General features: G+C 69.9%; 54 protein-coding genes and 1 pseudogene (2 of these 55 cut by a window edge). 28 read left to right on the forward strand and 27 right to left on the reverse strand.

The window, feature by feature from the left end; genetic code table 11:
* Nucleotides 1-1,122, reverse strand: partial view of a methyltransferase gene (locus tag RPX00_RS26380; protein WP_406629317.1) — the 5' portion only. The gene continues 384 nt to the left of window position 1, outside the view; 1,122 of the gene's 1,506 nt are visible here — the first part of the coding sequence; it begins with the start codon at nt 1,120-1,122; the stop codon falls past the left edge of the window.
* A gap of 19 nt (nt 1,123-1,141) precedes the next feature.
* Here RPX00_RS26380 and RPX00_RS26385 point away from each other — a divergent pair, with 19 nt between their 5' ends.
* Nucleotides 1,142-2,434 carry an amidohydrolase gene (locus RPX00_RS26385; RefSeq protein ID WP_406629319.1) on the forward strand — a complete coding sequence of 431 codons (1,293 nt, stop codon included), beginning with the start codon at nt 1,142-1,144 and terminating at the stop codon, nt 2,432-2,434.
* An 8-nt stretch (nt 2,435-2,442) separates the two neighbouring features.
* Nucleotides 2,443-2,787, forward strand: a complete 345-nt coding sequence (locus RPX00_RS26390) for a DUF3099 domain-containing protein (RefSeq protein ID WP_406643094.1) — start codon at nt 2,443-2,445, stop codon at nt 2,785-2,787.
* 219 nt (nt 2,788-3,006) lie between these two features.
* Here the strand turns inward: RPX00_RS26390 and RPX00_RS26395 are convergent, their stop codons facing one another.
* From RPX00_RS26395 to RPX00_RS26405, 3 genes are read right to left on the reverse strand one after another with little or no spacing between them, the layout of a single operon-like run.
* Entirely contained in the window at nt 3,007-3,876 is an 870-nt protein-coding gene (locus RPX00_RS26395) for a carbohydrate kinase family protein (RefSeq protein WP_406629321.1), read from the reverse strand.
* Entirely contained in the window at nt 3,873-4,787 is a 915-nt protein-coding gene (locus RPX00_RS26400; RefSeq protein ID WP_406629323.1) for a pseudouridine-5'-phosphate glycosidase, read from the reverse strand. The genes RPX00_RS26395 and RPX00_RS26400 overlap by 4 nt, the downstream gene beginning before the upstream one ends.
* A gap of 9 nt (nt 4,788-4,796) precedes the next feature.
* A complete protein-coding gene (locus tag RPX00_RS26405; RefSeq protein WP_406629325.1) occupies nt 4,797-5,453 on the reverse strand; it encodes a hypothetical protein in 657 nt (218 codons plus the stop codon).
* An 84-nt stretch (nt 5,454-5,537) separates the two neighbouring features.
* On the opposite strand from RPX00_RS26405, the gene RPX00_RS26410 reads away from it, so the two are divergent.
* Nucleotides 5,538-5,780: a DUF3039 domain-containing protein gene (locus RPX00_RS26410; RefSeq protein ID WP_020657970.1), complete on the forward strand. Its 243-nt coding sequence runs from the start codon at nt 5,538-5,540 to the stop codon at nt 5,778-5,780.
* Between the two features lie 128 nt (nt 5,781-5,908).
* A complete protein-coding gene (locus RPX00_RS26415; protein WP_406629326.1) occupies nt 5,909-6,760 on the forward strand; it encodes a hypothetical protein in 852 nt (283 codons plus the stop codon).
* Nucleotides 6,761-6,762: 2 nt separating this feature from the next.
* Here the strand turns inward: RPX00_RS26415 and RPX00_RS26420 are convergent, their stop codons facing one another.
* On the reverse strand, nt 6,763-7,968 hold the full coding sequence (locus tag RPX00_RS26420; protein WP_406643096.1) for a YihY/virulence factor BrkB family protein: 1,206 nt from the start codon (nt 7,966-7,968) through the stop codon (nt 6,763-6,765).
* 215 nt (nt 7,969-8,183) lie between these two features.
* Here RPX00_RS26420 and RPX00_RS26425 point away from each other — a divergent pair, with 215 nt between their 5' ends.
* From RPX00_RS26425 to RPX00_RS26445, 5 genes are all read left to right on the forward strand, one after another.
* Nucleotides 8,184-9,941 carry a DEAD/DEAH box helicase gene (locus tag RPX00_RS26425; protein WP_406629328.1) on the forward strand — a complete coding sequence of 586 codons (1,758 nt, stop codon included), beginning with the start codon at nt 8,184-8,186 and terminating at the stop codon, nt 9,939-9,941.
* Between the two features lie 349 nt (nt 9,942-10,290).
* Nucleotides 10,291-11,424, forward strand: coding sequence for a sugar ABC transporter substrate-binding protein (locus tag RPX00_RS26430; protein WP_406629330.1), 1,134 nt, complete (start codon nt 10,291-10,293; stop codon nt 11,422-11,424).
* Nucleotides 11,425-11,517: 93 nt separating this feature from the next.
* The gene (locus tag RPX00_RS26435) at nt 11,518-12,291 is read left to right on the forward strand and encodes an ATP-binding cassette domain-containing protein (protein ID WP_406629332.1); all 774 of its coding nucleotides are present in this window, start codon (nt 11,518-11,520) and stop codon (nt 12,289-12,291) included.
* A gap of 17 nt (nt 12,292-12,308) precedes the next feature.
* Complete coding sequence (locus RPX00_RS26440; RefSeq protein ID WP_406629334.1) at nt 12,309-13,742, forward strand: sugar ABC transporter permease; 1,434 nt, start codon at nt 12,309-12,311, stop codon at nt 13,740-13,742.
* Between the two features lie 22 nt (nt 13,743-13,764).
* Complete coding sequence (locus RPX00_RS26445; RefSeq protein ID WP_406629336.1) at nt 13,765-14,934, forward strand: ROK family protein; 1,170 nt, start codon at nt 13,765-13,767, stop codon at nt 14,932-14,934.
* Between the two features lie 577 nt (nt 14,935-15,511).
* Here RPX00_RS26445 and RPX00_RS26450 read toward each other — a convergent pair.
* On the reverse strand, nt 15,512-15,691 hold the full coding sequence (locus tag RPX00_RS26450) for a hypothetical protein (protein ID WP_037358805.1): 180 nt from the start codon (nt 15,689-15,691) through the stop codon (nt 15,512-15,514).
* A gap of 342 nt (nt 15,692-16,033) precedes the next feature.
* Between RPX00_RS26450 and RPX00_RS26455 the strand changes: the two genes are divergently transcribed.
* From RPX00_RS26455 to RPX00_RS26470, 4 genes are all read left to right on the forward strand, one after another.
* Nucleotides 16,034-16,834, forward strand: coding sequence for an EamA family transporter (locus RPX00_RS26455; RefSeq protein ID WP_406643097.1), 801 nt, complete (start codon nt 16,034-16,036; stop codon nt 16,832-16,834).
* 64 nt (nt 16,835-16,898) lie between these two features.
* The gene (locus tag RPX00_RS26460; protein WP_406629338.1) at nt 16,899-18,251 is read left to right on the forward strand and encodes a glutamine synthetase; all 1,353 of its coding nucleotides are present in this window, start codon (nt 16,899-16,901) and stop codon (nt 18,249-18,251) included.
* Complete coding sequence (locus RPX00_RS26465) at nt 18,239-18,988, forward strand: DUF6885 family protein (RefSeq protein ID WP_406629340.1); 750 nt, start codon at nt 18,239-18,241, stop codon at nt 18,986-18,988. The genes RPX00_RS26460 and RPX00_RS26465 overlap by 13 nt, the downstream gene beginning before the upstream one ends.
* A 51-nt stretch (nt 18,989-19,039) precedes the next feature.
* A complete protein-coding gene (locus RPX00_RS26470) occupies nt 19,040-19,606 on the forward strand; it encodes a DUF4291 domain-containing protein (protein WP_406629342.1) in 567 nt (188 codons plus the stop codon).
* On the opposite strand, the gene RPX00_RS26475 is transcribed toward RPX00_RS26470, so the two are convergent.
* Nucleotides 19,603-19,971, reverse strand: coding sequence for a winged helix-turn-helix transcriptional regulator (locus RPX00_RS26475; RefSeq protein WP_406629344.1), 369 nt, complete (start codon nt 19,969-19,971; stop codon nt 19,603-19,605). The two genes, RPX00_RS26470 and RPX00_RS26475, sit on opposite strands and share 4 nt — an antisense overlap.
* 75 nt (nt 19,972-20,046) lie before the next feature.
* Here RPX00_RS26475 and RPX00_RS26480 point away from each other — a divergent pair, with 75 nt between their 5' ends.
* Nucleotides 20,047-20,676, forward strand: a complete 630-nt coding sequence (locus RPX00_RS26480; RefSeq protein WP_406643098.1) for an NAD(P)-dependent oxidoreductase — start codon at nt 20,047-20,049, stop codon at nt 20,674-20,676.
* An 8-nt stretch (nt 20,677-20,684) separates the two neighbouring features.
* On the opposite strand, the gene RPX00_RS26485 is transcribed toward RPX00_RS26480, so the two are convergent.
* The 3 genes from RPX00_RS26485 to RPX00_RS26495 are packed head-to-tail and all read right to left on the reverse strand — an operon-like array spanning nt 20,685 to nt 24,035.
* On the reverse strand, nt 20,685-22,163 hold the full coding sequence (locus RPX00_RS26485) for an APC family permease (protein WP_406629346.1): 1,479 nt from the start codon (nt 22,161-22,163) through the stop codon (nt 20,685-20,687).
* A gap of 40 nt (nt 22,164-22,203) precedes the next feature.
* Complete coding sequence (locus tag RPX00_RS26490; protein ID WP_406629348.1) at nt 22,204-22,857, reverse strand: response regulator; 654 nt, start codon at nt 22,855-22,857, stop codon at nt 22,204-22,206.
* A complete protein-coding gene (locus RPX00_RS26495; RefSeq protein WP_406643100.1) occupies nt 22,854-24,035 on the reverse strand; it encodes a sensor histidine kinase in 1,182 nt (393 codons plus the stop codon). The genes RPX00_RS26490 and RPX00_RS26495 overlap by 4 nt, the downstream gene beginning before the upstream one ends.
* Before the next feature lie 124 nt (nt 24,036-24,159).
* On the opposite strand from RPX00_RS26495, the gene RPX00_RS26500 reads away from it, so the two are divergent.
* The 4 genes from RPX00_RS26500 to RPX00_RS26515 are packed head-to-tail and all read left to right on the forward strand — an operon-like array spanning nt 24,160 to nt 26,312.
* Nucleotides 24,160-24,732 (forward strand): hypothetical protein, encoded by a 573-nt coding sequence (locus tag RPX00_RS26500; protein WP_406629350.1) that lies wholly within the window; start codon nt 24,160-24,162, stop codon nt 24,730-24,732.
* The gene (locus RPX00_RS26505; RefSeq protein WP_406629352.1) at nt 24,729-24,932 is read left to right on the forward strand and encodes a hypothetical protein; all 204 of its coding nucleotides are present in this window, start codon (nt 24,729-24,731) and stop codon (nt 24,930-24,932) included. Before RPX00_RS26500 ends, RPX00_RS26505 begins: the two co-directional genes overlap by 4 nt.
* Nucleotides 24,933-24,941: 9 nt before the next feature.
* Complete coding sequence (locus tag RPX00_RS26510; RefSeq protein ID WP_406629354.1) at nt 24,942-25,319, forward strand: hypothetical protein; 378 nt, start codon at nt 24,942-24,944, stop codon at nt 25,317-25,319.
* Between the two features lie 21 nt (nt 25,320-25,340).
* A complete protein-coding gene (locus RPX00_RS26515) occupies nt 25,341-26,312 on the forward strand; it encodes a phosphotransferase family protein (protein WP_406629355.1) in 972 nt (323 codons plus the stop codon).
* Here the strand turns inward: RPX00_RS26515 and RPX00_RS26520 are convergent.
* The 7 genes from RPX00_RS26520 to ppgK all read right to left on the reverse strand — a co-directional run bounded on the left by RPX00_RS26520 (nt 26,304) and on the right by ppgK (nt 36,199).
* On the reverse strand, nt 26,304-27,239 hold the full coding sequence (locus tag RPX00_RS26520) for a hypothetical protein (protein WP_406629357.1): 936 nt from the start codon (nt 27,237-27,239) through the stop codon (nt 26,304-26,306). The two genes, RPX00_RS26515 and RPX00_RS26520, sit on opposite strands and share 9 nt — an antisense overlap.
* Nucleotides 27,240-27,319: 80 nt before the next feature.
* The gene (locus RPX00_RS26525; RefSeq protein WP_406629359.1) at nt 27,320-29,011 is read right to left on the reverse strand and encodes an ABC transporter family substrate-binding protein; all 1,692 of its coding nucleotides are present in this window, start codon (nt 29,009-29,011) and stop codon (nt 27,320-27,322) included.
* A gap of 40 nt (nt 29,012-29,051) precedes the next feature.
* Nucleotides 29,052-31,184 (reverse strand): dipeptide ABC transporter ATP-binding protein, encoded by a 2,133-nt coding sequence (locus RPX00_RS26530; RefSeq protein WP_406629361.1) that lies wholly within the window; start codon nt 31,182-31,184, stop codon nt 29,052-29,054.
* Nucleotides 31,181-32,188 carry an ABC transporter permease gene (locus RPX00_RS26535; RefSeq protein ID WP_406629363.1) on the reverse strand — a complete coding sequence of 336 codons (1,008 nt, stop codon included), beginning with the start codon at nt 32,186-32,188 and terminating at the stop codon, nt 31,181-31,183. Before RPX00_RS26535 ends, RPX00_RS26530 begins: the two co-directional genes overlap by 4 nt.
* Complete coding sequence (locus tag RPX00_RS26540) at nt 32,188-33,165, reverse strand: ABC transporter permease (protein ID WP_378305867.1); 978 nt, start codon at nt 33,163-33,165, stop codon at nt 32,188-32,190. The genes RPX00_RS26535 and RPX00_RS26540 overlap by 1 nt, the downstream gene beginning before the upstream one ends.
* Before the next feature lie 622 nt (nt 33,166-33,787).
* A complete protein-coding gene (locus tag RPX00_RS26545) occupies nt 33,788-35,215 on the reverse strand; it encodes an RNA polymerase sigma factor (protein ID WP_406629365.1) in 1,428 nt (475 codons plus the stop codon).
* A 222-nt stretch (nt 35,216-35,437) separates the two neighbouring features.
* Complete coding sequence (gene ppgK / locus RPX00_RS26550) at nt 35,438-36,199, reverse strand: polyphosphate--glucose phosphotransferase (RefSeq protein WP_406629367.1); 762 nt, start codon at nt 36,197-36,199, stop codon at nt 35,438-35,440.
* A gap of 64 nt (nt 36,200-36,263) precedes the next feature.
* Between ppgK and RPX00_RS26555 the strand changes: the two genes are divergently transcribed.
* A complete protein-coding gene (locus tag RPX00_RS26555) occupies nt 36,264-37,100 on the forward strand; it encodes an inositol monophosphatase family protein (RefSeq protein ID WP_406629369.1) in 837 nt (278 codons plus the stop codon).
* A gap of 3 nt (nt 37,101-37,103) precedes the next feature.
* Here the strand turns inward: RPX00_RS26555 and cei are convergent, their stop codons facing one another.
* The gene (gene cei / locus RPX00_RS26560) at nt 37,104-37,787 is read right to left on the reverse strand and encodes an envelope integrity protein Cei (RefSeq protein WP_406629371.1); all 684 of its coding nucleotides are present in this window, start codon (nt 37,785-37,787) and stop codon (nt 37,104-37,106) included.
* Nucleotides 37,788-38,294: 507 nt separating this feature from the next.
* Here cei and RPX00_RS26565 point away from each other — a divergent pair.
* Nucleotides 38,295-38,603 carry a DUF4193 domain-containing protein gene (locus RPX00_RS26565; RefSeq protein WP_013224476.1) on the forward strand — a complete coding sequence of 103 codons (309 nt, stop codon included), beginning with the start codon at nt 38,295-38,297 and terminating at the stop codon, nt 38,601-38,603.
* A 326-nt stretch (nt 38,604-38,929) separates the two neighbouring features.
* Here the strand turns inward: RPX00_RS26565 and RPX00_RS26570 are convergent, their stop codons facing one another.
* A complete protein-coding gene (locus tag RPX00_RS26570; RefSeq protein ID WP_406629374.1) occupies nt 38,930-39,415 on the reverse strand; it encodes a DUF3093 domain-containing protein in 486 nt (161 codons plus the stop codon).
* Nucleotides 39,416-39,439: 24 nt separating this feature from the next.
* Here RPX00_RS26570 and dut point away from each other — a divergent pair, with 24 nt between their 5' ends.
* Nucleotides 39,440-39,943 carry a dUTP diphosphatase gene (gene dut / locus RPX00_RS26575; protein WP_406629376.1) on the forward strand — a complete coding sequence of 168 codons (504 nt, stop codon included), beginning with the start codon at nt 39,440-39,442 and terminating at the stop codon, nt 39,941-39,943.
* The gene (locus RPX00_RS26580) at nt 39,943-40,602 is read left to right on the forward strand and encodes a DUF3710 domain-containing protein (RefSeq protein WP_406629377.1); all 660 of its coding nucleotides are present in this window, start codon (nt 39,943-39,945) and stop codon (nt 40,600-40,602) included. Before dut ends, RPX00_RS26580 begins: the two co-directional genes overlap by 1 nt.
* Before the next feature lie 124 nt (nt 40,603-40,726).
* On the opposite strand, the gene RPX00_RS26585 is transcribed toward RPX00_RS26580, so the two are convergent.
* Nucleotides 40,727-41,443 carry an alpha/beta hydrolase gene (locus RPX00_RS26585; RefSeq protein WP_406629379.1) on the reverse strand — a complete coding sequence of 239 codons (717 nt, stop codon included), beginning with the start codon at nt 41,441-41,443 and terminating at the stop codon, nt 40,727-40,729.
* 103 nt (nt 41,444-41,546) lie between these two features.
* On the opposite strand from RPX00_RS26585, the gene RPX00_RS26590 reads away from it, so the two are divergent.
* Together RPX00_RS26590 and RPX00_RS26595 are read left to right on the forward strand one after the other, a co-directional pair.
* On the forward strand, nt 41,547-41,927 hold the full coding sequence (locus RPX00_RS26590) for an OB-fold nucleic acid binding domain-containing protein (protein ID WP_009075573.1): 381 nt from the start codon (nt 41,547-41,549) through the stop codon (nt 41,925-41,927).
* Between the two features lie 9 nt (nt 41,928-41,936).
* Nucleotides 41,937-42,683: a DUF3159 domain-containing protein gene (locus RPX00_RS26595; RefSeq protein WP_406629382.1), complete on the forward strand. Its 747-nt coding sequence runs from the start codon at nt 41,937-41,939 to the stop codon at nt 42,681-42,683.
* A gap of 51 nt (nt 42,684-42,734) precedes the next feature.
* Here the strand turns inward: RPX00_RS26595 and RPX00_RS26600 are convergent, their stop codons facing one another.
* Nucleotides 42,735-43,391 (reverse strand): potassium channel family protein, encoded by a 657-nt coding sequence (locus RPX00_RS26600; RefSeq protein ID WP_406629384.1) that lies wholly within the window; start codon nt 43,389-43,391, stop codon nt 42,735-42,737.
* Nucleotides 43,391-44,056, reverse strand: coding sequence for a potassium channel family protein (locus RPX00_RS26605; RefSeq protein ID WP_406629386.1), 666 nt, complete (start codon nt 44,054-44,056; stop codon nt 43,391-43,393). The genes RPX00_RS26600 and RPX00_RS26605 overlap by 1 nt, the downstream gene beginning before the upstream one ends.
* A 96-nt stretch (nt 44,057-44,152) precedes the next feature.
* On the opposite strand from RPX00_RS26605, the pseudogene RPX00_RS26610 reads away from it, so the two are divergent.
* Nucleotides 44,153-46,158 (forward strand): annotated as a pseudogene (locus RPX00_RS26610) (APC family permease); the annotation flags it as partial.
* A 37-nt stretch (nt 46,159-46,195) separates the two neighbouring features.
* The gene (locus RPX00_RS26615) at nt 46,196-47,386 is read left to right on the forward strand and encodes a class I SAM-dependent RNA methyltransferase (protein ID WP_406629388.1); all 1,191 of its coding nucleotides are present in this window, start codon (nt 46,196-46,198) and stop codon (nt 47,384-47,386) included.
* A gap of 2 nt (nt 47,387-47,388) precedes the next feature.
* On the opposite strand, the gene RPX00_RS26620 is transcribed toward RPX00_RS26615, so the two are convergent.
* From RPX00_RS26620 to RPX00_RS26635, 4 genes are all read right to left on the reverse strand, one after another.
* On the reverse strand, nt 47,389-47,808 hold the full coding sequence (locus RPX00_RS26620; protein WP_406629390.1) for a hypothetical protein: 420 nt from the start codon (nt 47,806-47,808) through the stop codon (nt 47,389-47,391).
* 369 nt (nt 47,809-48,177) lie between these two features.
* Nucleotides 48,178-49,731, reverse strand: a complete 1,554-nt coding sequence (locus tag RPX00_RS26625) for a GMC family oxidoreductase (protein WP_406629391.1) — start codon at nt 49,729-49,731, stop codon at nt 48,178-48,180.
* On the reverse strand, nt 49,728-51,260 hold the full coding sequence (locus RPX00_RS26630; RefSeq protein WP_406629393.1) for an APC family permease: 1,533 nt from the start codon (nt 51,258-51,260) through the stop codon (nt 49,728-49,730). The genes RPX00_RS26625 and RPX00_RS26630 overlap by 4 nt, the downstream gene beginning before the upstream one ends.
* A 25-nt stretch (nt 51,261-51,285) precedes the next feature.
* Nucleotides 51,286-52,755: an aldehyde dehydrogenase family protein gene (locus RPX00_RS26635; protein WP_406629395.1), complete on the reverse strand. Its 1,470-nt coding sequence runs from the start codon at nt 52,753-52,755 to the stop codon at nt 51,286-51,288.
* A gap of 209 nt (nt 52,756-52,964) precedes the next feature.
* Between RPX00_RS26635 and dxs the strand changes: the two genes are divergently transcribed.
* On the forward strand, nt 52,965-54,881 hold the full coding sequence (gene dxs, locus RPX00_RS26640; protein ID WP_406629397.1) for a 1-deoxy-D-xylulose-5-phosphate synthase: 1,917 nt from the start codon (nt 52,965-52,967) through the stop codon (nt 54,879-54,881).
* A gap of 73 nt (nt 54,882-54,954) precedes the next feature.
* On the opposite strand, the gene RPX00_RS26645 is transcribed toward dxs, so the two are convergent.
* The gene (locus tag RPX00_RS26645) at nt 54,955-55,581 is read right to left on the reverse strand and encodes a hypothetical protein (protein WP_406629399.1); all 627 of its coding nucleotides are present in this window, start codon (nt 55,579-55,581) and stop codon (nt 54,955-54,957) included.
* Between the two features lie 170 nt (nt 55,582-55,751).
* Here RPX00_RS26645 and RPX00_RS26650 point away from each other — a divergent pair, with 170 nt between their 5' ends.
* Nucleotides 55,752-56,356, forward strand: partial view of a cupin domain-containing protein gene (locus tag RPX00_RS26650; RefSeq protein ID WP_406629400.1) — the 5' portion only. 43 nt of this gene lie beyond the right edge of the window; 605 of the gene's 648 nt are visible here — the first part of the coding sequence; it begins with the start codon at nt 55,752-55,754; the stop codon falls past the right edge of the window.

Here is a 56,356-nt window from a genome sequence, read left to right on the forward strand (position 1 = left end):
AGCCTGTCGTAGGTCTTCGCAGACGACAGTCGGCGTCTGACCGTTTGCGCGCCGCAGCGTCACAAAGCCGAATCCGATGCCCTGTACGTCGTTTTCGGTGAACCAGTCGAGCCACGCAGCGGCCTTGGCGCGGCCTTCGGGCGAGCGGGGGTCGATGCCTTCGTCTCGCAGCCAGGTGCCGACGTACAGCCCGGGGTCGGCGACGTCGCGCTGTACGAACCACGCGTCCGTCTCAGGCGGCAGCCATCGCGCAACGCGATCTCCCCAGTCTTCGCCGCGTCGGTGCAGCCACGACGCGAGCAGTTGGCCGGTGCCGCCGTCGTTGAGGAAGCTCGGCAGCTGACGGACGACCAGAGCGCTCGCGTCGTCGCCGGCCAGGCCGGAATCGCGGTAGGTGTAGTCGACGCGCGGCGGGCCGACCACGAACGGCGGATTGCACACCACCTGGTCGAAGCGGCGGCGCGCGACCGGCGCGAACCACTCGCCGCGCAGCAGCTCCACGTCCAGCTCGTTCAGCCGGAATGTGCCTGCGGCCAGCGCGAGCGCGCGGGCCGACACGTCGGTCGCGGTCACTCGCTGCGCGTGCCGGGTCGCGTGCAGCGCCTGGACGCCGTTGCCGGTGCCCAGGTCGAGCAGGGTGCCGACGGGGCGACGGCTGGTCGCACGGATGAGGCTCAGCGACGCGTGCCCGACGCCGAGCACGTGGTCCTCGGGCACGACGTGGCCGAGCATGTCGGCGTCGAGGTCGGAGACGACCCACCACGAACCGTCCTCGTCGCCGTGCGGGCGGATGTCGAGCGCGGCGCGGAACTCGTCCCCGACGGTCCGCAGGATGCCCGCGGCCACCGCGTCGTCCGCGCTGAGCGGCGCGAACGCCGACGAGACGGTCTTCTCCGGCTCGGCGAGCCCGAGCAGGAACAGCCGGATGAAGACGCCGAGGTCCCCGGCGTCGAGGCTGGCGCGACGGGCGGGCTCGGGCTCGCCGCGGCCGAGCGCCGTGTGCGCTGCGCCGCCGAGTGCGTCGACGACGCCGTCAGCGTCGTAGCCGGTGCGTCGGAACGCTTCGCGCAACCGCGCGCAGACGTCGTCGGATAGGTCAGGGAGAGGCGTGTTCGTGCTCACGGTGGGTAAGCCTGCCACGATGAGCATCGTGACCACCGAGACCACCGAGCGTGTCCTGGCTCCGCTTGAAGCGGCGCTGCCGGAGCTTGAAGCGCTGTACGTCGATCTGCACCGCCATCCCGAGCTGGCGTTCACCGAAACCCGTACGGCGGCAGAGCTAGCCCGACGGCTGACTGAAGACGGCTTCGAGGTGCACACCGGCATCGGCCGTACTGGTGTTGTCGGCATCCTGCGCAACGGCGAAGGGCCGACTGTGCTGCTTCGTGCGGACATCGACGCGTTGCCGGTCGAGGAGCAGACAGGTCTCTCGTACGCGAGCACTGCGCGCGGTGTCGACTCCGAGGGCCGCGACGTGCCGCTGATGCATGCCTGCGGGCACGACATGCACGCGACGTGGCTCTCAGGTGCCGCGCACCTTCTCGCCGCTTCGCGGGACGAGTGGTCCGGCACGCTGCTCGCGGTGTTCCAGCCAGGCGAGGAAGCTGGCGACGGTGCGGCCGGGATGGTCCGTGACGGTCTCTTCGAGCGGACCGGCCGCCCCGACGTGGTCTTCGGACAGCACATCGTGCCTGGTCCGGCCGGGTGGGTGCTTACCCGGCCAGGCGTGATCATGGCCGCGACCGACACCTTGCGGATCACGCTGCACGGCCGCGGCGGGCACGGTTCGCGGCCAGAAACGACTGTCGACCCGGCGGTGCTGGCCGCGTCTGTCGTGCTCAAGCTGCAGACGATCGTGTCGCGCGAGATCGCGGCGACCGAGCCTGCTGTGGTCACCGTGGGTTCGATGCACGTCGGCACTGCGGCGAACGTGATTGCTGATCACGCCGTGCTCGAGGTCAATACTCGTGCTTTCGATGACGCTGTGTTGTTGCGGTTGCGCAAGGCGATCGAGCGGATCGTGAACGGCGAAGCGGCGGCCGCTGGTGCCCCGCAGCCGCCGACGGTGGAGGTCATCGCTTCTTACCCGGTCACCGCGAACGACACGGCTGCGTCCGATGAGCTGACCGAGGTGTTCCGTCGGCACTTCGGTGCCGAGGCGACGATGCCTGCTCCGTTGGTCACCGGCAGTGAGGACTTCAGCGAGTTCGGGCGGGCGGCTGGGGTGCCGTCGGTGTTCTGGCTGGTCGGGGGCTTTGACGCGCAGCAGGTGATCACTGCGATGACTGAAGGGCGGTTTGAGACTGACGTGCCTTCGAATCACTCGTCCAAGTTCGCGCCGGTGCTGCATCCGACGTTGCGGACCGGGGTGGAGACGCTGGTCGTCGCTGCTTTGTCCCGGTTCACCCGCCCGGGTGTCGCGGACGGGCGGTGAGTGAGACGATGGAACGCGGAGGTGGTGCTGTGAACGCACCCCACGGACCGGATCCCCGCCCCGAGCCTGTGCTGATCACCGAGGCCGAGCCGTCGCTGGACGATCAGCTGGCGGCGCGGAAGCGGAAGTACGTCATCATGATGGTGTGCCGGATTCCCTGTCTGGTGCTGGCCGGGTTGACTTATCACACGTGGTGGCTGGCGATTTTGTTTTTGGTGATTTCTGTGCCGCTGCCTTGGATTGCTGTGTTGATCGCTAATGATCGGCCGCCGCGGAAGTCGGAGAAGGTTAATCGGTATGCGCGGGATGCTCGGCAGATTGAGGGGCGGAAGCATCGGGTGATTGACGGGTAGGTGTCTGTGGGGCTGCTCGTCGCCTGGCGGCGACATTGCGGCCGGTCTGGTGTGGGGCACCCCGAAGCCCAATTGTGATGACGGTCGGCGGGTGCTTGTCAAGGCGGGAAAGATGCCTTGACAAGCACCCGCCGACCGCATTTTGGCTTCGTATCGGGGTGCGGGGGTGGTGTGGGTGCCTGGCTGGTTGGGTGCGTGGGTGCGTTGGTGCGGTTGGTTTTACGGTTGTGGGCCTATTTGGCTTACTGCTCGTGCGCCTAGGCGGGTGCCTGCGCGTAGGACGTCCACTGTGGACTTTCCGGCTAGCCAGGTGGTGAGGACGCCTGCGTCGAAGGCGTCGCCTGCGCCGGTTGAGTCGACGCATTCCGTTTCTACTGCGGGGACTGACGAGACGCCGGTTGCGTCGATCCAGCTTGCTCCGGCTAGGCCTGCGGTGACTACTACTGCGCCGACGGCCTCCAGCAGTTCTGTCGCCGAGGCGGGGTCGGACGAGCCGGTCAGGGCGACTAGTTCTTCGGTGTTCGGCATCAGTAGGTCGGTGCCGCGTACGTCGTCCAGGAAGGCTGCTGGGTCGTGGATGTGGGCGGCTGCTTGCGGGTCCACCGAGGTGGTCAGGCCCGCCTCTTTCGCTGCGGCTAGGGCGGCTAGTCCTGCGGGGCGCGACGACGGGTCGAGCAGGACGTAGCCGGACAGGTGCAGGTGGGTTGAGCCGGTCAGGGCGTCGGGCGTTACGTCCTCGGGCGCGAAGCGTTTGTTCGCGCCGCGGTCGGCGAGCATGCTGCGTTGGCCTTCGCCGTCCACCAGGACGACTACGCAGCACGTGGGGGCTTCGGGGTCGGTTGCGAAGGCGCAGCGGACGCCTGCCGCTTCTAGCTCCGCTTGGATTAGGCGGCCGCCGGAATCGTTGCCGATGCGGGCGATCAGGGTGGTGTCCGCGCCGAGGGAACGTAGCCACAGGGCGGTGTTCGCTCCCGCGCCGCCGCCGGTGAAGCGGATGGCTGCTCGGGCGTCGCCGCCGTGGGGGAGGGGTTGGTCGTGTCGGGCGACGACGTCCAGGCCTGCGTCGCCGACTACCACGATTCCGGTCATGACAGGGCCACCGCGACCTCGGTCGCGAGTTTGGCGTTGGACAGCACCAGCGCCTCGTTCGCGTCGATGCTCGCGCCGTCGCTGGCGGTGTGGAAGTGCTCCAGCAGCACTGGGGTCACGTCCGCGCCGTGCACGTCGGCGTCGGCCAGTTTCGCCAAGCCTTCTCGCAGAAGCCGGCCGTGCAGTGCACGGTCCATTTCGGACTCTTCGGGGATCGGGTTTGCCAGCAGGACACCGGAATCGGCGTACTCCCGGTGGGCGGAGATGACTGCGGCGGCTTGTTTCGCGTCTTCGACGCGCCAGCCGACCGGGTGGCCGGACGAGCGGAGATAGAACGCGGGGAAGTCGTCGGTGCGGTAGCCGAGGACCGGGACCGAGTTCGTTTCCAGGACTTCCAGGGTGGCGGCGATGTCCAGGACCGACTTCACACCGGAGCAGACGACGACAGTCGGCACCTTCGCGAGGACGCCGAGGTCTGCCGAGACGTCCCAGCTCTGTGCCGCGCCCAGGTGCACGCCGCCGAGGCCGCCGGTGGCGAAGACGCCGATTCCGGCCGCTGCGGCGAGTGCCGAGGTGCCGGCGACGGTGGTGGCGCCGGAGCGGCCGAGGCCGACCGCGGGGCCGAGGTCGCGCAGGGACAGCTTGTCGAGGCCGGCGTCCGGTGCGCAGACGCGTTCCAGTTCGTCGGGGGACAGGCCGATGACCGGCCGTCCGTCCAGCACGGCGATGGTGGCCGGAACGGCGCCGCCGTCCCGCACGGTTTGCTCGATGCGGCGGCCGACGTCGAGGTTTCGTCCGTGCGGCAGGCCGTGCGAAAGGATCGTGCTCTCCAGTGCGACGACGGGGTGACCGTCGCGCAGCGCCGAGGCGACTTCCTCGTGGACGAACAGGGGAGTGGTCTGGGTGGTCACGAACGGACATCATCTGTGATCGCCGCGTGCACCGCGGCATCGGGTCAGCTCTTCCCGCAGGTTCCGCCGCGCGGCGGTTTCCCAGCGTGAGCGGGCGCTTTCGGTGAGGTACAGCGTCGAACGGCCGAGGAGGCTCTCCAGGACGGCGATGCGGCCGGTCGTCCAGGCGTCGTCGGGGTAGCGCGCGTACTCCTGGCGCACTTTGTCCACGTACGCCGCGTACGCGGTGGGCGTCGCGCCGAGGATGGCCAGGTCTGCGTCGAGGAGGGCTGCTGCGGCGAAGTCGCCTTCGGGGGCTTCGTGGGCGGCGGTGGCGAGTACGAGCGCTTCGGCCTGATCGATGTGTTGAGCGGCAACCCCCGCGCGGGTGAGCCAGCGGCGGAGCCATTCGGCGCTGCGTTGTTCGTCCGAGCCGGGTACGGCGTCGTAGACCACGTCGTGCGCCCATGCGGCGAGTACGACGACGGCGCGTTCGTGAAAGGGCAGGTCGGCGGCCAGGTGCTCGGCGTCGTGCGCGACGGCGGTGGCGTGGGCTAGGTCGTGGTAGCGGCGGTGTGGTTCGCCGTAGCGGTCTTCCAGATCGGCCCAGGCGTCGCGGCCGACGCGATGGTCGCCGCCGAGCCGGGCGAGCGAGCTGTGCCAGCGGTGTCCGGGATCGTGCGGCATCCGGGCTCCTGAGGGGTCCCTTGGCAGGTCAGGCGAGCGTAGCCGGGCATGACCGCGGGCGCGGCGCTGAGGCATGATGGTGGGGTGAGCACCGAAACGCTGACCAAGCCGGAGACCGACAGCACCGAGTCGACCGACGACGACTCCCCGAAGATGTTCCACTACGTGCGCAAGAACAAGATCGCCGAGAGCGCGGTCATGGGCACGCACGTCGTGGCGCTCTGCGGCGAGGTCTTCCCGGTCACGAAGTCGCCCAAGCCCGGATCCCCGGTGTGCCCCAAGTGCAAGAAGATCTACGAGGGCCTCCGTCCCGGCGGCGACGACTGATCCTCCTTCCCGCGCGTCCCGGTGCGCGGGAACAAAGGTGAAAATCCTTCACTCGGTGGCTGTGCGGCCGGGGAGGAACTGGTAGACCTGCAGTCCGGCCAGTCGCCTCCCCGCAGGAGTGTCCCCGCATGCGCGCTACCGGGATCGTGCTTTCCCTCGTCGTCCTGATGTCCGCCTTCAGCGCCGTCGCGGCGGGCGCCGCCGACGCGGTGACCGGATGGACCACGGCCGGCTCCGACCGGGCCCGTCCCCTCGACGAGAGCCAGGGCCTCGCCACCGTCGAGCGCTCCTCCGGCACCAGCATCCGCTACACCGGCATCGGCACCGTCGACCCTGGTCTCGCCTCGAAGGGCTGGAACCACATCGGCGACCCCGGGTCCGCGAAGGGCTGGTACGTCGAGCCCTACCAGCGCGACGACCGCGGCGCGAAGCTCTTCCGCGTCGAAGCTCCCGACGGCTCCCGCGCCGACTACCAGCACGCGCTGGAATCGTGGGAGGCCAACAACAATTCGTTCGCCGCCGTGTCGCCCGACGCGCGCTGGCTGGTGTCCGGCGAGTGGGGCACGATGGACCGCCTGCTCGTCTACCCGATGCCCGGCGTCGCGGCCACCGATCCCGGCCAGAACCTGCCTTATGCCTCGGCGATCCGGCTCGACCACCAGGTGCGCGACGTCCAGGGCTGCGATTTCGTGTCCGCCACCCGGCTGATGTGCTCCTCGGACGACCCGGACGGCAGCCTCTTCGGCACCACTAAACCCCTGCTGCAGGTCGATCTCTCCGGTCCGGTCTCCGGTTCCGACGTCACCGGGCACGTCACCTCGCTCGGCCAGCTTCCGCTGGAGAGCGGTTGCAGCGGCAATTTCGAGGTCGAGGGCATCGATTACGACGAGCGTGACGGCGGCACGTTGCGGGTGGTCGTGATGTCGCCGAGCGTCTGCATCGCGTTCGACAGCAAGACGTGGCGGTTCCGGCAGGGCTGAGGTCAGCCCTGTTGGGGGCGGCGTTGGCGGGGTTCCGGGCCGGGTGACGGTTCGGAACCGGACCCACGCTCGGGCCGCGCGAGCTGCACGGTCTCCGATTCGGTGTGGTTCACCTCGGGCTCGTCGTGGTTCTCTTCGGCGTGGTCCGGGTGCCGTTTCGGCCGCCGCAACGGCATCGTCGTGCGGTCCCACAGCCGGCGGCCCTCCTCGGCCCGCATCCGCTCGTTCGCGCGCTCCATCTCCAGCCGCCGCCACTTGCGGCGCTGCCGCCGGGTCGCCTTGGCGGGCCACAGCTCCTGGATCGCGCTGTTGAAGTACGCGCCGCCGACCACCGCGAGCCCGATGAAGAACATCAGCAGCAGGAACGCGATCGGCGCGGCCAGCGCTCCGTAGGTGTAGCCGGTCTTGGTGATCCAGTTCAGGTAGATCCGCAGCCCGATGCTGGAGACCAGGAACACGACGCCGGCCAACATCGCGCCCGGCAGCCCGCGATGCCACGGCAGCCGGCGCGGCAGCGCGAGCTTGTACAGCGTCGTCAGCGCGAGCGCGATCATCACGCCCAGCACCGGGTAGTAGAGCGTGCCGACCCAGGACGAGACGGTCGGGCGCCAGTCGACCGGGAAGAACTCCGGCAGCAGGTCCGGCCCGATCGCCAGCAGCGGCAGCCCGACGACGAGCCCGATCAGCGCGCCGAGGTACAGCAGCAGCGCGAAAATCCGCTGCCACACCTCGTTGCGGACGCCGTACTGGTCGTGCGCGACGGTGATCGCGTCGACGAACGACGACATCGCCGACGAGCCCGCCCACAGCGAGATGACGAAGCCCACGGACACGATTTCGCCCTTGCCCACGGTGAGGATGCTGTTCACCGTCGGCTCGATGATCTCCTGCACGGCGTTGGCGCTGAAGACGGTGTGGCTGAAGGTGATGATCCGGTCGTGCACGGCGGTGACCACGTTCTGGCCGAACCATTCGCCGATGAACCCGACGCTGCCGAGCAGCCCGAGCAGCAGCGGCGGCAGCGACAGCGTCTGCCAGAACGCCGCCTCGGCGGCCTCGGAGAAGATGTTGCCGTCCCACGCTTTCGCGAGCGTGCGGGTCAGCAGCCGCCACGGCCCCCTGCGCACGGTCTTCTCCGGCACGCTCTTGTCCGGCACTGCCTCGCCGTTCGGCCCTGCCTCGCCGGCGTCCGGTGTCACCTCGCCCATGGTGTGTCCCAGCATGGTCCATGCCCGCGGTTTTGGCTCGTCACCCCCGCCGAGAGGGGGCGTGTCGGGCGACACCACCCGTGGCGGTGGCGGGCGCCCGGGGACGCGGAAGGTAAGCTGGCCGACGTGCCCTCATCGCGGCGCCCGGCGGCGAAGCCGGTGCCACAGTGGGGGTTTTCGCACGTCACGGCCGCGCCGAGCGGTCCGAGGAGGGGGTGAACCGAGTTTTGTCCGAGACGACCCAGCCGGTCCTCGGGGCGCCGCCCGCGGAGAAGGACACCACCGCGCGCCCGCTGCGCGCCTGGCAGCGCCGAGCGCTCACCAAGTACCTGTCGAGCAAGCCGAAGGACTTCCTCGCGGTCGCGACGCCGGGCGCGGGCAAGACGGTCTTCGGCCTCCGGATCGCCGCCGAACTGCTGTCCGACCGCACCGTCGAGGCGGTCACGATCGTCACCCCGACCGAGCACCTGAAGCACCAGTGGGCGGCGTCGGCCGCGGCGGCGGGCATCCCGATCGACTCGAACTTCCGCAACACCACCGGCGTCACGTCGTCGGACTACCGCGGCGTCGCGGTCACCTACGCGCAGGTCGCCGCGCATCCCACGCTGCACCGGGTGCGCACGGAGAACCGCAAGACCCTGGTGATCCTCGACGAGATCCACCACGCGGGCGACGCGAAGTCCTGGGGCGACGCGACCAGCGAGGCGTTCACGCCCGCGGTGCGCCGCCTCGCGCTCACCGGGACCCCGTTCCGCAGCGACGACTCGCCGATCCCGTTCGTCACCTACGAACCGGACGCGGGCGGGTTCCAGCGCAGCAAGGCCGACCACTCCTACGGCTACTCCGACGCCCTCGCCGACGGCGTGGTCCGGCCGGTCGTGTTCCTCGCGTACTCCGGCGAGGCGTCGTGGCGCACCAGCGCGGGCGAGGAGTTCACCGCCCGCCTGGGCGAGCCGCTCACCGCGGAGCAGAACGCGCGCGCCTGGCGCACCGCGCTCGACCCGGCCGGCGAATGGATCCCGGCGGTGCTGCAGGCCGCCGACACCCGGCTCAGCCAGGTGCGCCAGGGCATCCCGGACGCGGGCGGCCTGGTGATCGCCACCGACCAGGACACCGCGCGCGCCTACGCCAAGATCCTGGAACGGATCTGCGGCGAGACGCCGACGCTGGTGCTGTCCGACGACCCGAAGGCGTCCGGGCGGATCAAGGAGTTCTCCGAGACCAAGGAACGCTGGATCGTCGCGGTCCGGATGGTGTCCGAAGGCGTCGACGTGCCGCGGCTGGCCGTCGGCGTGTACGCGACCAGTGCGTCCACCCCGCTGTTCTTCGCGCAGGCCATCGGCCGCTACGTGCGGGCCAGGAAAAAGGGCGAGACGGCGAGCATCTTCCTGCCGAGCGTGCCGGTGCTGCTGGAGCTGGCCAGCGAGTTGGAGGCGCAGCGCGACCACGTGCTCGGCAAACCGCACCGGGAGAAGGAAGGCTGGGACGACGAGCTGCTCGCCCAGGCCAACCGCACCGAGGACGAACCGGGCGAGGAGGAGAAGGCGTTCACCTCGCTGCACGCCTCGGCCGAACTCGACCAGGTCATCTACGACGGCAACTCGTTCGGCACCGCGGTCTTCTCCGGCTCCGACGAGGAGCAGGAGTACCTCGGCCTTCCCGGGCTGCTCGAGCCGGACCAGGTCCGCGCGCTGCTGCGCAAGCGGCAGGAAGAGCAGATCTCCGACGAGAAGCGGCGCAAGCCGAAGGAAGAGGAACCGGCCGCGCCGCCGGTCCGGTCGCAGACGGTGAGCGAACGGCTCGGCGCGCTGCGCAAGGAACTCAACGCGCTGGTCGGCGTGTACCACCACCGCACCAAGAAGCCGCACGGCGCGATCCACAACGAGCTGCGCCGCCAGTGCGGCGGGCCGCCCACCGCGATGGCGACCGTGGAGCAGCTCGAGGAACGCATCGTCACGCTGCGCTCCTGGTAGTTCTCAGGCTCGACAACGGGGCGCACGCCGGGTTCGTGCGCCCCTTCGCCTGGTAGAACGGTTCGTCCGGTTCGATCCGGGCGCCTGAACGGGCACCTCTGCCCGCCGGACCGGACAAGACCGGACAACTTCTCGTTACGCTCGGTGCGTGGCACGGATCACTCCGTCAGTACGTGCCGCGGATGAGGCCCGTGTTGCCGAACTGTGTCCATTTGGTGTCGGTTACTCGATCCCGCCATCTTCCGCAGAGCCGTTCCGCGGCATATGTTGTCGGCCACAACATATCTGCGACGGCGCACCGGGGACCTTCTCCGATCGCCCCGCGAGCATGATCGGAGAAGGAACGAGGATGCGCAGCAGAACCCTTACCCTCCTCGCCGCGACGGTGAGCGCCGGCCTGGCGCTTTCGGCGTGCGGCGCCAACAGCGCGGGCTCCGGCGGCTCGGGGGACAGCAAGTCCGCCTCGGCCCCGGCAGGCGGCGGCGCCAGCGGCAAGGTCGGCGTGATCCTGCCGGAGACCGCGACTTCGGCCCGCTGGGAAGCCTTCGACAAGCCGATGCTGCAGGCCGCGCTCTCCGCGCAGGGCTTCAGCGCCGACATCGAGAACGCCCAGGGCGACAACCAGAAGTTCTCCACCCTCGCCGACGGCTTCATCGCCCAGGGCGTGAAGGTGCTGATCATCGCCCCGTCCGACCCGGCGGTCGGCGCGGCGATCGAGACCAAGGCCAAGAACGCGGGCATCCCGGTCATCGACTACGACCGCCCGAGCCTCGGCGGTTCGGCCGACTACTACGTCTCGTTCGACAACGAGAAGGTCGGCGAGATCCAGGCGCAGGGCCTCGCCGACGCGCTGAAGAGCAAGCCGGGGGCCAACGTCGTCCAGATCGAGGGCGCGCCGACGGACAACAACGCGACCCTGTTCGGCAACGGCCACGACAAGGTCCTCAAGCCGCTGTACGACTCCAAGGCGCTGAACCTCGTGCAGAAGCAGGCCATCGACAACTGGGACGCCCAGGTCGGCGGCACGACGTTCGAGCAGATCTTCACCCGCGTCAACGGCAAGGTCGACGGCGTCGTCGCGGCGAACGACGAGCTGGCCGGCGCGGTGATCACCGTGCTGAAGAAGAACGGGCTCAACGGCAAGGTCCCGGTCACCGGGCAGGACTCGACCTCGGCCGGCCTGCAGGCGATCCTGCGCGGCGACCAGACGCTGACGATCTTCAAGCCGATCAAGGAAGAGGCCGAGAACACCGCCAAGCTGGCCGCCGCGCTGGCCAAGGGCGACAAGGCCGGCGCGGACGCGATCGCCACCGGCAAGCTGCACGACCCGAAGAACAACCGCGACCTGAAGTCGGTGCTGCTGCAGCCGCAGCTGATCACGATCAAGGACATCAAGACCGTCGTCCAGCAGGGCTACGTCAAGGCGTCCGACATCTGCACCGGCGACCTCGCCGCCAAGTGCACCGCCAACGGCATCTCCTGACGCCGTAACTCCCCGCCAAGAGCAGCCGGGCCGGGACGCGTTCCCCCGACACGCGTTCCGGCCCGGCATCCACGCGAGAGACAAGCGATTCCCATGAGCGAGCCCATTCTCGACATCACCGGCCTGAACAAGAGCTTCGGCCCGGTCCACGTCCTGCACGACGTGGACTTCTCCGTGCGGGCGGGCGAAGTGACCGCGCTCGTCGGCGACAACGGGGCCGGCAAGTCCACTTTGGTCAAATGCATCGCGGGCATTCACCCGTACGACACCGGTTCCGTGCGGTTCAACGGCGCGGACGCGCACATCCGCGGTCCCAAGGACGCCGCCGAACTCGGCATCGAGGTCGTGTACCAGGACCTCGCCCTCGCCGACAACCTCGACATCGTGCAGAACATGTTCCTCGGCCGCGAGCGCGGCAGCAGCTGGCTGCTCGACGAGGCCAGCATGGAGAAGGCCGCGCGCGAAACGCTGGCGTCGCTGGGCGTGCGCACGGTGAAATCGGTCCGCACGCCGGTTTCCTCGCTGTCGGGCGGTCAGCGCCAGACCGTCGCGATCGCGAAGTCGGTGCTGTGGAACAGCAAAGTCGTCATCCTCGACGAGCCGACCGCCGCGCTCGGCGTCGCGCAGACCAAGCAGGTGCTCGACCTGGTGCGCCGGCTCGCCGAACAGGGCCTCGGCGTCGTGCTGATCAGCCACAACATGGCCGACGTCTTCGAGGTCGCCGACCGGATCGACGTGCTCTACCTGGGCCGGCTCGTCGCGGAGGTCCAGACCAGCGACGTGACGCACAGCCAGGTCGTCGAACTCATCACCGCGGGCCGATCGGGCGATCTCGGCCTGGCCCGTCCCGAAGCTGTCGCGCTGTGAGCGAGAAAGAACCCGCCATGACCGAAACTTCCGAGAAGCCGCAGACGCCGGACGCGCCCGCCGGGGCGATCGCCGACTTCGGCATCGACACCACCTCGCTGTCCACCAGTGAGGCGATCAGGGACTACTTCGCCCGGATGAAGGACGGGCAGCTCGGCTCGATTCCCGCCGTGCTCGGCGTGATCGCGCTCGCCGTCCTGTTCAGCGCGCTCTCCAGCGACTTCTTCACGCTCCGCAACATCGCCAACCTGCTGGAGCAGGGCGCGGGGCAGACCATCATCGCGATGGGCATCGTGTTCGTGCTGCTGCTGGGCGAGATCGACCTGTCCGCGGGCACCGCGTCCGGCGTCTGCGCGTCGCTGATGGCGCTGCACTACGTCCGCAACGGAAACCTGCTGGGCTCCATGGGCACCGGCGTCTTCATCACGTTCATCGCGGTGCTCGTGCTCGCGGTGGTGCTGGCGCTGCTGCAGAAGATCTGGGCCGGGGCGGCGGTTTCGCTGGTCGGCATCGTGGTGATCCTGGTCGGCGCGCCGGTCAACGCGTGGGTCGAAATGGTCATCGCGATCTGCACCGGCACCGCGATCGGCTGCATCACCGGCTTCCTGGTGTCGAAGATCGGGATGCCGTCCTTCGTCGTGACGCTGGCGCTGTTCATCGTGTGGCAGGGCGTGATCCTCCAGTTCGTCGGGGAAGGCGGCACGCTGCCGATCAGCACGAGCGACACGCTCAACGCGGTCGCCAACGGCAACCTCTCGGTGGCCGGCAGCTGGGTGCTGTTCGTGGTCGCGGCGGGCGGATACGCGGTGCTCGCGCTCGGACAGCACTTCTCGCGGCTGAAGCGCGGGCTGGTGGTCCAGCCGACGCCGATCGTGCTGGCGAAGGTCGGCGCCGTCGCGGTCGTCGCCGCGGTCGCGACTTACCTGCTCACCGTCAACCGGGCGTCGAACGACCTCGTCGTGATCGCGGGCGTGCCGTACGTGGTGCCGATTGTCCTGGTCCTGCTGGTGGCGGGCACTTACGTGCTCAACCGCACCAAGTACGGCAGGCACCTCTACGCGGTGGGCGGCAACAAGGAAGCCGCGCGCCGCGCCGGCATCAACGTGCCGAAGCTGCGCACCAGCGTGTTCGTGATCAGCTCGTCGTTCGCGGCGATCGGCGCGATCGTGTACTCGTCGAAGGTCGGCTCCGTCAGCGGCCAGTCCGGCGGCCTGAACACGCTGCTGTTCGCGGTCGGCGCCGCGGTCATCGGCGGCACCTCGCTGTTCGGCGGCAAGGGCCGGATCATGGACGCGGTGATCGGCGGCGCGGTGCTGGCCATCGTGAACAACGGCCTCGGCCTGCTTCAGCAGAAGGCCGCGGTGGTCAACATCATCACCGGTCTGGTGCTTTTGCTGGCCGCGACAGTCGACGCGCTGTCGCGACGGCGGGCTGAGGCGTCGGCCCGCTGAGGGCTGATGGGAAGATGACCCGGTGAGCAGCCCGCCCGTCGCCCGCCCGGACGAGGTGCGCCGGCACAACCGCACGACGCTGTTGCGCCTGTTGCACGTCGGCGGGCCCAGTACGCGGGCCGCGCTGGCCACCGAACTGGGGCTCAACCGGAGCACCATCAAAACCCTCGTCGACGGCCTCGCCGAGGCAGGGGTCGTCGAGGAGAAAGTGCCGCGGCCAGGGCGAGGGGCGGGCCGCCCCTCGCTCCTGGTCCTGCCGCAGCCGCACGCCGCGGTCGTGCTCGCGGTCGACCTGCAGGTCGAGCACGTGGCGATCGCCCTGGTCGGGCTCGGCGGGCAGATCCTCGGGCGCAACAGCTGGAACCTGCACGCCCGCACGCGGACCGCGGACGAGGTCATCACCCATGTGATCGAATCGACGCGCGTGCTGGCCGGCGACCTCGGCGTGGAGCCGGTGGCGGTCGGCGTGTCGGTGCCCGGGGTGGTGCGGCGCGCCGACGGGCTGGTGCACGAGGCGCCCAACCTGCGGTGGACCGACGTGGCGCTCGGCGACCGGCTGTCGGCGGTGCTGCGGATTCCGGTGCTCGTGGCCAACGACGCCGAGCTGGGGGCCGTTGCCGAGCATCTCCGCGGGGCGGCCCGGGGGTCGTCGGATTCGGTGTACGTGTCCGCGGACGTGGGCGTGGGCGGCGGGGTGATCTCTCAGGGGTCGTCGTTGCGCGGCGGCGCGGGGTATGTCGGCGAGATCGGGCACATGGCGATCCGGCCTGGCGGGCGGGCTTGTTACTGCGGCAGCCGGGGGTGCTGGGAGACCGAGATCGGCGAGGCCGCGTTGTGCCGGGCGCTGGGGTTGCCGGAGGACACGCCTCGCGGGGCGATTCTCGTTGAGCTGCGGGAGTTGGGGGCGGATGCTGTTTCCGCTTCTGCTCGCTTGGGGGAGTATGCGGAGTGGCTCACGTTGGGGCTGGTCAACGTGGTCAATTTGCTGGGGCCGGAGTTGGTGGTGCTGGGGGATTTGCTGACTGTGTTGCCGGAGTCGGTGATTCGGGTGGTTGCTGAGGAGGTTCGGGGGCGGAGTTTGGTGTCTCGGGCTGTTGGGGGGACTCGGATCGTGAGTTCGGCTTTGGGGGCGGATGTGAAGCTGTTGGGGGCGGCTGAGGTGGCGTTTGAGGTGGTGCTGGATACGGTTTGAGGGGGTGTGGGCGGCTCGTCGCCTGGGGGCGACATTGCCGTTCCTTGGTTGCGTGGGGCACCCCGAAGCTTGATTGTGCTGACGGTCTGGGGGTGCTTGTCAAGGCGGGAAAGATGCCTTGACAAGCACCCCCAGACCGCAGGGAGGCTTCGTATCGGGTTGCGGGGGAGGGGCTGGGTGCCTCGATCGGTGGGTGCATCGGCGGCGGTTTGGTGGGGGGTGGGGCTAGCGCCCCAATGTGGCATTGGGTGCGTCAGATGCAACGAATGCCACATTGGGTGCGTGGGACGCACCGAACGCCACATTGGGTGCATGGGGCGGACCTTGGCGGTGGGCAGCGGGCGGCGCGTGGCGAGCGGGTGGCGGCCTGCGGTCCGTGAAGGACTCCTTGAGGGAATCTAGTTCCCTCAAGGAGTCCTTCACGGACTTGAAAAGTGGTGCTCCGGTTGCTGGGACGGGAGCGGCTTAGCGGGGTCCGGGGAGCGGGAAAATGTTCGCACCCAGGAGCGGAAAAGAACGGAGGCGGCAAGCGCCTTCGCGCTTGCCGCCTCCGGGCAAAGAATCTGTCGGTCGTGGACTACTTCTGGATCTCCGCGGCCAGTTCCTTGAGCTTGGCCTCGTGCTCGCGCGCGTGGTGCCCGCAGAAGAGCAGCTCGCCTCCGGAGCTGAGGACTGCGCGTACCTGAGCTGCTGCTCCGCACCGGTCGCATCGGTCGGCTGCGGTCAATTCGGGGCGGGTGAGCGTCGGTGTTGTCATGGGGGTCTCCCTCCGTCCCGGCACCGGTCGCCCGGTGCCTCGATCCAGCTACGCCCACTTCGGTCTCGATGCCTTCTGGCGGGGATCGCTTCCGGCTCCGCAGTGTTCGTGCTTCCACTCTTGCAGACGTTTGGCGGCCCGCAAGTGTTCCCGCGCCGGTGGGAGGTGCGTCACGCCGAATTAGCCCGGTTGCCGCAGCGGCGTCTCAATCTCTAGGACCAGGCGACCCGGCGCGGGGTGTTTTCCGTGGTCAGGCACCATGCGGGAGTGGGCATTGCACTCTCTCCGAAACGCGTGCGCGCGATTCCGGCTCCGGTCTTGTTCGTTCTCAGCGGAATTTCGATGTATGCCGGTGCGGCCATCGCGGTCGACCTTTTCGGGCATGCCACTCCGTCCGGGGTGGCGTGGCTGCGCTGTCTCGGGGCGGCCGTCGTGCTGGTGGTGTGGCGGCGGCCGCCGAAAGCCGCCTGGCGGGGCAAGCGGCTGCTGCTCGCGGGCGCTTTCGGGGCCGTGACCGCGGGGATGAACGTGGTCTTCTACGAGGCCATCGCACGGTTGCCGCTCGGGACGGTGGTTGCGTTGGAGTTCGCTGGGCCGGTTGTCGTAGCGGCGGTCGGGTCGCGGACGCGGCGGGATCTGGTCGCGCTGGTGCTGGTGGCCGCGGGAGTGGTCGCGATCGCGGACGTGCGGATCGCGGGCAGTCTGCTCGGCGTCGTCTTCGCGCTGGCCGCGGCGGCCGCTTGGGCGGGGTACATCCTGCTCGGCAAGCGGGTCGCGATCGGCGGCGACGGGCTGGATTCGCTCGCGGTCGGGTTCGTGGTGGCGACCGTCGTGCTGTCGCCGCTTGCGCTGGGCACCGGCGAAATGTGGGGTTCGCCACGCATGCTGCTGCTCGGGATCGGCGTCGGTGTGCTGTCGACGGTGGTGCCCTACGCGCTTGACCAGGTGGTCCTGCGCCGGCTCGGGCAGGCCCGGTTCGCGGTGCTGCTGGCGTTGCTGCCGGTGACGGCGGGGGTCATCGGGTTCCTGGTGCTCGCCCAGGTGCCGAGCGTGGCGGAAGCGATCGGGACGCTCGCGGTCGTCGCCGGGGTGGCCTTGCGCAGCCGGGACGACGCCGGACCGGTCACTGAGCCGCCCGGGTGAACGCTCGCGGATGGCCCGGGCGGGCGATGGCCGCGATACTGATCCCGAGCCCGAGGAGGTGGCCATGACCAAGGCGGCGTCGGCGGCGGCCAAGGACCTCGCCGCGGCGGGGGTCGGCGGTGTCCACCTGGCCTGGGCGGACAACAACGGCATCCCGCGTTCGCGCGTGGTACCGGTCGGCGGGCTGGCCGACGCGGCGGTCCGCGGCGTGGGCGCGACCTCGCTGTTCGCGGTTTTCGACAGCCACGACGCCATCACCTTCGGCCATGCCGGCCTCGGCACGCCGTCCGGCGACATCCGGCTGGTGCCGGTCGTGGAACGGCTCCGGCGGCTCGCCGGGCAGCCCGCGCTCGCCTGGGCTCCGGTGCGGCAGCTCGCCGCGGACGGTTCGCCGTGGCCCTACTGCCAGCGTTCCGTGCTGGAGCGGCAGGTCGCCGAGGCGGCGCAGCGCGGTCTCGAGTTCCGGGCCGGGTACGAGCTGGAGTTCTCTGTCACGCCGTTGGGCAGCGAGGATGTCGTGTCCGCGCCGGGGCATCGCGGGCCCGCGTACAGTCCGCACGCGCTGATCGGACTGGACGAGTTCGTCGCCGCGCTGCTGCACGATTTCGCCGCGAACGGCTTGCAGATCGGCCAGTTGCACGCGGAATACGGCGTGGCGCAGCTGGAATTGTCGCTCGCCGCCACCGATCCGGTGTCCGCGGCGGACGATCAGCTGCTCGCTCGCCAGACCATTCACGCGGCAGCGCACGCGCACGGGCTCGCGGCGAGTTTCGCGCCGATGATCGGGCTCGGCGCGGCCGGGAACGGCTGGCACTTGCACACTTCCGTCCGTCGTAAGGGCAGAAATCTGCTGACTGGCGACGGCGTGCCGGAGGGCGACGGAGCGGCCTACCTCGGCGGGCTGCTGCGGGATTTGCCCGCGCTGACCGCGATCACGGCGCCAAGCGTGCCCTCGACGATGCGGTTGCGGCCGGGATTTTTCGCCGGTGCCTACGCATTCTGGGGCGTGGAGAACCGCGAAGCGCCGCTGCGATACGTGCCGGGCAGTGCGCTGCTTGGCGCGGACCACGCGAATGTCGAGCTGAAAACGTCGGACGCGTCGGCCAATCCGTATCTCGCGCTGGCGGCCGTGCTCGCCGCCGGGATGGCCGGGATCGAGGATTCGGCGGTGCTGCCGGAGCCGATCGCCGAGGACCCGGGCGGCTGGACCGAAGGGGAACGGAACACCGCGGGCGTGCTGCCGCTGCCGGCGAGTCCGTCCGAACAGGACACCGCGCTGCTGGCGAATCCGCGCGTGTCCGGGGCGCTGGGGGACGAGCTGCTCGGCGCGTTCCGCGCGGTGCGCGCCTCGGACGCGGCGTGGGCCGCCGAGCGGGCGCCTGAGGAGATCGTGGCGGCGCATCTGTGGCGGTACTGAACACGGGGCTTTCCGACGTCCATTGGCTTCCCGGCGGCGCGCGCCTGGTCGCCGAGGCCAGAGCTGAACTGCCGCAGAAGGACGGGCTGGCGGCGGCCTTCACCGCACTCGTGACGCTGCGCGCGGCGGGCATCGCGGTGCCGGACCAGGACGAGGTCGCGATCGCGGCCGGGACTGTGCGCGCGGCGGCGAGCCGTCCGGCGGGGGCGGTGGGCCGCAACGACTTTCGCCTTCCGGTGCCGTTCGACGAGACGGCCGCGGGCACCTCGCTTACCGGACTGGCACACGCGATCCGGACGTTGTCCGGGGAGCAGCTGGCGGTGGTTCCGGCGCTGGGGGAATGGGCCGCATCGACGGTCTCGGATCTGCTGCTGGGCTTGTGGGAACTGCCGCGGGTGGCCGTGCTGGCGCGGGTCGATCCGGCGGAACTGGGCGCGCCGGACACGCCGGAACGCGCGCTGCTGGACTATCTCGACACCGGCATCCCTCCACTGTGGACGAACCGGTGGCGGCCGCCCGCGCCGCATCACGTGCTGATCGCCGGAGTGCGGCTCGGCGCGGAGGGCACCTTGCTGTCCGTTGTGGACACTTACCGCGAGCTGGGCGACGAAGGCGTGCACGACCAGCCGGTGGAATGGGTCGCGGCGGGGCTGGAATCGGTGCTGCTGGTGGCGGACTCCCAGCACGCGGAGGCGCTGGCGCAGGCGGTCTCCTACGCCGGGCTGCGCACGGAGTAGCCCGCGAAAACAGTTCGCGCGGCTGGCCGGGCGGATGGCAGCCTTCGGCTCATGACGGCCCCCTACGAGATCCGCGCGGATTTCGACGCGGACACGATCGTGGTCTACCAGGCCTACGCGCCGGCCATCGCTGACGCGGCGCTGCGGGCAGGCCGGTTCGTCGCGCCGTTTTCGTTTCACCGGATGACGTGGATCAAACCCTCGCTCCGCTGGCTCATGCATCGCAGCAACTGGGCGCGCAAACCCGGTCAGGAACGCGTTCTCGCGGTGCGGATCACCCGGGCCGGATGGGAAGAGGCGCTGTCCCGGGCGGTGCGCACGACCTCGGATCCGGCAGCGGTGGCCAAGGCCGCGGTGCACGTCCAGTGGGATCCGGAACGGTCGTGGCGCGGAGCGGCGCTGAATCACTACAGCATCCAGGTCGGCATCGGCCGCGACCTGATCCGCGTCTTCGCCGACGAATGGATCGTCGGCATCGACGACCGCACGCCGCAGGTCCGCAAGGCCGCGGCTCTGGTCAAGGACGGGCGCACCGCGCAAGCTCAGCGGCTGTTGCCCGCGGAACGGGTTTACCCGCTGCCGCGAGAACTGGCAAACCGCCTGTGCCGCAACGACTAACCGTCGTACCGCTCCTGCGCGTCCAGCAGTTCCTCCCAATGCTCGGCAACCCAGCCGTACACCACCTGCATCGGCTCCAGCAGGCTCCGGCCAAGCGGCGTCAGCGCGTACTCCACGCCTAACGCGGGATCGGCGTGCGCGGTGCGCGACACGAGGCCGGAGCGTTCGAGGCCGCGCAGCGTCTGGGTCAGCACCTTCGGCGTGACGCGGTGCAACGGCACCCGAAGCTCGGAGAACCGTCGAGGCCCTTCCTCCAGGCAGCGGATGACCAGCGCGGACCACTTGTCCCCGAAGCGGAACGGCACCAGCGAGGACGGGCACAGCTCCTCGAACAGATCGGGAGGCAATGGCTGCCGAACGGTCATCGCGGTCTCCTCTCAAGTATCCCGGAGGGAACCGGCCCCCTGGCTACCTTCCAGAGCATCGGCACTCCAGGAGGTATTCCCACGATGAGCAAGATCGTCATTTTCGGCGCGGGCGGCCGGGCGGGGCGGCAGGCAGCCGCTGAGGCGCGACGGCGCGGCCACGAAGTCACCGCGGTGGTGCGTGATCCTTCGCGCTATCGCGATCTGGCCGACGTCGTTGCTGGCGATGTCACTGACGCAGCGGACGTCGCTGCCCTCGCCGCCGGGCACGACGCCGCCATCAACGCCGCCGCGGTCTACGGCGAGGGCACCGATCCGGACGCGTTCTTCACCGGTGCCGCCCGTGCTCTCATCACCGGTTTACGACAGTCCGGAGTGGACCGGCTGGTCGCGGTCGGGCTCTCGGCGCTGCTGCGCGCCGCCGACGGAACCCCGGTGCTGGACTCGCTTCCGGCCGAGTTCCGGCCGTTCTGCCTGGCGCACGCGGCCGGGCTGGAGGTGCTTCGGGCCGAAGGCGCCGGGCTGGACTGGGTGTACGTGAGCCCGGTCGGCGACTTCGACCACGACGGCGAGCGCACCGGCCGCTACGAAATCGGCGGGCACGGCGATCTGTCGGCCAAGATCTCGTACGCCGATTTCGCCGTCGCGCTGCTCGACGAGGTCGAGAACCCGAGGCACCGCCGTGTTCACCTAGCGGTGGCCTGAACCGCTGGTCACGACCCGGATTCCACGCCGCCGGGCGACGCGGGGCCGGCGGGCTGCTTGGCGAAGCGGGAGTGCTTGCGGCCGTAGAAGTAGTAGATCAGCAGGCCGAGCACGAGCCAGGCGGCGAACCGGATCCAGGTCATCACGTCGAGGTTCAGCATGAGGTAGAAGCACGCCAGCGCGGCGATGATCGGCAGCACCGGCGAGAACGGCACGGTGAACGGCCGCTTGAGGTCCGGACGGCGCTTGCGCAGCACGGGCACCGCGACCGCGACGATGATCATCGCCGACAGCGCGCCGATGCTGACCATGTCGGCGAGCGCCGAGATCGGCACGAACGCGGCCAGCACGGCGATCAGCGCGGCCCCGCCGATGGTCATCCGGTGCGGCGTGCCCCAGCGCGGGTGCGCCGTGCCGATGGCCTTGGGCAGCAGGCCGTCGCGGCCCATCGCGAAGCCGATCCGGCCGATCGTGACGAGTTCGACCATCATCACCGACGTCAGCCCGGTGACCGCGCCTAGTGAGATCAGCGCGCCGACCCAATGCTGGCCGACCCGGTCGAACGCGTCGGCGAGCGGCGCGCCGGAGTCGATGTCGGTGTAGTGGACCATGCCGGTGAGCACGATCGAGACCCCGATGTAGAGCACCGCGCACACGGCCAGCGCGCCGAGGATGCCGACGCGGAGGTCCTTGCGCGGGTTGATGGTCTCCTCGCCGAGGTTGGCGAGCGCTTCGAAACCGGTGTAAGCGAAGAACACGACGGCCGCGGCGGTGACCATGCCGGCGATGCCGTACACCGACTGCTCGAGCCCGAGCGCGGCCTGGACCACTGGCTGGTGCAAGGCGTTCGCGTTGCTCGACGGCGGCTGCGCGGGCGGCACGAACGGGGTGAGGTTCGCGCCCTTCACGAAGAACACGCCGACGGCGAGGATCAGGACGCAGACGGCGACCTTGACGAGCACCAGCAGGTTAGTGAGCCACGCGGACTCCTTGATGCCGATCACGGCCACGACCGTCAGCACCGCGATGATCAGCACCGCGCCCACGTTGACTGTCGCGTCCTCGCCGAACCATTCCGGCGACAGCCCGAGCAGGTTGGCGAGGTAGCCGGACCAGCTGCGGGACACCACGGCCGCGCCGAGCGCGAACTCCAGCAGCAGGTCCCAGCCGATGATCCAGGCGAAGACCTCTCCGAGCGTGGCGAAGGCGTAGGTGTAGGCGCTGCCCGCGGTCGGCACGCTGGAGGCCAGTTCGGCGTAGCAGAGCGCGGCGAGGCCGGCGACCACCGCGCCGATCACGAACGACAACGTGACCGACGGCCCGGCGTGCGTCTTCGCCTCGACCCCGGCGAGGGTGAAGATCCCGGTGCCGATGATGATGCCGACGCCGAAGCCGATGAGGTCGCGTCCCCTGAGCCGCCGCTTCAGCTCGCCGGATTCCTGTCGCTTGAGGACTTCGTCGACGTCGAGAGTTCTCCGCACACCCATGGGGGAACGTTAGAAGGTCGCGCGCGGATGCGCAGAACGGTCAGCCGGGTGGCGCAATCCCATGGTCTTGGGCGAGGATCGCGGCCTGCACCCGGGAGCGCAGGCCGAGCTTGGCCAGCACCCGGGAAACGTGCGTTTTCACCGTCGCCTCTCCGATGTAGAGGCGGGCACCGATTTCGGCGTTCGAGAGCCCCGCGCCGAGGCAGCCCAGCACCTCGCGTTCGCGTTCGGTGAGGTCCGCCAGGCCGGTCGGGGCAGGTGAGGCTCCGGCCGGCGTGCTGGCGAACGCGGCGATCAGCCGTTTCGTGACCTGCGGCGCGAGCACGCCCTCGCCGGCCGCGACGAGCCGGACGGCCTCGATCAGCCGAGGCGCCTCCACCGACTTCAGCAGGAACCCGGCGGCTCCGGCGCGCAGTGCGGCGTGCACGTATTCGTCGAGGTCGAAGGTGGTGAGGACGAGGACCTCGGCCAGCCCCTCGGCGATGAGCTGGCGGGTGGCGGTGATGCCGTCGGTGCCGGGCATCCGGACGTCCATCAGGACGACGTCCGGCCGCAGCGCGCGGGCCTGGCGCAGGGCGACCTCGCCGTCGGCCGCCTCGCCGACCACCTCGATGCCCTCAGCGTTGCCGAGGATGAGCGCGAGCCCGGCGCGGATGGCGCCGTGGTCGTCGGCGACGAGGACTCGGATGGTCATGATGCCTCTCCGGCGAGGGGAAGTTCCGCGTGGACTAGCCAGCGGGGCCCGGACGGGCCTGCTCGCAGTGTGCCGCCGACGGCGTGCGCGCGCTCGCGCATGCTCAGCAAACCGTGCCCGCCGCTGTCGGGCTGGGCTGGCGCGCCGGACAGTTCGTTGTCGATCTCGACAGTCAGCGTGCCGTCCGCCGCGCGCAGCCGCACTGTCGCCTGGCTGCCCGGCGCGTGTTTGACCGCGTTGGTGAGCGCCTCCTGCGCGATCCGGTACGCGGTGAGATCGACCGCCGTCGGCAGCGTGAGTTCTTCGTCCACAGTGGAATCCACCGTGACCGTCATCCCCGACGCGCGCGCCGATTCCACCAGCCTGGCCAGCTCGGCCAGCCGGGCCGGGGCGGTCACCTCGTCGGCCGCGGACTCCGAACGCAACAGGCCGATCATCGCGCGCATCTCCTCCAGCGCCCGCACGCTGTTCTCCCGCACGGCTACGAGCACGGTCTGCGCGGTCTTCGGATCGTCGGCCATGGACAGTGCCGCCTCCGACTGGATGGCGATGGCCGACAGATGCCCGGCGACGACGTCGTGCAGGTCGCGGGCCATCCGCGCGCGTTCGGCCGCCACCGCTGCCCGCCGGTCCAGCGCGGCGATCGTCGCGAGCTGTTCGGCGTTGGCGCGTTCGGACGCCGCGATGTCGCTCTGCTGGCGCACATTCGCGCCCCACCACACCGGGACCAGCAGGAACGACAGCATGCTGAACGCGCCGAGCGCCGCCGCCCGCCAGCCCGCCACGGCCAGGAACACGAACAGCACGGTGAGGGTGACGGTGGCGGTCACGCCGACCAGCACCCGGGTCGTCCAGCGGGAGCCGTGCAGCATGGCGGAGTACAGGAAATCCGTGTACGCGATGGCGATCGGCAGCGACAGGCCCAGCGCGACGTCGACGCCGACGATTCCCGTGGCGGCCAGCAGCCCCCACGGCACTTTCCGGCGCAGGAACGTCGCGAGGCAGATCGCGCCGAGTTCGGCGAACCGGATCCACAGCGGGAACGGGTCGCCGTTGGGCAGCAGATGGTGGCTGCCGGTGAGGTACAGCATCGTGCCGCCGGCGAACACCGCGAGCGCGATGAGGCCGTTCTGCTGCCACGGCGGCAGTTCGCGCGGCCGGGGGAGAGCCGAGCGCAGGTCTCGCAAGCGCACCCGACCATGACAGCACACCGCGGCGCCCCGGTCGTCCTACGAAATGATGACCCCCCGATCGTGCCGTCCGCTGACGCGCGCGGACGCCCGTGCCCGCGACAGTGGGGCCATGGACGTCATTCTGAACAGCCCGATGACCGTCGCCATCGTGGCGTGCGAGATCGGGTTCTGGGTCTTCATCGCGGCCGGGCTGCTGACCCGGTACGCGCTGCGCAAGCAGAAGGCCAGCACCGTGCTGCTGGCGCTGGTGCCGGTCGTCGACCTGGTGCTGCTGGTGGTCACGGTGATCGACCTGATGAACGGCGCGGTCCCGAACGTGACGCACGGGCTGGCCGCGGTGTACCTGGGCTTCTCGGTCGTCTTCGGGCCGTCGATGGTGGAGTGGGCCGACGTGCGGTTCGCGCACCGGTTCGCCGGCGGGCCGCGTCCGGAGAAGCTGTACGGACGCGCGAAGGTCCGCAAGGAATGGCGCGAATGGGGCAAATGCGTGCTGGCCTCCGCGATCAGCGCGGGACTGCTGCTGCTCGCGATCGTGCTCGTCGGCGGCGGCTCGGACCAGGCCGAACCGCTGTGGGGCTGGCTGCCGAGGCTGGGCACGCTCACCGGGCTGTGGTTCGTCTTCGGCCCGCTGTGGCAGCAGGTTTTCGGGACCTCCGCGCCGAAAGAGCAGGTGCGGCGATGATCGAGCTGATCGGCATCCTCCTGGTGGTGCAGGGCGCGGGCGGGCTGATCAACCGGCTCGCCGGCGCCGAGCATCCGAGCTGGTTCGTCCAGTTGCACCTGCTGCCGCCGCACCTGCACGTGATCGCCAGCCTCGTCCTGCTCGGGGCGGGCGTGGCGGTGCTGTTCGCGCACCGGGCGCGCAACCGCCGCCGAGGCTAAACTCGGAGGATGGCGGCCGGTCCGGTTCTGCTGTTCGCCGTGGTCAGCGTGGCGCCCTCGGTGTTGTTCTGGGCTGCCCTCCGCCTTCCGGCGGTCTGCCGCTGGGTGCGTCGGCGACGGGCTGCGCCAGTGCCGTCCGGGCCGCCGGTCGAGCAGGTGGCCGCCGACTTGCGCCGCGTACGCCGGGCCCTCGCGCAGCTTCCCGCCGGAACGCCCGCCGCCCGCCGGATCGGCACCCGGCAGGCCTACGACGAACTGCTCGTCACGGCCTGCCGCGAGATCGGCGTCGCGCACCGGCTCGACGGAGTGCGCGAGGGCGTCGACCGGGATCTCGAACGGCTGCGGATCGAGGATTCGCTGAGCCGTAAAGGATTCGTGCTGTCCTGAGCGCGGTGGCAGGATGCCCCGGTGGATTTCCAGCCGAAAGACCGGCCCTCAGACGCGTTCCAGCAACCGCTCACCGCTGACCAGATCGAACTGCTCTGCCGCCGTGCGCTCGGCAGCACCGCGCGGTCCGCGGCCGAAATCGGCTGGGGCGGGTACAACAACACCTACCGGGTGGAACTGCCCGAAGGCCCGGCGATCCTGCGCGTCGCCCCGGAACCGGCGCGGCAGAGCCGGATCGAGCACCAGTTCATGCGCAACGAATACCTTGCCGCACCGTACTTCGCGCCGATCTCGCCGCTGATGCCGCGCACGCTCGCCGCCGATTTCACCCACCAGGTCATCGGCCGCGACTACGTGCTGCAGGGCGTACTGCCCGGCCAGCCCGGTCCCGAGGTGCTGTCTTCTTGCGCACCGGAAGCTCGGACGCCGTACTTCCACCGGCTCGGCGAAATCACCCGCGCGATCCACGAGGTGCGCGGGCCCGGCTTCGGCGTGGTGGCCGGACCGCATTACGCGAACTGGAGTGAAGCGCTGATCGCGTACTTCGAGGACAACGCCGCCGATGTCGAGGACATCGGCCTAGACGCGACGGACCTGCGCGCGGTGGCCGCTTGGGCGAGGCGCGACGCCGGGTTGCTCGACGAGATCACCGAACCGCGCCTGCTGCACGGGGACCTGTGGCACGTGAACGTGATGCTGACCCCGGAGCTGGAGATCGTCGGCGTGATCGACCACGACCGCAGCTGGTGGGGCGACCCGGCGGCGGACTGGACGATCCACATGGCTTCAGCGAAACCAGGGGAGCGAGAGGCGTTCTGGGACACCTACGGGCAGCCGGATACGTCCTCGGCGGCGCGGCGGCGGGCGTTGTACTACCGGGCCCGGCATCTCGGCGCGGTGCGGCTGGAACGGCACCGGCTCGGCAAGGAGGGCCGGATGGAGGAGTCGTACTCGGAGCTGGCCGAGGTGTTGGCGGCGCTGGAATCAGAGTGACGGGTCGGAGCCGCGCAGTGCGGCCCACCAGAAGCCGAACGCGGCGATCAGCACGCTGACCACCAGCCAGCCCGCGAATCCGCTGCCGTCCACCAGCGCCCAGAACGCGCCTACGACCGGCGTGACCGCCAGCACTGGCAGGTCGGCGCGGAACTGGCGCGCGAGCCGTACCGGAGTGGCCGCGGCGAGGGCGCGTTCCTCGTCCGGCTCGGAAGGGTTGTCCAGACGGCGGCCGCGCGGCTCGCCAGTGCGCACGGAGCCCGCCGGATACAGCACCTCGCCGTCGATGCGGACCGCGACGTGGCGGTCCGTGCGCAGGTCGCCCAGCACTTCGATCCGCGAGGGCGACGGCAGGCCGATCAGCGTCGGCGAGAAGTACACGGGGATCCACCGCGGCGTCGCGGTGTCGGTCTCCAGCCACGACCGCGTCAGCAACCCGCGTTGCACCTTCACCCGGCGCATCGGCACGGAAGCACCCGCCTTGCGCCGCGAGGGCTGAACGAAGCGGGTGAAAAGCAGGAATCCGTCCACCGCCAGCATCGCGAGCACCGCGACCACGGTGACTGTCGCATAGGTCGACGCGCGGTCGGCAGTGACCAACGCCGAAGCGCCAGTCGTGATCGCACGGGACGGCGCGGCCGGGTCGTAGCGCACCGGAACCTTCGCGCCCAGCGCCGGGGGAGTGGTGTCCAGCTCGACCGCCGCGCTCGCCTCCGGCTGATTCGGCACCGGGAACCGCACCGTGACGGTGGCGTCGTCCACCCGCGAGACGATTCCGGTCGCGTTCGCGGTGAGTCCCTGCAGCCGCGGCCGGGTGCCGTTGAATTCCAGCATTTGCACCACGAACACCGCCGCGCACGCGACGAACACGACCGCGCTCGTCACGAGAATGTGCCGGACCGGCCGCACCTGCAGGAACTTCCGCACGGAGATCACCTTAACTGTCCAAAAAGGAAGGAGCGGCGCGGGGAGTCCGCGCCGCTCCTTCGAATCCCGCCAGGGGAGGATTACTTCACGAACCCGATCTTGGTGAAGTCGTACGGGTTGTTCGCGTAGCCCGGCGAACCGAAGTTGCCCAGCGTCTTGCGGACGGCGAAGGCACCGGTCGACTGGAAGATCGGAAGCTGGTGGCCCAGCGCCCAGATCTCCTTGTCCGCGGCGTTGATGTCCGCGGCCCGCTTCGTGTCGTCCAGTTCCTGAGCCGCGGTGTTGAGCAGCTGGTTGAGCTTGTCGTTGCCGATGTGCCCGTAGTTCTGGTTGACGTTCTTCGGGTCGAAGTAGTAGATGCCCTTGCTGCCGCCGATCGGGAACGAGTTCGAGATCCAGCGGAACAGCGTGAGGTCGAAGTTGCCGACGTTCACGTAGTTCTTGAAGAACTCGGCCGTCGGGACCGGCACGATGTCGATGCCGACGCCGATCGCCTTCAGCTGCGACTGCAGGATCTGCGCGGTCTGCTGGCTGATCGGGGTGCCCGTCGGGATCACCAGGCGCAGCTTCAGCTGCTTGCCGTCCTTGGCGCGCAGGTCGCCGGACTGCTTCCAGCCGAGCTTGTCCAGCTCCGCCTTGGCCGCGTTCGCGTCGAACTTGTACGGGCCGCTGTTGTCCTCGTAGGTCTTGGAGCCCTTGAGGTACAGGTGGTTGCCGATCGGCGTGGTGTCCTTCTGCATCTGGCCGAGGATCGACTTCGCGATGGTCACCGTGTCGACGCCGCGCATGACGGCCAGCCGCAGGTCCTTGTCCGCGAGGATCGAGGACGGGGCGCCGTTGAGCGTCATGTGCGTGTAGTCGGGGTAGGTCGACTGGCGCACGACCGAGTTCGGGTCGGACTGGGCCCGCTTGAACGCGTTGATGTCGTTGTTCAGGTTGTAGAAGTCGATCTGCCCGTTGGCGAACGCGTCCGCCAGCGCCGGCCGGTCCACGACCTTGAAGGTCACGGTGTCCAGCTTCGGCTTGTCGCCCCACCAGTTCGGGTCGCGCTCGAACACCGCGGTCTTGGCGGTGTAGTCGACGTTCTTGATCTTGAACGGACCCGCGGTGATCTGCGCCTTCTGCGCCCAGCCCTTGTTGAAGGTGTTGGCGTCGGCCATCGCCTCCTTCGGGTACAGCGGCGAGAACAGCGACTTCCACTCCGCGAACTTCTTCGCGAAGGTGACCTTGACGTCGAGGTCGTCAGTGCCCTTCTCGACCTTGGCGATGTCCTCGTACCCGGTGGTGCTGGAGACCTGGTAGGCGGTGTCCTTGCCGGTCAGCGCCTTCGCCATGGCGGCGAAGTCCTCCCAGGAGAACTGGCGCCCGTTGCTCCACTTGGCCTTCGGGTTGATCTTGTACTCGATGACCTGCGGGTCCTGGCTGACGATCTCGGCCGAGGTCAGGTAGTTCTTGTCCAGGCCGACCGTCGCGTCCGCGTTCTGCGGGAACGGATACGGCAGGATCGCGCCGAGCATGTTGGCGCCGTCCAGCACCGTGCCGTCGACCTGGTAGTAGTTCCAGTTGTCCGGCAGCTGGTCGACCGGCCACTTGAAGTCGCCGCCGTCCTTCAGCTTGTCCAGCGGCTGCTCGTTGATGTCCGAGGTCTTGACGCCGGTCGTGCCTGCGTCCTGCAGGCCCTTGTCGCCGCCGCCGCTGCCGCCGCCGCAAGCGGCGAGCAGGAGCCCCAGAGCGGCAACGGGGGCCACGATCGCGGCCATTCTCCGTCGCATGTGTCTACCTTCCTTCTTCTGGTGTGCCAACGGATCGTGGCTACACGACTTCGCGGGTCTTGGCGTAGTGGCACGCCACGTCGTGGTCCTCGGCGCGGGATTCGCGCGGAGGCTCGACGTCGACGCACTTCTTCTTGTCCTCTTCGGACAGTTGCGAGAAGACGAAACACCGGGTGCGGAACCGGCAGCCGGACGGCGGGTTCGCCGGGCTGGGCAGATCGCCGGTGAGGATGATCCGGCCGCGCTCGCGCTCCTTGGCCGGGTCCGGGATCGGGATCGCGGACAGCAGGGCCTGCGTGTACGGATGCTGCGGCGCCTCGAAAACCGTGCGGACGTCGCCGATCTCCACGATCTTGCCGAGGTACATCACCGCCACGCGGTCGGCGATGTGCCGGACCACCGACAGGTCGTGCGCCACGAACAAGTAGGACAGGCCCAGCTTGGCCTTCAGCTCGTCCAGCAGGTTGATCACGCCCGCCTGGATCGACACGTCGAGCGCGGACACCGGCTCGTCGAGCACGATCAGCTTCGGCTCCAGCGCGAGCGCCCGCGCGATGCCGACGCGCTGGCGCTGCCCGCCGGAAAACTCCGCCGGGTACCGGTCGGCGTGCTCGGGGCGCAGCCCGACCAGCCCGAGCAGCTCCGGCACGCGCTTCCCGATGTGCTCCTTCGAGAACCCGTGCGTGACCATCGGCTCGGCGATGATGTCGCCGATCGGCAGCCGGGGGTCGAGCGCGGCCATCGGGTCCTGGAAGACCACCTGCAGGTCGCGCCGGATCGACTTGCGGTCCTTGCCCGCGAGCTTCCCGACGTCCTTGCCGAGCACCGCGACCGAACCGTGCGACGGGGCGGTCAGCTCGAGGATCTCCATCAGCGTGGTCGACTTGCCGCAGCCGGATTCGCCGACCAGGCCCAGGGTTTCGCCCTCGACGATGTCGAAGGTGATCCCGTCCACCGCGCGCACCGTGCCGACCTTGCGCTTGAACACGGTGCCCTTGCTGATCGCGTAATGCTTCTGCAGGTCACGCACGTCCAGCACGGTCGAACGCTCGGTGCGCGGCAGCGCGGCGACCTCGGCCTCCTTGATCACCTCGGCGCCGAAGACCTCGGCGGCGTCCGCTTCGGGACGGGCGAGTTCCTCGGTGCGGATGCAGGCGGCCCGGTGCGTCGTGTCGACCGGCGCGTTCGGGTTGCCCGGCGTGATCGTGAACAGCTCCGGCTCGGCCGTGCGGCAGGCGTCGATCGCCAGCGGGCAGCGCGGCGCGAACGGGCAGCCCTGCGGCAGGTTCACCAGCGACGGCGGCTGACCCTCGATCGGCACCAGCGGCTGCTTCTCCCGCGCGTCCACGCGGGGGATCGACCCGAGCAGGCCCAGCGTGTACGGCATCCGCGGCTGGGCGTAGATCGTGTCGACCGGACCCTGCTCGACCGCGCGCCCGGCGTACATCACCATCAGCCGGTCGGCGAACCCGGCGACCACGCCGAGGTCGTGCGTGATGATCACGATGCCGGCCCCGGTGACCTCCTGCGCGGTCTTCAGCACCTCCAGCACCTGAGCCTGCACCGTCACGTCGAGCGCGGTGGTCGGCTCGTCGGCGATGATCAGGTCCGGGTCGTTGGCGATCGCGATGGCGATCACCGCGCGCTGGCGCATGCCGCCGGAGAACTCGTGCGGGAAGGCCTTCGCCCGCGCCGCCGCGTTCGGGATGCCGACCAGGTCGAGCAGTTCGACCGCGCGGTTGTTCGCCTGCTGCTTGGTGATCGTGCCCTTGCCGTGCACCAGCAGCGCTTCGGCGATCTGCGCGCCGACGGTGTACACCGGGGTCAGCGCCGACAGCGGGTCCTGGAAGACCATCGAGATCTTCTTGCCGCGGATCTTCGACAGGTCGGTGTCGGACTTGCCGATCAATTCGCTGTCCTGGAACCGGATCGAGCCCGACACGCGCGCCTGCGGCGGCAGCAGCCCCATCACCGCGAGCGACGACACCGACTTGCCCGAACCGGACTCGCCGACGATGCCGAGCACCTCGCCGGCCGCGACCTGGTAGTTCAGGCCGCGCACCGCGTGCACGCGGCCGGATTCGGACGGGAAGGACACTTCGAGGTCGGAAACCTCGAGCACGGTGCCCGTCGGCTTGCCCGTTTCCGCGCTCAGTTCGAGTGCGGCGCTCATGCTTCTGCTCCCACAGGTTGCGTCGAGGCGCTCGACTTGGTCTTTTCTTCGATCCGCTTGCGTTCCTTGCGCCGAGACCGGCTGGACGACGGGTCGAGCGCGTCGCGCAGGCCGTCGCCGACGAAGTTCACCGCGAGCACGGTGAACACCAGGAAGCCGGCCGGGATGTAGAACAGCCACGGGAACGTGCGGACCGCGTCGGAGCCCGCGGAGATCAGCGTGCCCAGCGAAACGTCCGGCGCCTGCACGCCGAAGCCGAAGAACGACAGCGACGTCTCCATGATGATCGCGACGCCGACGTTGATCGTCGCGTCGATGATCAGCAGCGACGCCATGTTCGGCACGATGTGCTTGAAGATGATCCGCCACGGGGACTGGCCCATGAACTTGGCGGCCTTCACGAACTCGCGCTCGCGCAGCGTCAGCGTCATGCCGCGGACGATGCGGGCGGTGATCATCCACTGGAACAGCGCGATCAGGCCGACCAGGATCAGCCAGGTCTTGCCGCGGAAGGCGGGCGACAGGATCGAGATGATCAGGAACGGCGGGAGGATCAGCAGCAGGTCGACGACCCACATCGACACCCGGTCGGTCCAGCCGCCGAAGTACCCGGCCGCGGAGCCGACGATCGAGGCCACGCCGGTGGAGAACAGCGCGGCCAGCAGGCCGATGGTGAGCGACTTCTGCAGCCCGCGCATGGTCTGGGCGAACATGTCGCCGCCGATCTGGTTCGTGCCGAACCAGTGCGTGCCGTCCGGCGGCATCAGCGTCGCGGCGGGGTCCAGTTCGTCGTAGCCCCACGGCGAATACCAGGTGTAGGTGAACGCCAGCACGTAGAACAGCAGGATCACGACGAGACCGGCCAGCGCCAGCTTGTTGCGGAAGAACCGGCGGGCGACGAGCTTGCCGCGGCTGGAGGACTTCCCGCCCTGCTGCTCGGTCTCCGTTTCGGTGGCGGCGACGGCCGAGTCGGCGAGGTCGGCCTCGTTCAATGGGGCGGCCATCAGATCCTCACCCTCGGGTCGAGCGCGGCGTAGAGCACGTCCGCGAGCCAGCCGGCGAGCAGCACGCAGATCGCGATGAACAGGGTCACGGTGGTGACGATGTTGGTGTCCTGCTTCTGGATGCCGGTCACCAGCCAGTCGCCCATGCCGTACCAGCCGAAGATCTTCTCGGTGAAGACGCCGCCGGTGATGAGCAGGCCGAAGCCGAACGCGAACAGCGTCGCCATCGGGATCAGCGCGGTGCGCAGGCCGTGCTTGAACAGCGCGCGCCTGCGGGTGAGGCCCTTGGCCTGCGCGGTGCGCAGGAAGTCCGAGCCGAGCACGTCGAGCATCGCCGAACGCTGGTAGCGGCTGTAGTAGGCGACCTGGGTCAGCACGATCGCCAGGGTCGGCACGATGATGTGCTGCAGGCGGTCGAGCACGACGTCGCCGAAACCGCCGTCGACGCTGCCGCCCTCGCCCTGCACGATGAAGAACTGGTACCCGTCGAGCAGGTTGTCGTTCACCGACTGCGCGCCCGCCTTGAGGATCGTGGCGATCACGAACACCGGCGTCGACAGCACCACGAAGGAGAACGTGGTGGCGAGGTAGTCGCTGATCTTGTACTGCCGGATCGCGCTGACCACGCCGACCAGCACGCCGATGATGATGCCGATCGTGATGCCGAGCAGGAACAGCCGCAGGCTCACGCCCGCGCGGCGGAACAGCTCGTCGGTGATCGCCTGATCGGCGACGGTGCGGCCGAAGTCGCCCTGGAACACGCCGCCCAGCCAGGTGAAGAACCGGTGCGGGATCGCCTGGTCGAGGTGCAGCTCGGCGGCCTTGGCGTCGATGGTCGCCTGCGGGGCGGGCGGATTGCGCAGCTTGAGCGCGTCCAGCGGGCTGAACGACAGCGACGCCAGGGAGAACGCCGCGAAGGTCGCGACGAGGCACAGGGCGATGTAGTTGACGAGTCTGCGGAGGAGGAACCCGATCACAGTTGCCTCGCTTCACCGGGGCCGGAGGATCCGCTCCGCGCCGCCGGGCATCCCTGGCTCGCTCGCGATTGAGTTTTCGTCGAAAACACTGGGCGGTGCTGCCTTCCAATACTGACGCTCGTTGTGGGCGCAGCCTAATAGCGATCAGCCGTTGCGATCTTCGTTTTCAGGCAACCAAACAATCACGATTTTCGCGATGAGGCGGAGAACAACCGACTTTAGCCTCTTGTCCGCGTCCCGGTGTCGCGGTGGGTGCCGGATCGTGCACCGGCGATGAGTATTCCGGAACGGTTCCGGGGTTCCGGGTGAACGGTTGTGAACGGGAAACGGACATGTGCGCGTCGCGCACGGCCGCGTCGCGCCGTGGCGGCGCACGATCGGGTGCCTGTTCCCCCGTCGGGATTCACCCCGGGGATTCCTCTTGTGCCGCAGCGTAATTCGCAACGGAGCCGGGTGCGCGGGGTTTTCCGGGACTTGTCCGGTCCACTGTGGTCAGGCGAAGGAAGGATTTCGCGGAAATAGCCCGGCGGGCTTCGCGGGAGCCGCCGTCGGCAAAAACGCGGAAACCCCGCCGCCGCGTAGTGCGGGGCGGGGTTTCTCGCGAGAACCGGGCGGAAGCGGCTCAGTCCAGGTAGTCGCGCAGGACCTGCGAACGCGACGGGTGGCGCAGCTTCGACATCGTCTTCGACTCGATCTGCCGGATCCGCTCGCGCGTGACGCCGTAGACCTGGCCGATCTCGTCGAGGGTGCGGGGCTGGCCGTCGGTGAGGCCGAAGCGCAGCCGGACCACGCCCGCCTCGCGCTCGGACAGCGTCTGCAGCACCGACTGGAGCTGGTCCTGCAGCAGCGTGAACGACACCGCGTCCACCGCGACGACCGCTTCGGAGTCTTCGATGAAGTCGCCGAGCTGCGAATCGCCCTCGTCGCCGATGGTCTGGTCCAGCGAGATCGGCTCGCGCGCGTACTGCTGGATCTCCAGGACCTTCTCCGGCGAGATGTCCATTTCCTTCGCCAGCTCCTCGGGCGTCGGCTCGCGGCCGAGGTCCTGCAGGAGTTCGCGCTGTATGCGGCCGAGCTTGTTGATGACCTCCACCATGTGCACCGGGATGCGGATGGTGCGGGCCTGGTCGGCCATCGCGCGGGTGATCGCCTGGCGGATCCACCACGTGGCGTACGTCGAGAACTTGTAGCCCTTGGTGTAGTCGAACTTCTCCACCGCGCGGATCAGGCCGAGGTTGCCCTCCTGGATCAGGTCCAGGAACGCCATGCCGCGGCCGGTGTAGCGCTTGGCCAGCGACACCACGAGCCGGAGGTTCGCCTCCAGCAGGTGGTTCTTGGCCCGCTCGCCGTCGCGCACGATCCACTTGAGGTCGCGGCGCATCTGGGTGACGAGCTTCTCGCCCTCCTCCTCGGCGGTGCGCACGCGCTCGGCGGCGTAGAGCCCGGCCTCGATCCGCTTGGCCAGCTCCACCTCCTCCTCCGCGTTCAGCAGCGCGACCTTGCCGATCTGCTTGAGGTAGGCGCGGACCGAGTCGGCCGACGCGGTCAGCTCGGCGTCCTTGCGCGCCTGGCGCAGCGCCTCGGACTCCTCCTCGTCCCACACGAAGTCCGGGTTGTCCGAGGACTTGCCGCCCTTGTCCGCCGCGCTCGCGCGACGGCGCGCCGCGGTCGACGAGGCCGTGCCCGCCGACCCGTCGGCCGCCTCGGCCTCGTCGTCGGAGTCGTCGTCATCGTCGTCGGCCTCGTCGTTGACCGTCTCGTCGACCACGTCGACCTCGACCTCTTCGAGGTCGGACAGGTCCAGGCTGTCGAGTTCGGCCTCGTCGAGGTCGACCGGGCCGTCGGGATCGCCGTCGTCGGTCTTCGGACCCTTCGCGGCGGCCTTCTTCGCCGGAGCCTTCTTGGCCGGAGTCTTCTTCGCGCCCGCCGGCTTCGCGGCGGTCTTGCGCGCCGGGGACTTCGCCGCTCCGGTGGCTGCCTCGTCGGCCGGCTCGCCGGCTTCGGTCGCTGTCTTCGTCCCGCCTCGGGTTGCGGTTCTTGCGGCTGCCACTTACGCCCTTTCGCAGCGGTCGATCATGACGAGCCGAGATGTCGCCACCTCGGCTGCCTCACATTCGGGGAACACGCCTCGGCCTGCGGTTTTGCCTCCGCAGCTCCTGCGCCGTGTTCCATTGTAACGACGTCGGCCCACTGCGTCGCGAAGCGATCACCCTCCGGCCCCCTTCCCGGCGCCTCGCGGCGGCCGGTCCGGGGCCTGGCGGAGCCCCTCGGCTCAGTGCCCGGCGCCCTCGGCGGCGGCCGCGGCGGCCCCGACGATGCCCGCGTTGTTCTGCAGCGACGCGACGACCACCGGCGTGCGGATCTCCAGCAGCGGCACCCACTTCTCGGCCTTCTTGCTGACGCCGCCGCCGACGATGAACAGATCCGGCCAGATGAGGTTCTCCAGCACCGAGAGGTACCGGTGCACCCGCTTGGCCCACTGCGGGTAGGACAGGCCCTCGTTGTCCTTCACCGAAGCGGCGGCGCGTTTTTCAGCGTCGTGGCCGTCGACCTCGAGATGGCCGAGTTCGGTGTTGGGCACGAGCTTGCCGTCGTGGAACAGGGCGCTGCCGATGCCGGTGCCGAAGGTGAGCAGCGCGGTCACGCCGGTGCGCGCGGCCGCGTCGCCGAAGCGGATCTCGGCGAGGCCGGCGGCGTCCGCGTCGTTGAGCATCGTGACTTCCTCGACGCTCTTGCCGAGCCGCTTCGCGAAGAGCGTTTCGGCGTCCGTGCCGATCCACTTGCGGTCGATGTTGGCCGCGGTGTGCGCGGTGCCCTTCTTCACGACCGCGGGCAGGGTGACGCCGACCGGGCCGTCCCACCCCGCCTCGCGGACGATCTCGGCGACCACGTCGGCCACCGCGTCCGGCGTCGACGGCTGCGGAGTCTCGATCCGGTGCCGGTCCCCGATGAGCTGTCCCTGTTCCAAATCGACCAGCGCGCCTTTGATCCCGCTGCCGCCGATGTCGATTCCGAAACCTCGGGTCGCCGTCACTGACGTGGTCCCTTCTCGCACGATTCAGAAGTCTGCTGCGGAGACTTTAACCGGATGTGGTGACATGGCGGGCGTGGGAGTTGACGAGGCGATGCTGAACGACCTGAAGGACACCGCCGAGCAGGTCGCGGTCGAGGCCGCGCACCTGGTGCGGACGGCGTGGGCGCGGATGCGGTCCGGCGGCGAGGTCGCGGTGGACACGAAGTCGGCGGAGACCGACGTGGTGACCGCCGTGGACCGGGAGTCGGAGGAACTGGTCCGCGCCCGGCTGGAGCGGATCCGGCCCGGGGAACCGGTGCTCGGCGAGGAGGGCGGCGGCGCGGGCGAGGCCGCGGCCGGCGGGGTCGTCTGGGTGGTCGATCCGATCGACGGGACGGTCAATTTCCTTTACGGCTTGCCGACTTTCGCGGTGTCGATCGCCGCGCAGGTGGACGGGGTCTCGGTCGCCGGAGCGGTCGTGGAACCGGTCAGCGGCCGCCGCTGGACGGCTGTCCGCGGCGGCGGTTCCTGGCTCGACGGAGACCGGCTGTCGGTGTCGAAGGCGGACCGGCTGGACCTGGCGCTCGTCGGGATGGGGTTCTCCTACGCGCAGGACCGGCGGGTCCGGCAGGGCAAGCTGACGGCGGATCTGGTCGGGCGCGTGCGCGACATCCGCCGCCGGGGCGCGGCCTCGCTGGACCTGTGCGCCGTCGCGGCCGGATGGCTGGACGGGTACTTCGAACACGGCCTGCACCGCTGGGACTGGGCGGCCGGAGCGCTGGTGGCCCAGGAGGCGGGCGCGACGGTGCTGCTGCCGGGCGAGGCGGCGGACCTGGGGGAGGACGCGACGTTCACGGCGTCGCCCGGGATCGCGGCGGAACTGCGCGCGGCGCTGGCCGCGGGCGGCGCCGCGGAGGTCTGAGGCTCAGCAGGTGACGGCGCGAGCCGAGGCCAGGAGCGTCTGGTCGACCACCGGCGCTCCCGGCCCGGCCGACTGCTCGCTGCTGCCGCCGCCCTGGTGGGCCTGCGACCAGGCGCTGAGCTGCTTCAGGACCTTGACCGCCTCGGGCCGCGGCTGAATGGCGGTGAACAGCTTGCCGGTGGACACGTCGACAGTGGCGTCCTTGCGGTTGTCGTGGACCAGTTCCGCGCAGGGGATCGCCAGGCTGACCGTGCGGGCGGCGCCGGCCCCGTTGTCGCCGTAGCGGATCTGGCCGCGGCAGCGCGCGTCGCCCTTCGGGTACGCCGGGTCGTTGCCGGGCTCGCCGATCGAGGAGAAGCCGAGTTCGCGCAGCGCGGTGGTGGCGATGCCGCCCTGCCCGCGCGTGCTGCTCGCATTGAGCACCTTCAGCGCGACCTTGTCCGGCGGCACGGGGGAGCGGTCGTCGAGGCCGTTGTGCGGCACCGAGGTGTAGGTGACTCCCGGCGGAGCTTGCGGCTCCGGGCTGCAGCGCACCGCCTCGTCGACGTCGCCGCGGCCGACCACGGCGTTGACCCAGACGAAGACCGCGCCGAGCGCGAGCACGCCGATCACGATCAGCGCGGGCAGCGGACGGTGCTTGCGATAAGGCCGCGCACCACGGTTCCCCGACCCGTTCCCCGACGCCACCTGCCCCGTCCCTTCCCCTCGCAGAACCGGCCGCGGTCGCCCCGCCGCGCCTCGCGGTAACCGCCAGCGTACGCACCGGCGTGGTAGCCGGAGAGCCTAGGCGCTGGCCGCGGCGCGCGGTGTCGCGGGTCACCTTCACCCGTTCCGCGTAATGCCCCTCCGTGGCGATCGCACCACGGACGGCTCGGCCGGAGCAAGCGGACGCGGCCGCGAGGTGACGTTCGCGACCCCGGGGCAACCCGAACGGAGGACAGGCGTCTCACCTGCGCGTTCCCCCTCCTGGGTGACGCTGGCGCACCAATGTCCGACTCGGTGCGAGGCGCGCCCGGCGGTGAGCTACCCTTCCCGGGCTCCGGCCGCTGGACGAGGTCAACCAGGCTGAGACCTGGGTCACTCGCAGGCCGGGCACAAACAGGGGCGCTGGAACGTTGACCAGCGGCACGACCGGTATCGGGCGCCTCCGGAACCGGTGCAGGACGACATGCTGAATCGCAGGGGTGAGGGACAATGGCTACCGACTACGACGCTCCGCGCCGCAGCGAAGCCGACGAGCTGGCCGAAGACTCGTTGGAGGAGCTGAAGGCCCGGCGCAACGAGAACCAGTCCGGCGTCGTCGACGTCGACGAGGACGCGACCGCGGAGAACTTCGAGCTTCCCGGCGCGGACCTCTCCGGGCTCTCCGGGGAAGACATGACCGTGAAGGTCGTGCCGAAGCAGGCGGACGAGTTCACCTGCTCGGTCTGCTTCCTGGTGCACCACCGCAGCAGGCTCGCCGAGGACAACGGCGGCCGGCTGATCTGCCGCGACTGCGCCTGAGATTTTCCAGGGGAACCACAGGGAGATTCCACGGGGAGATTCACGGGGTACGCGGCCGCGGGTTTGAGGACCGGGCAGTGAAGGGGGCCGACCTTTCGGGGTCGGCCCCTTTACTTGTGTGTGCTGCTCGTCGCCTGGCGGCGACGTTGCGCCTCGTGCGTGGTGGGCACCCCGAAGCCCGATTGTGATGACGGTCTGAGGGTGCTTGTCAAGGCGGGAAAGATGCCTTGACAAGCACCCTCAGGCCGCATTTTGGCTTCGTATCGGGGTGCGGGGGGTGGTGTGGGTGCACGGCTGGGTTGGGTGTGCTGGTGCCTGTGTGTGGGTCAGGCGTTGTTGCGGAGGAGGTCCGCCACCTTTTGTGGCTTGCGGGTGCTGAAGAGCCAGTACGGGGTGGGGTCGGCCGGGTCGGTGAGGGTCAGGCGGACTGCGGGGCCTACCCAGCCTCGGTGCAGGACGAAGGCTGCGGGGTCGCCGTCGCGGCCCAGGGCGTGGCGTTTGGCGTCTTTTTCGACGATCTCGATCTCGCCGACGTAGCGCAGGGGCAGGTGGGCGTCGCCGACCCAGAGTTCGGGGTCGTCTCCGCCGGTGATCCTCACCTTCGCCCTGCCCAGCGAGAGCAGGAGGGCGGCCATCACCGGCACCGCGATCGCGAGCGGGATCCACATCGGGATCGACGGGTAGCCCAGGTGGACTTCGACGCCCAGCAGGATCGCCCCGGCCATCGGCAGGGGCCAGCCCCACCACGGCAGGTAGAGCCGTTCGGAGTGTGCGACGACGCCCGTCGCGGCGGTGTTCACGCGGTCAGCCACGCATCAAGGGTAGTCTCGCCGCCCGTGTCCAGCGTTCAGGTCCTCCTCCAGCGGCTCGACCCCGAAGTCCCGCCGCCCGCCTATGCCCGGCCCGGCGACGCCGGGGCCGATCTCGTCACCACCTCGGATATCGTGCTCGGGCCCGGCGAGCGCGGGGTCGTCGGCACCGGGGTCGCGATCGCCCTGCCGCCGGGGTACGCCGGGTTCGTGCATCCTCGCTCCGGGCTCGCGGCGCGCGTCGGATTGTCGGTGGTGAACACTCCCGGCACGATCGACTCGGGTTACCGCGGCGAGATCAAGGTGTGCCTCGTCAACCACGACCCGCGCGAGAAAATCGTGCTGGCGCGGGGCGACCGGATCGCGCAGCTGGTGATCCAGCGGGTGGAGCACGCCGTGTTCGCCGAGGTCGCCGAACTCGACGGGACCGAACGCGGCGCGGGAGGTTACGGCTCGACCGGCGGGCACGCCACACTGGCACCCGGCGCTGGAGACACCGGCGCGGGCACCGGGGAAGGAACGGAACGATAGTGGGGATTTTCGGACGCAAGCGCCGGTCCGGCGACGACGAGACCGGGGGCGTCGCGTCCCAGCGCGGCGAAGACGTCGAAGCCGACGACTCGCTCGAGCCCGAGGACCAGCTTTCGGAAACGGCCGACGGGCCGTTCGACGCCGCGGACGCGGAGGAAGACGGCATCCCGCGCATCGACCTCGGCTCGGTGCGCGTGCCGGTCCCCGACGGCTCGCAGGTGCAGGTCGAGATGGACCCGGAGGAAGGCGGCGTGCGCGCGGTGCACGTCGTGACGGAGATCGGGCAGGTCACCGTCAGCGCGTACGCGGCGCCGAAATCCGGCGGGCTCTGGCGCGAGGTGAGCAACGAACTCGCCGACCAGCTGCGCGCGGACGGCGCGAAGGTCAACGTCGGCCGCGGCGAATGGGGCATGGAACTGTCCGCGATCGTCGGCGACGTCGCCCTCCGGTTCGTCGGAGTGGACGGCCCGCGCTGGATGCTGCGCGGCGTCATCGCCGGTCCGCAGTCGACGGCTTCGCAGGCCCCCGAGGTGCTGCGGGCGATCGTGCGCCGCACCATCGTGGACCGCGGCAACTCGCCGATGCCGGTGCGCACCCCGCTCCCCATCACGCTGCCGGACGCGGTCGCCCAGCACATCGCCGAACAGCAACAGGGCTGACTCACCACACGCTGGTTCCGTGAGGGGAACCCTGACGGACTCTGATTCCCTCGGGGTTCCCCTCACGGACGTTCGCGGTCCGTGAAGGGCCCCTTGCCGGACCTGGATTCCCTCAAGGAGTCCTTCACGTCCCGCGAAGCGCCCGCAGAAACGCCAGAACGGTCGTGCGTCCCAGTGCCTCCGGGTCTTGGCCGACCGCGGCGAGCGTCGTCTCCCCGTACGAGCCCCGGGGCAGCGCTGCCGCCCACTCCCGGGCCACCGCCGCCGGATGAACGGGATCGTCCGAACACGCCCCGACTCCGGCCGGAACCTCCACCAGCCGCAACGCTTCCAGCGTCGGCGCGGCCCGCCCGGCCGCCACCCGCAGCCCGGCCTCCAGCCCGTCTCCGTGCCGCCGCCAGGCTCGCCCCAGCTCCTCGGCAAGCCACTCCGGGCTCCCCGCCGCGGCCTGCGCCACCGCACCCTCGACCCCCGCAGCGGCCACCAGATCCGCTGTGACCGTCGCAGCCAGCGCCGCGGGTGCTTGCCCGGATTCCCCGTTCCAAGCCGGGAGAGCGGCAAGCAGCCCCGCGCAACGCCCGGGATTCGCCACCGCCCACTCCGCCGCGAGATGCGCCCCGAACGAAATCCCGCCCGCCAGCACCGCGCCGTGCCGGTCAGCGAGACGGTCCAATTCGGCCAGGAACCCTTCCGCCAGGCCCGCCCCGGGACGCGGCGCGGGCGTGATCAGCGGCACTCCGAGAGCCGCGAGCGGCCCGCCGAACACCGAGCGCACGAAGACCTCGTCGGAACCCGTCCCTGGCAGCAGGACGGCGGCCGGGAGCCGGATTGCGGACGTCACGTTGCGATCTTGCCGCAAACCCGTTTCCCTGGCTGGGACCACAGCTACGCTGGACACGCACGGGCCGAACGAAGTCGGGGGCCCCGGAGCACAGGAGCACACCATGTCCGCCAAGGACGGCGGCTACTTCAGCCGGTTGGTTCGCAAGCTGACCAGCGACGTCGAGGACCTCGACGCCGACGAAATGTCCGAGAGGTCGGGTGCCGAAGGCGCGCAGCGCGCCTGTGACTGCCGGTCCGGCGAAGAGGTGACAGTGCTCGGCAGGCTGCGCAGCGTCGAGCTGTCGCCCACCGACGGGCCCGCCTCGCTGCAGGCGGAGCTGTTCGACGGCACGCAGGGCGTGACGCTAATCTGGCTGGGCAGGCGCCGGATTCCCGGCATCGAGCCCGGCCGCACCGTCAAGGTTCGCGGCCGGATGGCCGAACGGGACGGGCAGAAGGTGCTCTACAACCCGTACTACGAACTCCAGAGCCCGGTAGGGTGATCAACTCCCGTGACTGAACCCGCTGCTCCCCGCGATGAGAAGGACGCGCCCGGAAACCGGGACGAGCCCGAGCGGCAGCCGACGCTGATGGAGCAGATGGGCGGGGTTTCCGGCCTGTTCTACTCCTCGGTGCCGGTCATCGTGTTCGTGCTCCTCAACGCGTTCTTCGGGCTCACCGTGGCGATCTGGGGCTCGATCGGCAGCGCGGTGGCGATCACCGTCCTGCGCGTCGTGCGCAAGGAGCCGCTGCAGCCGGCCATCTCGGGTTTCTTCGGCGTCGCGATCGCGGCGTTCATCGCGTTCCGCACCGGGTCCGCGAAGGGGTTCTTCCTCTTCGGCATCTGGGCGAGCCTCGTGTACTGCGGCGTGTTCGTCGTCTCGGTGCTGGTGCGCTGGCCGCTGGCGGGCGTCGTCTGGAACGCGCTCAACGGCAAGGGCACCGCCTGGCGCAAGGACAAGCCGTCGCGCTACGGCTACGACGTCGCGACGCTCGCGATGGCGGTCATCTTCGCCGCCCGGTTCGTGGTGCAGCGGTGGCTGTACGACGGCGACCAGACCGGCTGGCTCGCGTTCGCCAAGATCGCGATGGGCTACCCGCTGTACGCGATCGGCCTGCTGGTGGTCGTCTGGGCGGTGCGCCGCTCCGACAAGCGGCTGAAGGCGCTCGAGGAGGAAGAGCCGGAGCCGGAAACCGACGCGCAGGTGGAGGCGCGGCTGCGGGAGAAGTACGCGCAGGCGCCCACTCCCGAGACCTGATCCGACGCACGAAAAAGGGCGGGCCCGCGGCGGGCCCGCCCTTTTCGCGTCTCAGTAGCCCAGCGCCGAGCGGATCTCCGGTTCGACGTCCGAGGTCGCGACGAACAGCAGCTCGTCGCCCGCCTCCAGCGGGTCCTCCGGCTGCGGCACGATCACCCGGTCGCCGCGCAGGATGGTCACCAGCGCCGCGTCGCGCGGCAGGGCCAGCTCGCTCACCGGCTTGCCCGCCAGCGGCGTCTCCTCCGGCAGGGTGAGTTCCACCAGGTTCGCCTGCCCCTGCCGGAACGTCATGAGCCGCACCAGATCGCCGACGCTCACCGCCTCCTCGACCATCGCGGCGAGCATCCGCGGCGTCGACACGGCCACGTCGACGCCCCACGCGTCGGTGAACAGCCACTCGTTGGCCGGGTTGTTCACTCGCGCCACCACGCGGCGCACCGCGAACTCCGTCTTCGCCAGCAGCGACACCACGAGGTTGGCCTTGTCGTCGCCGCTCGCCGCGATCACGACGTCGCAGCGTTCGATGCCGGACTCCTCGAGGATCGACACCTCGCACGCGTCGCCGAGCACCCAGTCGGCCTGCGGAACGGACTCCGGCTCGAACTGGTCGGCGTCGCGCTCGATGAGCATGACCTGGTGGCGCCCGTCGATGAGTTCGGCGGCGATGGACTGCCCGACGGCTCCCGCGCCCGCGATCGCGACCCGCATCAGTTCTCCTCCTCGGGGGCGCGAGCGGCCAGGCTCGTCACGTCTCCGACGGTGCCCGAGCGCGCCGCCACCCACACGTCGTCGTCGGCCTGCACGACGGTCTTCGCGTCCGGCAGCACCGCGGTGCCGAAGCGCATCATGAACGCCACCCGCGCGCCGGTGGTCTCCTGCAGTTCCCGCACGCTGCGGCCGACCCAGCCCTCGTGCAGCGGCAGCTGCAGCAGCGCGACGTTGCCGGACGGGTCGCGCCACGCGGAGGCGACGCCGTCGGGCAGCAGGGTGCGCAGGAACCGGTCGGTCGTCCACGGCACGGTCGCGACGGTCGGGATGCCCAGCCGTTCGTACACCGCGGCGCGCTTGTGGTCGTAGATGCGCGCGACCACGTGCTCGATGCCGAAGTTCTCGCGCGCGACCCGCGCGGAGATGATGTTGGAATTGTCGCCGCTCGACACAGCGGCGAAGGCGCCCGCGCGCTCGATCCCGGCCTCGACGAGCACTCGGCGGTCGAAGCCCGCCCCGACGACCTGCTGGCCGTGGAAGTCGCTGCCCAGCCTGCGGAACGCCTGCTGGTTCTTGTCGATGACGGCCACCTCGTGGCCGAGCCGCTCCAGCGCCGCGGCCAGAGACGCGCCGACGCGGCCGCATCCCATGATCACCACGTGCACGCTTAGCCTCCTCGCAGGGTGCGGATGACCCGTTCGTGGGTACCCTCGGACACCAGCGCCGAACCTACCTTGCCCGCCCCCAGTTAGGCTCTCGTGGTGTCGAAGTTCCCGACCGTGCTGAAGCGGCTGGTCCTCGGGCGTCCGTTCCGCAGCGACCGTCTCTCCCACACACTGTTGCCCAAGCGCATCGCGCTGCCCATTTCGCCTCCGACGCGCTGTCCAGCGTGGCCTACGCGCCGGAGGAGATCTTCCTGACGCTGAGCGTCGCCGGCCTGTCCGCGTACGCGTTCGCGCCGTGGATCGGCATCGCGGTCGCGCTGGTCATGCTCGTCGTCGTCGCGTCGTACCGGCAGAACGTGCACGCGTATCCGAGCGGCGGCGGCGACTACGAGGTCGCGACCACCAACCTCGGCGGGAAGTTCGGCCTCACCGTGGCGAGCGCGCTGCTGGTCGACTACGTGCTGACCGTCGCGGTGTCCACTTCGTCCGGTGTCGCCAACATCGGCTCGGCGATCCCGTGGGTGGCCAACCACAAGGTGATCACCGCGGTGGCGATCGTCGCCGTCCTGACCGCGCTGAACCTGCGCGGGGTGCGCGAATCGGGCAAAGCGTTCGCCATTCCGACCTACGGGTTCATCGTGGGCATTCTGGTGATGGTCGTCTGGGGGCTGTTCCAGACCGTCACCGGCACCGAGATGCGCGCCGAGAGCGCGAACTTCACGCTGCACGAGGAAGGCAGCTGGGCGGGCATCGCGTTCGTGTTCCTGATCCTGCGGTCGTTCTCGTCCGGCGCGGCGGCGCTGACCGGGGTCGAGGCGATCAGCAACGGCGTGCCCGCGTTCCGCAAGCCGAAGTCGAAGAACGCGGCCACCACGCTGCTGCTGATGGGCGTGCTCGCGGTGACCATGCTCATCGGGATCATCACGCTGGCGGTCGTCACGAAGGTGAACTTCGCCGAGGACCCGGCGCGGCAGCTGGCCGGCGCGCCCGCAGGCTACGAGCAGAAGACGATCGTCGCGCAGATCGCGCACGCGGTGTTCGAGAACTTCCCGCCCGCGTTCTACTACATCTCGTTCTCCACCGGCATCATCCTGCTGCTGGCCGCGAACACCGCGTTCAACGGCTTCCCGGTGCTCGGCTCGATCCTCGCCCAGGACCGCTACCTGCCGCGGCAGCTGCACACCCGCGGCGACCGGCTGGCGTTCTCCAACGGCATCCTGTTCCTCGCGATCTTCGCGCTGGTGCTGATCATCGCGTTCGACGCGGAGGTCACCCGGCTGATCCAGCTGTACATCGTGGGCGTGTTCGTGTCGTTCACGGTGAGCCAGGCGGGCATGATCCGGCACTGGAACCGGTTGCTGGCCAAGGAGACCGACCCGGCGGCGCGGCGGCGGATGCGCCGCTCGCAGACGGTGAACGCGGTCGGCCTCACCATGACCGGCGTCGTGCTGGTGATCGTGCTGATCACCAAGTTCCTGCTCGGCGCGTGGATCGCGATCGCCGCGATGGTGGCGATTTTCGCGCTGATGACGGCGATCCGGAAGCACTACGACCGGGTGTCGGAGGAACTCAAGGACATGGGCGACGCGCCGACCGTGCTGCCCTCGCGCAACCACGCCATCGTGCTGGTGTCCAAACTGCACCGGCCGACGCTGCGCGCGCTGGCCTACGCCAAGGCGATGCGCCCGGACGTGCTCGAAGCGGTCACGGTCAATGTGGACGACGCCGACACCCGCGCGCTGACCCAGGAATGGGAAGCGCACAAGTTCAAGGTGCCGCTGAAGGTCGTCGAATCGCCGTACCGGGAAATCACGAAGCCGGTGCTCGACTACGTGAAGCGGGTTCGCGGGGCCAACCCGCGCGACGTGGTCACCGTGTTCATTCCGGAGTACGTCGTGGGGCACTGGTGGGAACAGGTGCTGCACAACCAGAGTGCGTTGCGGCTCAAGGGACGGCTGCTGTTCCAGCCGGGCGTGGTCGTGGCGAGCGTGCCGTGGCAGCTCGAGTCGTCGCAGAAGGCGGCCGCGCGGATGCGCAAGGCGCGCCCGTCGGCCGGCGACGTCCGGCGCGGGTTCACGCCCACCACTCCTCGACCGGCGGACGCCAAAAGCCAGCCCCTGCAACAAAGGAATCATCTGAATGAGCGACAGCTGGCTAGGCCGCGTACTGGAACTGGAAGTAGGTCCGGTCGCGCACGGCGGGCACTGCGTGTCGCGTGTGGACGGACGAGTGCTGTTCGTGCGGCACGCGCTGCCGGGCGAGCGCGTGCGGGCCGAAGTGACCGAAGACAAGGGCGGGTCGTTCTGCCGGGCCGATGCGATCGAGGTGCTGAGCGGGTCCGAGCACCGGGTGACGCCGCCGTGCCCGCTCGCCGCGCCGGGCGGTTGCGGCGGCTGCGACTGGCAGCACGCCGAACCGGCCTACCAGCGTGAACTGAAGGCCGCGGTGGTGGCCGAACAGCTGCAGCGGCTCGCGGGCATCACGCGCGAGGTCGTCGTGGAACCGCTCGAAGGCGGCCCGCTCGGCTGGCGCAGCCGGGTTCGGCTGGTCGCCGGCCGCGACGGCCAGGCCGGGCTGCGGGCGCACCACAGCCACCGCGTCATCCCGATCGACGATTGCCCGATCGCGGTGCCGGGATCGCTCGACACCGCGCTGAGCAAGCGCTGGCGTCCGGGCACCGAGCTGGAAGTGACCAGCGACGGCGAAAATCACCTCCACCTGCGCGAACTCGCCACGGTGCGCGGGCGTACGCAGGGCAAGCAGCTGTCCGGCGGCATGGCGGTCCAGCACGCGGCCGGACGGGACTGGCGGCTCGACGCGCACGGATTCTGGCAGGTCCACCCGCACGCGGCGGACACGCTCGCGCAGCTCGTGCGGGAATGGGCGGACGCGCCGCTCGGCGGGGTCGCCTGGGATCTGTACGCCGGGGTCGGGCTGTTCGCGTCGGTGCTGGCGGAGCAGGTCGGCCCGGACGGCCAGGTGCTGGCGATCGAATCCGGCCGGCGCGCGGTGTCCGACGGCGAGCGCAATCTCGCCGACCTGCCGCAGGTCAGCTGGCGTTCCGGGCGGGTGGAACACCTCATCGGCGACGCTCCGAGGCCGGTCGACGTGGTGGTGCTCGATCCGCCGCGCAAGGGCGCGGGCCGCGCGGTCGTCAACGCGATCGCGGAGGGCGAACCGGACCGGATCGTTTATGTCGCTTGCGATCCGGCCGCGCTGGCGCGGGACGTGCAGTTCTTCGCCGAGCACGGGTATTCGCTGACGGATCTGCGGGCGTTCGACGCGTTCCCGATGACGCACCACGTGGAGTGTGTCGCGCTGCTGCAGTGACTTTATCGCGCCCGCTGGACATTCGCCGCCGCGGCGAATCCTGTCGCGGCTAAGACGAGGCCGGAGGCCAGCAGCACCCACGCCCCGGCCGCCGGTTGTACGACGGCGGACGGGGCGAGCCGGTTCGTGCCGGGGATGGTGATCACGAGGTAGTGCACCAGGATTCCGGCGACCGCGATGCCGGTCAGCGACGCGAAGGCCAGCGGTTCGGCGCGGCGCTGGCGCAGGGTCAGGACCGCCAGCGCGAACGCGAGCGCCAACGCTCCGGCGCAGACCAGCCGGAGGCCGAGGTCAAGATCGGGTTCCGCGCCGCCGAGCGGCAGATTCGCCGGCAGGTAGTGCGCGGACGGCAGGGCGAGCCCGACGCCGCCGCCCACCGCGGCGGTCGCCCCGGCCCACGCGAGCGCTCGATTGCCTGCCACGCAAGGAAGTCTACGTTGCTCGGGCGTGGTTTTCGGCTGGTTCGGGAGGATCGCGGCGGCTTGGCGTGACGACGGCGGATCGCTTCTGATTGCTTGCGGTGCAACGGAAATCGCGGCGGCTCGCGGTTCGAGCCGTACCCGGTGGCGGTGACGTTTGGTAACGATACGGTTACTTGAGAACCTCAGCGCGCTCGCTGGCGACTGACCTGATGTGCATCGAGGAAGGTGCGCACCGGCAGCCGCCGGAAGACGAAGCGAGGGGTGGACATGATTGTGCGCAAGATGCTGGCCGCGGCACGTGCTTTGGTGACGGGCCGCCGAGGCGGGCGGGTGGTCGTGCCCGCTGGGACACCACCACCCGCCGGAAGATCAGCCCCGGTCTTCCTTGAGCATGTCCGCGCATTTCTCGCCGATCGCCATCGTCGTGATGCACGGGTTCACCGTGACAAGGAACGGCATCACCGAAGCGTCGGCCACGCGCAGGCCGTCGACGCCGCGCACGCGGAGCCGGGCGTCCAGCACCGCCTCCGGGTCGCCGTCCGCGCCCATCCGGGCCGTGCACGCGGGGTGGTACACGGTGTTGTGGGTCTTGCGGAGGTAGTCGGCGATCTCGTCGTCGGTCGTGCAGTCGCGGCCCGGCGCGAGTTCCACGCCCGCCCATTCGTCGAGCGCGGGCTGGGCGGCGATCTCGCGGGCGAGCTTCACGCCGTAGGTCATCACCCGCATGTCGTACTCGTCGGTGAAGTAGCGCGGGTCCACCCGGGGCTTGTCGCGGAAGTCGCGGGTGCGCAGCCGCACCGTGCCCCGCGATCGGCTGCGGGTCACGTTGGGCGTGAGGCAGAAGCCGTTCTCGGTGGTCGGGTAGCCGTGCCGGACGGTGTTCATGTCGAACGGGACCGAGCCGTAGTGGAACATCAGGTCCGGGCGGTCGAGGCCGTCCTCGGTCATGGTGAAGATGCCGATTTCCCACCACTGCGTGGATTCGGTGACCATCGGCTGGAGGGCGTCCCACATCACCAGGCCCTCGGGGTGGTCCTCGAGGTTCGAGCCGACGCCCGGCGAGTCCACGAGCACCTCGACGCCGACCTCGCGCAGGTGCTCGGCGGGCCCGATGCCGGACAGCATCAGCAGCTTCGGCGTGTCGATCGCGCCGGAGCTGACCACCACCTCGCGGCGCGCGGTGATCGTGCTGTGGTGGATCAGGTCCGCGTCCAGCACCTCGACGCCGGTGCAGCGGCGGCCGTCGAACAGCAGCCGCTTCGCCCGCGCGCCGGTGCGGATCTCCAGGTTCGGCCGCTTGCCCATGATCGGGTGCAGATAGGACACCGACGCCGAAGACCGGGTGCCGTCCTCGCGGGCGTTGATCTGGAACCAGTTCGCGCCGTGGGTCACGGTCTTGCCGGAGTTGAACTCCGTCGTCGGGATGCCCGCCTGCTCGCACGCGGACAGCAGCGCCGCGCCCGCCGGGTCGTTCGGCGGCACCGAGCGGATGGTGACCGGGCCGGAGCGGCCGTGGTGCTCGCCGGGGCCGTCGTTGGTCTCGAGCCGTTGGTACAGCGGGAAAACGTCCTTGGCGGACCAGCCCGGGAGGCCCATCGAGGCCCATTCGTCGAGGTCCTCGGCCGGGGCCCAGAACGCGATGCACGAGTTGTGCGACGAGCAGCCGCCGAGCACCTTCGCGCGGGCCTGGCGCAGGTAGGAGTTGCCCGCCTCCTGCGGCTCCACCAGGTAGTCCCAGTCGTAGCCGGATTCCAGCAGGCCCATCCAGCGGGTCAGCTCCAGCACCTCCGGCACGTCCGTGTCGGAGGGTCCGGCCTCGAGGAGGCAGACCGTCACGTCCGGATCCTCGGACAGCCGGGCGGCCACCACCGATCCGGCCGTGCCGCCGCCGACCACCACGTAGTCGAACTCGCTTGTGCTCACCGGGAAACCTCCTCGTCGGGCGCGGGGGCGGCGGCGTGGTCCGCCAGCACCCCGACCTTGTGCCGTTGCACGAACCAGTAATAGGCGAAGCCGCCGGCCGCGAAGACGCCGACGAACAGCACCGAAATCCACTTCAGATACCAGTGGAAGGGAGGGGAAGCGTTGTAGATCTCGTTGCGCGGCCAGGCCAGGTTGACCGTCATCGCCCCGCCCCACAGCACCGCGAGGACGTTCACCGGGAGGCCCCAGCGGCCGAGGGAGAAGCGGCCGGCCGGGGCGCCCTCGCGCGGCCAGCGCCCGCGCAGCCTGCGGATCAGCATCGGCACGGTCACCAGCAGGTAGGACAGGTAGATCAGGATGATCGCGAGGCTGGTCACCGCGGAGAAGATCTGCGTGGAGTTGATGTTCAGCACCAGCAGCGCGACCGCGAGCACGCCGATCACGATCGCGGGCAGCACCGGCGTCCCGGTCTTCTTGTTGACCCGCGCCAGTTTCCGGCCGCCCGGGAGCGCGTTGTCGCGAGCCATCGCGAAGGCGATCCGGATCGCCGCGGTGTGCACCGCCAGCACGCACACCGTGATGGCGATGAACACGACGAACAGGAACACCCGTCCGATCGCCGGGCCGAGCGCGTCGGTGAGCACGTACTGCAGGCCGACCGTGCCGAGTTCCGGCGCGTTGATGTTGCCGACGGCCATGAGCGCGAACAGGATGATCAGCCCGCCCAGCACGAAGGAGGCGACCAGCGCGCGCAGGATCGCCTTCGGCGCGTTGCGGTGCGGGTTCAGGGATTCCTCGCCGAGCGAGGCCGCGGTGTCGAAGCCGTACATCACGTAGGAGGAGGCGATGCCCGCGATCAGGAACGCGCCGAGGTAGCCGGAGGAATGCCCGGCCTCGGTCCCGTTCGTCTGGGTCACCACCGACGGGCCGCGCACGAAGTGGAACGCCAGGAACACCACCAGCAGCACCGCGAACAGCAGTTCCACGAACACGCCCGCGCTGTTGATCCGGGCCATCAGCTTCACGCCGAACGCGTTGACCAGCGTGGTGAACACGATCAGCACGGTGGCCAGCAGCACGCCGTTGGCCGCGTCGCTGGTGCCCGTCCCGTCGCCGATGAACTGGAAGAACGACGTGATCTGCGGCAGCGTCCGCTGGTAGGCGAGCGCGGTCGCGGAGATCGAGACGATCGAGGCCAGCAGCATCATCCAGCCGGCCATCCACGCGATGTGCGGGTTGCTGAGCTTCTTCGCCCAGTTGTAGACCGACCCGGCGACCGGGTACTGCGCGGCCAGTTCGGCGAAGCAGAGCGCCACCATGAGCTGCCCGACGAACACCGCGGGCCAGGACCACCAATAGGCGGGCCCGCCCTCGGACAGGCCCAGATACGACAGCTGGAACACCCCGGTCAGCACCGAGATGTAGCTGATGCCTGCCGCGAAGGTGTGGAAGCTGCCGAGCGTTCTCTTGAGCTGGTTGGTGTAGCCGAATTCGCCGAGTTCGCGATCGCCGGTGTCGCTCAAGGGCATGGTTCCTTTCGGTGGGGGAGGGGGATCAGCCGGAGAACCAGTGCTGGGGGCCGGGCTTCAGGTTCTGGTGGATGTGCTTGACCTCGGTGTACTCGGCCAGGCCGGTCGGGCCGAGTTCGCGGCCGAAGCCGGACTGCTTGTAGCCGCCCCATTCGGCCTGCGGCAGGTACGGGTGGTAGTCGTTGATCCACACCGTGCCGTGCCGGAGCCGGTTCGCGACGCGCTGGGCGCGGGCGGCGTCCTGGGTGAACACGCCGCCGGCCAGGCCGTAGTGGGTGTCGTTGGCGATGCGGACGGCGTCGTCCTCGTCGGTGAACGTCTCGACGGTCAGCACCGGGCCGAAGGACTCCTCGACGACCGCGGTGCTGCCCTGCTGGACGTTGTCGAGGATCGTCGGCAGGTAGTAGAAGCCGTCCTGCAGCGCCGGGTCGTCCGGGCGCTTGCCGCCGGTGCGCAGGACAGCGCCCTCCTCGATGGCGGTGGCGACGTAGCGCTCCACCTTCTCGCGGTGCGCGGCGGAGATGAGCGGCCCGGTCTCGGCGTTCTCGTCGAACGGCCCGCCGAGGCGGATCCGCTCCGCGCGGCGCACGAGTTCGTCGACGAACTCGTCGTGCCATTCCCGCTGGACGATCAGCCGCGCGCCGGCCGAGCAGACCTGGCCCGAGTGCAGGAACACCGCGGTGAGCGCGTAGTCGACGGCGGTCTCGAAGTCCGCGTCGGCGAACACGACATTCGGGTTCTTGCCGCCGAGTTCGAGCGCGACCTTCTTGACCGTCGCCGCGGCGTTCGCCGCGATCACCCGTCCGGTGGCCAGCCCGCCGGTGAACGACACGAGGTCGACGTCCGGGTGCTCCGACAGCGGGGCTCCGGCCGCCGGGCCGGCGCCGAGCACCAGGTTCGCGACGCCGCCGGGCAGCCCGGCCTCGGCGAGCAGCCGCATGAACAGGATCGAGGTGTGCGGCGTCAGCTCGCTCGGCTTGAGCACGAAGGTGTTGCCCGCGGCCAGCGCCGGGGCGATCTTCCACACCGTCTGCAGCAGCGGGTAGTTCCACGGGGTGATGAGGCCGCACACGCCGACCGGCTCGTGCACGATCCGGCTGAACGAGTCCGCGCTGCCGGTGTCCACGACCCGGCCCGCGTCGTTGCCCGCGAGCTTGCCGAAGTAGCGCAGGCAGGCGGCGATGTCGCTCATGTCGTAGCGGCTCTCCACCAGGCGTTTGCCGGTGTCGAGCGATTCGGCGCGGGCGAACGCCTCCGCGTCGCGGTCGAGCAGGTCGGCCGCGCGCAGCAGCAGGTCGCCGCGTTCGCCCGCCGGAGTGGCGGGCCACGGGCCGGTGTCGAACGCCCGGCGCGCCGCGGCGATGGCGGCCTCGGTGTCTTCCGCGGTCGCTTCGGCGACTTCGGCGACCAGGCTGCCGTCCGCGGGGCACCGGATCTCGCGTCGCCCTCCCGCGCGCGCGTCCACCCATTCGCCGCCGATGTACAAGTCCGCCATGGGGTCCTCTCGAGGTCGGGGTCCGTCCGGGATTATCACGGCCACGCGGGGTGACCGCGACTTGACCGACCGGCCTCGTGATCTTCCCCGCTCGTGGAGTTGCGTTCCCGCCCGACCTGTGATCCGGGACGCGGGCGGCCGGACCGAGGTGGCGGCCGTCCGTAGACTGGCCGGAACCGGCGGAGGAAGAAAACGGACGGGGTGGAGCGGTGACCATGCTGGACTCGGTGCACGGACCGGCGGACCTGAAGCGCATGAGCGTCGAGGACCTCGGCGAGCTGGCGGCCGAGATCAGGGACTTCCTCGTCGACAAGGTCCGCCGCAGCGGCGGGCACCTCGGCCCCAACCTGGGCGTCGTCGAGCTGACGCTGGCGCTGCACCGGGTGTTCGACTCGCCGCGCGACGCGATCGTGTGGGACGTCGGGCACCAGGCGTACGTGCACAAGATCGTCACCGGGCGGCACGACCAGTTCGACCGGCTGCGCCAGCAGGGCGGGCCCGCCGGGTACCCGTGCCGGAGCGAGAGCGAGCACGACCTGGTGGAGAGCAGCCACGCGTCCGCCGCACTGTCCTATGTGGACGGCATGGCGAAGGCGTTCGAGCTGTCCGGCGGCCCGCGCAGGCACGCGATCGCGGTGGTCGGCGACGGCGCGCTCACCGGCGGCATGTGCTGGGAGGCGCTCAACAACATCGCCGGGCGCAAGGACCGCCCGGTCGTGATCGTGGTCAACGACAACGGCCGGTCGTACTCGCCGACCATCGGCGGGATGGCCGACCACCTGGCGTCGCTGCGGCTGCAGCCGGGCTACGAGCGGCTGCTCGACGGCGGGCGCGAGCTGCTGCGCAGCACCCCGGTCGTGGGCAAGCCGATCTACGCCGCGCTGCACGCGGCCAAGGCGGGCATCAAGGACGCGCTGAGCCCGCAGGTGATGTTCTCCGACCTCGGCCTGAAGTACCTCGGCCCGGTCGACGGGCACGACCTGGTGGCGCTGGAGAAGGCGTTCCAGAGCGCGCGGGCGTTCGGCGGCTCGGTGATCGTGCACGTGGTCACCGAGAAGGGCCACGGCTACGCGCCCGCGGTGAACCACCAGGCCGACCAGATGCACCAGACCGACCCGATCGACCCGGAGACCGGCCTGCCGCCGGTGAAGGGCCCCAGCTGGACCGGCGTGTTCGGCGACGAGCTGGTGAAGATCGGCGAGGAGCGCGAGGACGTCGTGGCGATCACCGCCGCGATGCTGCGCTCGACCGGGCTGGAGAAGTTCTCCGAGCGCTTCCCGGACCGCTGGTTCGACGTCGGCATCGCCGAACAGCACGCGGTGACCTCCGCCGCGGGCCTCGCGATGGGCGGCTGCCATCCGGTCGTCGCGCTGTACTCGACGTTCCTGAACCGGGCGTTCGACCAGGTGCTGATGGACGTGGCGCTGCACCGCCAGCCGGTGACGCTGGTGCTGGACCGGGCGGGCATCACCGGCCCGGACGGCCCGAGCCACCACGGCATGTGGGACCTGTCGCTGCTGGGCATGGTGCCGGGCATGCGCGTGGCCGCCCCGCGCGACCCGGGGACCCTGCGCGAGGAACTCCGCGAAGCGGTCGCGGTGCAGGACGGTCCGACCGCCCTGCGCTTCTCGAAGGGCAGCGTCGGCCCGGACGTGCCCGCGGTGGAACGCATCGGCACGGTCGACCTGCTGCGCCGCCCCTCGGGTTCGACGGACGTGCTGCTCGTCGCGGTGGGTCCGTTCGCGCAGCTGGCGCTGTCGGCCGCGGACCGTTTGGCAGACCAGGGCATCGGCGTGACGGTCGCGGACCCGCGCTGGGTGGTGCCGGTGCCGGCGGAGCTGGTCGCGCTGGCGGAACAACACAAACTCGTCGTGACGGTCGAGGACAGCGGCCGGCACGGCGGCTTCGGCTCGGCGCTGGCGGCGGTCCTGCGGGATGCCGAATGCGACGTCCCGCTGCGCGACCTCGCGGTGCCGCAGGCCTTCCACGACCACGGCACCCGCGCCGAGGTGCTGGACCGGCTCGGCCTGACCGCACAGGACGTGGCGCGGCGGATCACGGAGTGGGCGTCCGGGCGGCTGGGGGCTGACGTGGAGGAGACCGCGCAGGAGAAGCCTCGAGCTTGACCGGAGGGCGGGGCGGAAGCGTCGCCTGAGCGCGTGAAGGGCGGGTTCCCCAGCCGGAACCCGCCCTTTGTCGTTACCCCGCCGCCGGGGCTTCCGCCGCGAAGGTCTGGTCGATGTCCGGCACCCAGTAACAAATCTCCAGCGTCTTCAATCTCGACATGTGCCACACCTTCCGTCCGCTGCCCAGCGCCCCAGCTGCGCCCAGCACCGACAGCGCTGCGGCCACAGCGGCGACCACCCGATGCGGCCCGGTCGAGGTCTGCACGAGCGCGACGACCGTGGCCAGCGTGAAGGCGAACGCGATGTTGCGCAGCATCACCGACTGCGCGCGCATCCGGATTACCTCCCCGGCCGCGTCCTTGTCGTGCAGTTCGGCGGCGGCGACGAGCAGCGCCGGGTCCGCCTGGACGTAAGCGCGGTCGCGCGCCTGCGGCACCCGGGCGACGAACTCCTGCCGCGCGTCCTCCGCGTCGCGCCGGGGGCGCAGCCGGTCCAGCTGGGCGGCCAGCGGGTGGAAAAGGTGCCCGAGCAGGTAGCTGGCCACTACCGCGCCGGCCACGAGCAATAGCCCCGGTGCGGTGGACAGTGCGGTGACGTGCAGGACGCCCAGCCGGTCGAGTGCGTAGACCGTCAGCGACAGCTGCACCGCTCCGGGGACGGTGAAGCTGAACAGATCGAAGATGCTGACCGCGAATGTCACGAATCGCCTCCAGTGCACGGTTTTCGGGGAACGGGATCGTCCCACGGCGGGGCGGGGCTTGTTCATCGTGCGGCGCGATAGCAGTGATCCGGGCTGGGCTGTTTCCGATTCCCGCGATCTCGGAAGAATAGGGGAAAGCAGGTGATCCCCTTTTCGGAAAGGTGGCAAGAATGCCGGAAATCAGCAGGCGCGGTGCGCTCGGGGCGGGAGCGGGAATCGCCGCGGCGACCGCGTTGGGGGCGACGGGGACGGCGCGGGCGAGCACCGCGGCGCCGGTGAACCCGCCGGCGAAGACGGGCAAGCCCGATTACCTTTTCCCGCTCGCCGCATCCGCGCCGGCCACCTTCGACGGCGGGAGCCTGCGCGGGGCCCACGAGCAGAACTTCCCGGTCTTGGCTGGTCAGCAGGGCTCGGTGTACCTGGTGCATCTCGATCCCGGCGGTCTGCGCGAACCGCACTGGCACCCGTCCGCGTGGGAGCTGAACTACATCATTTCCGGCAAGGCGGACTGGAGCATTCTCGGCACGCACGCGGACGGCAGTTACCACAATGAGGCTTTCACCGCGTCGGCCGGGGAACTCGTTTTCGCCCCGCAGGGATTCTTCCACTATTTCGCGAATTCCAGCACCACCGAAGGCCTCGACGTGCTCGTCATGTTCAACACCAGCACCGGGGAGCCGAACGACGACATCGGCATCGTCGGGACGCTCAACTCGCTGCCGCGCGAGATCCTGGCCGCTTCGTTCGGGGTTCCGGTGTCCGCGTTCGCCGCGGT

The sequence above is a fragment of the Amycolatopsis sp. WGS_07 genome, assembly GCF_045278895.1.
Taxonomy (GTDB): Bacteria; Actinomycetota; Actinomycetes; order Mycobacteriales; family Pseudonocardiaceae; genus Amycolatopsis.

Bases quoted from the DNA above. Each gene is read 5' to 3' on its own strand.
- RPX00_RS26385 (WP_406629319.1), top strand. From the start codon at position 1,142: ATGAGCATCGTGACCACCGAGACCACCGAGCGTGTCCTGGCTCCGCTT.
- RPX00_RS26390 (WP_406643094.1), top strand. From the start codon at position 2,443: ATGGAACGCGGAGGTGGTGCTGTGAACGCACCCCACGGACCGGATCCC.
- RPX00_RS26395 (WP_406629321.1), bottom strand. From the start codon at position 3,876: ATGACCGGAATCGTGGTAGTCGGCGACGCAGGCCTGGACGTCGTCGCC.
- RPX00_RS26405 (WP_406629325.1), bottom strand. From the start codon at position 5,453: ATGCCGCACGATCCCGGACACCGCTGGCACAGCTCGCTCGCCCGGCTC.
- RPX00_RS26415 (WP_406629326.1), top strand. From the start codon at position 5,909: ATGCGCGCTACCGGGATCGTGCTTTCCCTCGTCGTCCTGATGTCCGCC.
- RPX00_RS26420 (WP_406643096.1), bottom strand. From the start codon at position 7,968: ATGGGCGAGGTGACACCGGACGCCGGCGAGGCAGGGCCGAACGGCGAG.
- RPX00_RS26430 (WP_406629330.1), top strand. From the start codon at position 10,291: ATGCGCAGCAGAACCCTTACCCTCCTCGCCGCGACGGTGAGCGCCGGC.
- RPX00_RS26435 (WP_406629332.1), top strand. From the start codon at position 11,518: ATGAGCGAGCCCATTCTCGACATCACCGGCCTGAACAAGAGCTTCGGC.
- RPX00_RS26440 (WP_406629334.1), top strand. From the start codon at position 12,309: ATGACCGAAACTTCCGAGAAGCCGCAGACGCCGGACGCGCCCGCCGGG.
- RPX00_RS26450 (WP_037358805.1), bottom strand. From the start codon at position 15,691: ATGACAACACCGACGCTCACCCGCCCCGAATTGACCGCAGCCGACCGA.
- RPX00_RS26455 (WP_406643097.1), top strand. From the start codon at position 16,034: ATGTATGCCGGTGCGGCCATCGCGGTCGACCTTTTCGGGCATGCCACT.
- RPX00_RS26460 (WP_406629338.1), top strand. From the start codon at position 16,899: ATGACCAAGGCGGCGTCGGCGGCGGCCAAGGACCTCGCCGCGGCGGGG.
- RPX00_RS26470 (WP_406629342.1), top strand. From the start codon at position 19,040: ATGACGGCCCCCTACGAGATCCGCGCGGATTTCGACGCGGACACGATC.
- RPX00_RS26475 (WP_406629344.1), bottom strand. From the start codon at position 19,971: ATGACCGTTCGGCAGCCATTGCCTCCCGATCTGTTCGAGGAGCTGTGC.
- RPX00_RS26485 (WP_406629346.1), bottom strand. From the start codon at position 22,163: ATGGGTGTGCGGAGAACTCTCGACGTCGACGAAGTCCTCAAGCGACAG.
- RPX00_RS26490 (WP_406629348.1), bottom strand. From the start codon at position 22,857: ATGACCATCCGAGTCCTCGTCGCCGACGACCACGGCGCCATCCGCGCC.
- RPX00_RS26500 (WP_406629350.1), top strand. From the start codon at position 24,160: ATGGACGTCATTCTGAACAGCCCGATGACCGTCGCCATCGTGGCGTGC.
- RPX00_RS26505 (WP_406629352.1), top strand. From the start codon at position 24,729: ATGATCGAGCTGATCGGCATCCTCCTGGTGGTGCAGGGCGCGGGCGGG.
- RPX00_RS26510 (WP_406629354.1), top strand. From the start codon at position 24,942: ATGGCGGCCGGTCCGGTTCTGCTGTTCGCCGTGGTCAGCGTGGCGCCC.
- RPX00_RS26525 (WP_406629359.1), bottom strand. From the start codon at position 29,011: ATGCGACGGAGAATGGCCGCGATCGTGGCCCCCGTTGCCGCTCTGGGG.
- RPX00_RS26530 (WP_406629361.1), bottom strand. From the start codon at position 31,184: ATGAGCGCCGCACTCGAACTGAGCGCGGAAACGGGCAAGCCGACGGGC.
- RPX00_RS26535 (WP_406629363.1), bottom strand. From the start codon at position 32,188: ATGGCCGCCCCATTGAACGAGGCCGACCTCGCCGACTCGGCCGTCGCC.
- RPX00_RS26555 (WP_406629369.1), top strand. From the start codon at position 36,264: ATGGCGGGCGTGGGAGTTGACGAGGCGATGCTGAACGACCTGAAGGAC.
- RPX00_RS26565 (WP_013224476.1), top strand. From the start codon at position 38,295: ATGGCTACCGACTACGACGCTCCGCGCCGCAGCGAAGCCGACGAGCTG.
- RPX00_RS26590 (WP_009075573.1), top strand. From the start codon at position 41,547: ATGTCCGCCAAGGACGGCGGCTACTTCAGCCGGTTGGTTCGCAAGCTG.
- RPX00_RS26600 (WP_406629384.1), bottom strand. From the start codon at position 43,391: ATGCGGGTCGCGATCGCGGGCGCGGGAGCCGTCGGGCAGTCCATCGCC.
- RPX00_RS26615 (WP_406629388.1), top strand. From the start codon at position 46,196: ATGAGCGACAGCTGGCTAGGCCGCGTACTGGAACTGGAAGTAGGTCCG.
- RPX00_RS26630 (WP_406629393.1), bottom strand. From the start codon at position 51,260: ATGCCCTTGAGCGACACCGGCGATCGCGAACTCGGCGAATTCGGCTAC.
- RPX00_RS26635 (WP_406629395.1), bottom strand. From the start codon at position 52,755: ATGGCGGACTTGTACATCGGCGGCGAATGGGTGGACGCGCGCGCGGGA.